Origin of the sequence: Anabaena sp. 54 (assembly GCF_017355725.1) — a bacterium.
Taxonomy (GTDB): Bacteria; Cyanobacteriota; Cyanobacteriia; order Cyanobacteriales; family Nostocaceae; genus Dolichospermum; species Dolichospermum heterosporum.
In genome coordinates this window covers 57672-114941 of sequence record NZ_JAAVWA010000012.1, presented here as the reverse complement: position 1 = coordinate 114941, position 57270 = coordinate 57672, and the positions used below count along the sequence as shown (strand labels likewise).

General features: G+C 37.4%; 62 protein-coding genes and 1 tRNA gene (1 of these 63 cut by a window edge). 28 read left to right on the top strand and 35 right to left on the bottom strand.

Annotated features, from left to right (window positions below; all coding sequences use genetic code 11):
- From HEQ36_RS13575 to HEQ36_RS13550, 6 genes are all read right to left on the bottom strand, one after another.
- Positions 1-137, bottom strand: partial view of a hypothetical protein gene (locus HEQ36_RS13575; protein ID WP_168635915.1) — the start only. Its footprint begins 796 nt before the window's first position; 137 of the gene's 933 nt are visible here — the first part of the coding sequence; it begins with the start codon at positions 135-137; its stop codon lies beyond the left edge, outside the window.
- Positions 138-326: 189 nt separating this feature from the next.
- Complete coding sequence (locus tag HEQ36_RS13570) at positions 327-602, bottom strand: hypothetical protein (protein WP_096671296.1); 276 nt, start codon at positions 600-602, stop codon at positions 327-329.
- Between the two features lie 230 nt (positions 603-832).
- Positions 833-2101, bottom strand: coding sequence for a glycosyltransferase family 1 protein (locus tag HEQ36_RS13565; protein ID WP_053540971.1), 1269 nt, complete (start codon positions 2099-2101; stop codon positions 833-835).
- Between the two features lie 843 nt (positions 2102-2944).
- The gene (locus tag HEQ36_RS13560; protein WP_027402959.1) at positions 2945-3457 is read right to left on the bottom strand and encodes an RNA-binding protein; all 513 of its coding nucleotides are present in this window, start codon (positions 3455-3457) and stop codon (positions 2945-2947) included.
- 606 nt (positions 3458-4063) lie between these two features.
- A complete protein-coding gene (locus HEQ36_RS13555) occupies positions 4064-6190 on the bottom strand; it encodes a zinc metalloprotease HtpX (protein WP_168636187.1) in 2127 nt (708 codons plus the stop codon).
- 248 nt (positions 6191-6438) lie between these two features.
- A complete protein-coding gene (locus HEQ36_RS13550) occupies positions 6439-8067 on the bottom strand; it encodes a peptide chain release factor 3 (RefSeq protein ID WP_053540969.1) in 1629 nt (542 codons plus the stop codon).
- 1621 nt (positions 8068-9688) lie between these two features.
- Between HEQ36_RS13550 and HEQ36_RS13545 the strand changes: the two genes are divergently transcribed.
- The 5 genes from HEQ36_RS13545 (at position 9689) to HEQ36_RS13525 (ending at position 12622) form a co-directional block, all read left to right on the top strand.
- The gene (locus HEQ36_RS13545) at positions 9689-10345 is read left to right on the top strand and encodes a DUF1361 domain-containing protein (protein ID WP_168635914.1); all 657 of its coding nucleotides are present in this window, start codon (positions 9689-9691) and stop codon (positions 10343-10345) included.
- A gap of 402 nt (positions 10346-10747) precedes the next feature.
- Positions 10748-11566, top strand: a complete 819-nt coding sequence (locus HEQ36_RS13540; protein ID WP_168636186.1) for a TlyA family RNA methyltransferase — start codon at positions 10748-10750, stop codon at positions 11564-11566.
- 63 nt (positions 11567-11629) lie between these two features.
- Positions 11630-11866, top strand: a complete 237-nt coding sequence (locus HEQ36_RS13535; RefSeq protein ID WP_053540967.1) for an XRE family transcriptional regulator — start codon at positions 11630-11632, stop codon at positions 11864-11866.
- Between the two features lie 89 nt (positions 11867-11955).
- Positions 11956-12228 carry an AbrB/MazE/SpoVT family DNA-binding domain-containing protein gene (locus HEQ36_RS13530; RefSeq protein ID WP_027402966.1) on the top strand — a complete coding sequence of 91 codons (273 nt, stop codon included), beginning with the start codon at positions 11956-11958 and terminating at the stop codon, positions 12226-12228.
- The gene (locus HEQ36_RS13525) at positions 12221-12622 is read left to right on the top strand and encodes a PIN domain-containing protein (RefSeq protein WP_053540966.1); all 402 of its coding nucleotides are present in this window, start codon (positions 12221-12223) and stop codon (positions 12620-12622) included. Before HEQ36_RS13530 ends, HEQ36_RS13525 begins: the two co-directional genes overlap by 8 nt.
- Here the strand turns inward: HEQ36_RS13525 and HEQ36_RS13520 are convergent.
- The gene (locus tag HEQ36_RS13520) at positions 12619-12822 is read right to left on the bottom strand and encodes a hypothetical protein (RefSeq protein ID WP_053540965.1); all 204 of its coding nucleotides are present in this window, start codon (positions 12820-12822) and stop codon (positions 12619-12621) included. The two genes, HEQ36_RS13525 and HEQ36_RS13520, sit on opposite strands and share 4 nt — an antisense overlap.
- 228 nt (positions 12823-13050) lie before the next feature.
- Between HEQ36_RS13520 and HEQ36_RS13515 the strand changes: the two genes are divergently transcribed.
- A complete protein-coding gene (locus tag HEQ36_RS13515; protein ID WP_205748504.1) occupies positions 13051-13317 on the top strand; it encodes a hypothetical protein in 267 nt (88 codons plus the stop codon).
- Positions 13310-13732: a PIN domain-containing protein gene (locus tag HEQ36_RS13510; RefSeq protein WP_053540963.1), complete on the top strand. Its 423-nt coding sequence runs from the start codon at positions 13310-13312 to the stop codon at positions 13730-13732. Before HEQ36_RS13515 ends, HEQ36_RS13510 begins: the two co-directional genes overlap by 8 nt.
- A 124-nt stretch (positions 13733-13856) precedes the next feature.
- Here HEQ36_RS13510 and HEQ36_RS13505 read toward each other — a convergent pair whose 3' ends face one another.
- From HEQ36_RS13505 to HEQ36_RS13495, 3 genes are all read right to left on the bottom strand, one after another.
- On the bottom strand, positions 13857-14390 hold the full coding sequence (locus HEQ36_RS13505; RefSeq protein ID WP_168635913.1) for a hypothetical protein: 534 nt from the start codon (positions 14388-14390) through the stop codon (positions 13857-13859).
- The gene (locus tag HEQ36_RS13500) at positions 14390-14959 is read right to left on the bottom strand and encodes a GNAT family N-acetyltransferase (RefSeq protein WP_168635912.1); all 570 of its coding nucleotides are present in this window, start codon (positions 14957-14959) and stop codon (positions 14390-14392) included. The genes HEQ36_RS13505 and HEQ36_RS13500 overlap by 1 nt, the downstream gene beginning before the upstream one ends.
- A gap of 266 nt (positions 14960-15225) precedes the next feature.
- The gene (locus HEQ36_RS13495; RefSeq protein ID WP_168635911.1) at positions 15226-15486 is read right to left on the bottom strand and encodes a Calvin cycle protein CP12; all 261 of its coding nucleotides are present in this window, start codon (positions 15484-15486) and stop codon (positions 15226-15228) included.
- A 257-nt stretch (positions 15487-15743) separates the two neighbouring features.
- Here HEQ36_RS13495 and HEQ36_RS13490 point away from each other — a divergent pair, with 257 nt between their 5' ends.
- Positions 15744-16025: a hypothetical protein gene (locus HEQ36_RS13490; protein WP_027402973.1), complete on the top strand. Its 282-nt coding sequence runs from the start codon at positions 15744-15746 to the stop codon at positions 16023-16025.
- A gap of 11 nt (positions 16026-16036) precedes the next feature.
- Complete coding sequence (locus tag HEQ36_RS13485; protein ID WP_233455459.1) at positions 16037-16429, top strand: type II toxin-antitoxin system PemK/MazF family toxin; 393 nt, start codon at positions 16037-16039, stop codon at positions 16427-16429.
- A gap of 196 nt (positions 16430-16625) precedes the next feature.
- Here HEQ36_RS13485 and HEQ36_RS13480 read toward each other — a convergent pair whose 3' ends face one another.
- The 8 genes from HEQ36_RS13480 to HEQ36_RS13445 all read right to left on the bottom strand — a co-directional run bounded on the left by HEQ36_RS13480 (position 16626) and on the right by HEQ36_RS13445 (position 21985).
- Positions 16626-17984, bottom strand: coding sequence for a GTP-binding protein (locus tag HEQ36_RS13480; protein WP_168635910.1), 1359 nt, complete (start codon positions 17982-17984; stop codon positions 16626-16628).
- 54 nt (positions 17985-18038) lie between these two features.
- A complete protein-coding gene (locus HEQ36_RS13475) occupies positions 18039-18251 on the bottom strand; it encodes a type II toxin-antitoxin system HicB family antitoxin (RefSeq protein WP_168635909.1) in 213 nt (70 codons plus the stop codon).
- Positions 18248-18478 (bottom strand): type II toxin-antitoxin system HicA family toxin, encoded by a 231-nt coding sequence (locus HEQ36_RS13470; RefSeq protein ID WP_168635908.1) that lies wholly within the window; start codon positions 18476-18478, stop codon positions 18248-18250. The genes HEQ36_RS13475 and HEQ36_RS13470 overlap by 4 nt, the downstream gene beginning before the upstream one ends.
- A 412-nt stretch (positions 18479-18890) precedes the next feature.
- Positions 18891-19115, bottom strand: coding sequence for a type II toxin-antitoxin system HicB family antitoxin (locus HEQ36_RS13465; protein WP_168503418.1), 225 nt, complete (start codon positions 19113-19115; stop codon positions 18891-18893).
- Positions 19108-19338 (bottom strand): type II toxin-antitoxin system HicA family toxin, encoded by a 231-nt coding sequence (locus HEQ36_RS13460; RefSeq protein WP_148763401.1) that lies wholly within the window; start codon positions 19336-19338, stop codon positions 19108-19110. Before HEQ36_RS13460 ends, HEQ36_RS13465 begins: the two co-directional genes overlap by 8 nt.
- 13 nt (positions 19339-19351) lie before the next feature.
- Positions 19352-20137: an ABC transporter ATP-binding protein gene (locus HEQ36_RS13455; protein ID WP_148763403.1), complete on the bottom strand. Its 786-nt coding sequence runs from the start codon at positions 20135-20137 to the stop codon at positions 19352-19354.
- An 88-nt stretch (positions 20138-20225) separates the two neighbouring features.
- On the bottom strand, positions 20226-20795 hold the full coding sequence (locus tag HEQ36_RS13450) for a Uma2 family endonuclease (protein ID WP_168635907.1): 570 nt from the start codon (positions 20793-20795) through the stop codon (positions 20226-20228).
- A gap of 56 nt (positions 20796-20851) precedes the next feature.
- Positions 20852-21985 carry a branched-chain amino acid ABC transporter permease gene (locus HEQ36_RS13445; protein ID WP_168635906.1) on the bottom strand — a complete coding sequence of 378 codons (1134 nt, stop codon included), beginning with the start codon at positions 21983-21985 and terminating at the stop codon, positions 20852-20854.
- Positions 21986-22167: 182 nt separating this feature from the next.
- Between HEQ36_RS13445 and HEQ36_RS13440 the strand changes: the two genes are divergently transcribed.
- Entirely contained in the window at positions 22168-23754 is a 1587-nt protein-coding gene (locus tag HEQ36_RS13440) for a glucose-6-phosphate isomerase (RefSeq protein ID WP_168635905.1), read from the top strand.
- Positions 23755-23948: 194 nt separating this feature from the next.
- A complete protein-coding gene (locus tag HEQ36_RS13435; RefSeq protein WP_053540955.1) occupies positions 23949-24737 on the top strand; it encodes a peptidylprolyl isomerase in 789 nt (262 codons plus the stop codon).
- 45 nt (positions 24738-24782) lie between these two features.
- Here HEQ36_RS13435 and HEQ36_RS13430 read toward each other — a convergent pair whose 3' ends face one another.
- From HEQ36_RS13430 to HEQ36_RS13385, 10 genes are all read right to left on the bottom strand, one after another.
- Positions 24783-25865 carry a T3SS effector HopA1 family protein gene (locus tag HEQ36_RS13430; protein WP_053540954.1) on the bottom strand — a complete coding sequence of 361 codons (1083 nt, stop codon included), beginning with the start codon at positions 25863-25865 and terminating at the stop codon, positions 24783-24785.
- Between the two features lie 15 nt (positions 25866-25880).
- Entirely contained in the window at positions 25881-27044 is a 1164-nt protein-coding gene (locus HEQ36_RS13425) for an aminoglycoside phosphotransferase family protein (protein WP_053540953.1), read from the bottom strand.
- 76 nt (positions 27045-27120) lie between these two features.
- Complete coding sequence (locus tag HEQ36_RS13420; protein WP_053540952.1) at positions 27121-27336, bottom strand: hypothetical protein; 216 nt, start codon at positions 27334-27336, stop codon at positions 27121-27123.
- A 210-nt stretch (positions 27337-27546) separates the two neighbouring features.
- A complete protein-coding gene (locus tag HEQ36_RS13415; RefSeq protein WP_053540951.1) occupies positions 27547-27792 on the bottom strand; it encodes a hypothetical protein in 246 nt (81 codons plus the stop codon).
- 187 nt (positions 27793-27979) lie between these two features.
- Entirely contained in the window at positions 27980-28225 is a 246-nt protein-coding gene (locus HEQ36_RS13410) for a hypothetical protein (RefSeq protein WP_053540951.1), read from the bottom strand.
- 200 nt (positions 28226-28425) lie between these two features.
- Positions 28426-28662, bottom strand: coding sequence for a hypothetical protein (locus HEQ36_RS13405; RefSeq protein WP_290707889.1), 237 nt, complete (start codon positions 28660-28662; stop codon positions 28426-28428).
- A gap of 200 nt (positions 28663-28862) precedes the next feature.
- Complete coding sequence (locus HEQ36_RS13400; protein WP_290707889.1) at positions 28863-29099, bottom strand: hypothetical protein; 237 nt, start codon at positions 29097-29099, stop codon at positions 28863-28865.
- A gap of 200 nt (positions 29100-29299) precedes the next feature.
- Complete coding sequence (locus HEQ36_RS13395) at positions 29300-29536, bottom strand: hypothetical protein (RefSeq protein ID WP_290707889.1); 237 nt, start codon at positions 29534-29536, stop codon at positions 29300-29302.
- Positions 29537-29962: 426 nt separating this feature from the next.
- Entirely contained in the window at positions 29963-30187 is a 225-nt protein-coding gene (locus HEQ36_RS13390) for a hypothetical protein (RefSeq protein WP_053540948.1), read from the bottom strand.
- A 572-nt stretch (positions 30188-30759) separates the two neighbouring features.
- Positions 30760-31332, bottom strand: coding sequence for a peroxiredoxin (locus HEQ36_RS13385; protein ID WP_053540947.1), 573 nt, complete (start codon positions 31330-31332; stop codon positions 30760-30762).
- Between the two features lie 214 nt (positions 31333-31546).
- On the opposite strand from HEQ36_RS13385, the gene HEQ36_RS13380 reads away from it, so the two are divergent.
- From HEQ36_RS13380 to HEQ36_RS13350, 7 genes are all read left to right on the top strand, one after another.
- On the top strand, positions 31547-31972 hold the full coding sequence (locus HEQ36_RS13380; protein WP_027402988.1) for a Fur family transcriptional regulator: 426 nt from the start codon (positions 31547-31549) through the stop codon (positions 31970-31972).
- A 35-nt stretch (positions 31973-32007) separates the two neighbouring features.
- Complete coding sequence (locus HEQ36_RS13375; RefSeq protein ID WP_053540946.1) at positions 32008-32367, top strand: DUF4870 domain-containing protein; 360 nt, start codon at positions 32008-32010, stop codon at positions 32365-32367.
- 406 nt (positions 32368-32773) lie between these two features.
- Complete coding sequence (gene hemB / locus HEQ36_RS13370) at positions 32774-33751, top strand: porphobilinogen synthase (protein WP_168635903.1); 978 nt, start codon at positions 32774-32776, stop codon at positions 33749-33751.
- Between the two features lie 38 nt (positions 33752-33789).
- On the top strand, positions 33790-34386 hold the full coding sequence (locus tag HEQ36_RS13365) for a hypothetical protein (protein ID WP_325064601.1): 597 nt from the start codon (positions 33790-33792) through the stop codon (positions 34384-34386).
- A 326-nt stretch (positions 34387-34712) separates the two neighbouring features.
- The gene (locus HEQ36_RS13360) at positions 34713-36173 is read left to right on the top strand and encodes an S-layer homology domain-containing protein (RefSeq protein WP_168635902.1); all 1461 of its coding nucleotides are present in this window, start codon (positions 34713-34715) and stop codon (positions 36171-36173) included.
- Positions 36174-36988: 815 nt separating this feature from the next.
- On the top strand, positions 36989-37717 hold the full coding sequence (locus HEQ36_RS13355) for an HAD family phosphatase (RefSeq protein WP_053540942.1): 729 nt from the start codon (positions 36989-36991) through the stop codon (positions 37715-37717).
- A gap of 41 nt (positions 37718-37758) precedes the next feature.
- Positions 37759-37831, top strand: a tRNA-Ala gene (locus HEQ36_RS13350).
- A 326-nt stretch (positions 37832-38157) separates the two neighbouring features.
- Here the strand turns inward: HEQ36_RS13350 and HEQ36_RS13345 are convergent.
- Positions 38158-38490 (bottom strand): hypothetical protein, encoded by a 333-nt coding sequence (locus HEQ36_RS13345; RefSeq protein ID WP_053540941.1) that lies wholly within the window; start codon positions 38488-38490, stop codon positions 38158-38160.
- 391 nt (positions 38491-38881) lie between these two features.
- Between HEQ36_RS13345 and HEQ36_RS13340 the strand changes: the two genes are divergently transcribed.
- The 9 genes from HEQ36_RS13340 to HEQ36_RS13300 all read left to right on the top strand — a co-directional run bounded on the left by HEQ36_RS13340 (position 38882) and on the right by HEQ36_RS13300 (position 48185).
- Positions 38882-39046 (top strand): hypothetical protein, encoded by a 165-nt coding sequence (locus HEQ36_RS13340; RefSeq protein WP_081424321.1) that lies wholly within the window; start codon positions 38882-38884, stop codon positions 39044-39046.
- Positions 39047-39240: 194 nt separating this feature from the next.
- Positions 39241-41661 carry a type I restriction-modification system subunit M gene (locus HEQ36_RS13335; RefSeq protein ID WP_168635901.1) on the top strand — a complete coding sequence of 807 codons (2421 nt, stop codon included), beginning with the start codon at positions 39241-39243 and terminating at the stop codon, positions 41659-41661.
- Positions 41661-42143 carry a hypothetical protein gene (locus HEQ36_RS13330; RefSeq protein WP_168635900.1) on the top strand — a complete coding sequence of 161 codons (483 nt, stop codon included), beginning with the start codon at positions 41661-41663 and terminating at the stop codon, positions 42141-42143. Before HEQ36_RS13335 ends, HEQ36_RS13330 begins: the two co-directional genes overlap by 1 nt.
- Positions 42143-42346 (top strand): hypothetical protein, encoded by a 204-nt coding sequence (locus HEQ36_RS13325; RefSeq protein WP_168636183.1) that lies wholly within the window; start codon positions 42143-42145, stop codon positions 42344-42346. The genes HEQ36_RS13330 and HEQ36_RS13325 overlap by 1 nt, the downstream gene beginning before the upstream one ends.
- A 28-nt stretch (positions 42347-42374) precedes the next feature.
- Positions 42375-43673, top strand: coding sequence for a restriction endonuclease subunit S (locus HEQ36_RS13320; RefSeq protein ID WP_168635899.1), 1299 nt, complete (start codon positions 42375-42377; stop codon positions 43671-43673).
- A 50-nt stretch (positions 43674-43723) separates the two neighbouring features.
- Positions 43724-43960 carry a type II toxin-antitoxin system Phd/YefM family antitoxin gene (locus HEQ36_RS13315; protein ID WP_053540938.1) on the top strand — a complete coding sequence of 79 codons (237 nt, stop codon included), beginning with the start codon at positions 43724-43726 and terminating at the stop codon, positions 43958-43960.
- Positions 43957-44346, top strand: coding sequence for a type II toxin-antitoxin system VapC family toxin (locus tag HEQ36_RS13310; RefSeq protein WP_053541394.1), 390 nt, complete (start codon positions 43957-43959; stop codon positions 44344-44346). The genes HEQ36_RS13315 and HEQ36_RS13310 overlap by 4 nt, the downstream gene beginning before the upstream one ends.
- 31 nt (positions 44347-44377) lie before the next feature.
- On the top strand, positions 44378-47479 hold the full coding sequence (locus HEQ36_RS13305) for a type I restriction endonuclease subunit R (RefSeq protein WP_205748502.1): 3102 nt from the start codon (positions 44378-44380) through the stop codon (positions 47477-47479).
- A 1-nt stretch (position 47480) separates the two neighbouring features.
- Positions 47481-48185, top strand: coding sequence for a M48 family metallopeptidase (locus HEQ36_RS13300; RefSeq protein ID WP_053540937.1), 705 nt, complete (start codon positions 47481-47483; stop codon positions 48183-48185).
- Between the two features lie 743 nt (positions 48186-48928).
- Here HEQ36_RS13300 and HEQ36_RS13295 read toward each other — a convergent pair.
- From HEQ36_RS13295 to HEQ36_RS13275, 5 genes are all read right to left on the bottom strand, one after another.
- Positions 48929-50431 carry a hypothetical protein gene (locus HEQ36_RS13295; protein WP_168635898.1) on the bottom strand — a complete coding sequence of 501 codons (1503 nt, stop codon included), beginning with the start codon at positions 50429-50431 and terminating at the stop codon, positions 48929-48931.
- Positions 50432-50709: 278 nt separating this feature from the next.
- Complete coding sequence (locus HEQ36_RS13290; RefSeq protein WP_053540935.1) at positions 50710-51222, bottom strand: TniQ family protein; 513 nt, start codon at positions 51220-51222, stop codon at positions 50710-50712.
- 39 nt (positions 51223-51261) lie between these two features.
- A complete protein-coding gene (locus HEQ36_RS13285) occupies positions 51262-51615 on the bottom strand; it encodes a hypothetical protein (protein ID WP_168635897.1) in 354 nt (117 codons plus the stop codon).
- 168 nt (positions 51616-51783) lie between these two features.
- Positions 51784-52206 (bottom strand): hypothetical protein, encoded by a 423-nt coding sequence (locus tag HEQ36_RS13280; protein WP_168635896.1) that lies wholly within the window; start codon positions 52204-52206, stop codon positions 51784-51786.
- 5 nt (positions 52207-52211) lie between these two features.
- Complete coding sequence (locus HEQ36_RS13275) at positions 52212-54134, bottom strand: Mu transposase C-terminal domain-containing protein (RefSeq protein WP_053540934.1); 1923 nt, start codon at positions 54132-54134, stop codon at positions 52212-52214.
- Between the two features lie 636 nt (positions 54135-54770).
- Here HEQ36_RS13275 and HEQ36_RS13270 point away from each other — a divergent pair.
- The gene (locus tag HEQ36_RS13270) at positions 54771-55034 is read left to right on the top strand and encodes a hypothetical protein (RefSeq protein ID WP_053540933.1); all 264 of its coding nucleotides are present in this window, start codon (positions 54771-54773) and stop codon (positions 55032-55034) included.
- Between the two features lie 520 nt (positions 55035-55554).
- On the opposite strand, the gene HEQ36_RS13265 is transcribed toward HEQ36_RS13270, so the two are convergent.
- On the bottom strand, positions 55555-56937 hold the full coding sequence (locus HEQ36_RS13265; protein ID WP_053540932.1) for a response regulator: 1383 nt from the start codon (positions 56935-56937) through the stop codon (positions 55555-55557).
- Positions 56938-57270 lie beyond the last annotated feature (333 nt).

The following is a 57270-nucleotide window of genomic DNA, read 5'->3' as shown; positions in this document are numbered from 1 at the left end:
TGGGGTGAAGGAATAAATAATACGTCTATTTGTCTGACTTCTGCGGTAATATCTTTGCTGGTTTCTACTTCTCCATAAGGCGTTAATAATTCCGTTAGATATTGTTTAGCAAATTGATCATGTATAAAGCGAGTCATTTACATTAATTTAAAGACAGAATTATTAATTTAACATTTTTTGGGTGATGGCGATAACTTAGTAAAACGCAGGGGTTTAGCATTGCGCTTTACCCCTACATATCTAGGTTGCTCGTAATCTTGTAAAAGTTCACATCTCAACCGTCAAGAGTATCATCCAAAATCCAAAATCTAAAATCTAAAATTCACTCATCCTTGCCAGGGTGAAGGGATAGGTGTAGTGGAAATCACCTTTTCTGCCATCAACCTCACGGCAGTTTTCCCACAACTTGGGCATTCTACCTCTAAATACTGTGAAGATGATACATCTACCTCACATAATATCCCTTGTTTGCAGTGCCAACATTCACAAATTACCCTGCATACTGGTTCGTTGCAGTCAAGGATCTTGACGTGCTGAAAATTTTGGGATTCGCTGTCTGGTTTCCTGGGCTTAGGGAATTTTTTGATTTCTTGAACTTCCATCATTTCACCGTCTAACTGCAACTATGTTTAGAGCTTACTTGATCTTTCCTATCTTACAACTATGTACGAATTGTCAGTTGTCAGTTGTTAGTAGGGGCGAAGCATTTGGAAGATAAATTATCGGTCATTGCCAAAAATAGTTCTCCAAATGCTTCGCCCGTACAGTTGTCAGTTGTTAGTTGTCATTGGGAAGAAATATTCTCCCTGTCCCCTGCCTTTTCTGGAGTTCCCTATTTAATTGCTAATGCGGGTTCTTTAACAGATTGTTGCAACAGTTGGGTATATAGTTCATCTAACTGAGCAGCTACACCATGCCAGCTAAATTTATTAATAACACGCTTTTTAGCAGCTTTTCCTAATTCTTGCTGCCATGCAGGATTGCCCAGAATCCGATCAATAGCGTGGTTAAAAGCTGGGACATTTTGTGGCGGTACTAATAAACCAGTTTCTTCATTGACAACAGTAAATTGCAGTCCACCGACATCACTAGCGACTACAGGTGTACCGCAGGCCATAGCCTCGATAGCTACCAATCCAAAGGGTTCATAGTGGCTAGGAACAACACAAATATCCGCAGCGGCGTAATAAGCTGGCAATATCTCCCGACTCAAACAACCGGGAAAAGAGGTACATTCATTCATCCCTAATTCGTTGACAATTCCGGTAAGGCGATCGCGTTCTTTTTCATCACTATTCCCCGGTGTACAACCACCACCAATAATCAACTGCAACTGTTTTGATTCATAAAACTTCGACTCTCGCATTGCCCTGATCAAGGTTTCTATGCCTTTTCGGGGGTCAAATCTACCGACATATAACACCACTTTAGCTTCTGGATCAATTCCTAAAGTAGCTCTGGCAGCTTGTCTTTCCACTGAACCAAACTGCTGAATATCTGTTCCACAGGGAATAATATCAATTTTGCCTTTTTGGGAAACAAGCGATCGCATATGTTCCAGTTCTTGGGGACTGGTGGCAACAATTCTTTCCGCTGTTTCCAATACTTGTTTTTCTACTATTAAACGTTGACTTGCCACCAGAGGAATATTTTCTATGGTCTTGTATTTGATCACCCCTAAAGAATGGTAAGTATGAACCTGTTTAGTTCCTTGTCTTTTCTTGAGTTCCATTCCTACCCAGCTAGATAACCAATAATTAGTATGCACTAAATCATAATGAATCCCAGCTTCTTTTTGAAATTCTAGTAACTGAAAGACGAAATCTGGCAAATATTGAAAACCCTGATCTCTTGGCACAAATTCCACCGGACCTGCGGTTAACCGAATAGTCCGACAATTAGGGTTATGTTGCACTATCCTTTCTTGATCAGCACTGACCCTCCGGCTAAACATATCTACCTGCCATCCTAGCTGTGCCAGGGCTTCACCCACTTGGCGGACATAAACATTTTGTCCTCCTGCCTCTTCTCTGCCTATTTCAATCGCTGGATCACCATGAACTGAAATTAAAGCAATGTGTTTTTTAGTGGTAGCTTTCATAGATTTTTTCTGTTTCCGATTTCAACAATATGGGAGTGAATTTTCAACTTGCGCTTATTAAACTGAAATCTGTGTTTTTGCGGGGAATTTTGAATAATTAATATTTATTATATTTTAACTATTGCCCAAATGTTGGTTAATTTTCCCCACTTTCTATATTTATATTTAATACCCTTGATAGATATTGTTGCCTATCTTTTGATATAGACAAACAGATATTATCTATCATGATATATTAGTTAATCCATGATAAAACCTATCTGAAGTAGCAACGCCACATCATAAGTTAGATATTTACAGTTGATTATTTACAAGGTTCAAGCAATCAAAATAATTTTCCTTAAAGTCAATACATCAAAATCAAATCGCCGAAAATATCACCTTAATTACCATTACTTTCAAAACCCTTGATTTAATTAAGCTAATTGTATTAGCTTATACTATTCCTACATTGTGAAAATTTTTGTTAATTTAGATACAGTTTTCCTAAAAAATCACAAATTTTGTGTAATCATACCGTCACACGATTTTAGATTGACGTTAGCGCAGCGAGTATTTTTCCGTTTTTCAGGACGAGGCTTGTACCAAATTTTTTTCATCTATAGCAACGGTCAAGGTGGTTAGGACATAAATTAATCATGAAACTCCGACCACAACAGGTTTTTACTCCTAACTCCTGACTGGGCGCGGGGCCTGCGCCCCTACCTCCTGACTCCTGCTATAAAATCTAAAATTTTTCGGTCAAACTACAAAAATCGCCAAAACAAATAGTGCAGATAACCTGATATGGCTACCTGCACTGCTTGTTGATTAAATTCGGACTTTCGTGGCTAAACAGACAATTTAGTTGGTAGTTTGTGCTGACAGCATTTGTTTTAGCTTTTCTAAATCCGCTGCCCAACGGGGATCTGGACGAAAAGCTTCGTTATCAACGCTAGTAGCAGTCTCACGCGCACTACCACCACCGCTACCGCGCCGAGATTTCTTACTTCTATCCCGACGATTACCTTCTTTATTGCCGCTAGGACTAGGGGCGCTACTACCTTGGATAATTGGTTTGGGAACTTGTTGTTGTGGTTGTTGTTCTTCACCTTCCTCACCTTTAGTCCGTGGTAAAGCTTTTTCTAGCTTAATGGGTGTATCTTTGAACATTTGACCATTATATTTTTCAATAATTTGATCTGCTTGTTCGTCATTATTCACTGTTAAAAACCCGAAACCCCGGCATTTGCCTGTTTTCCGGTCTTTAATTAGTTTGGTGGTGACAGCATCGCCTTCTTCTGCAAATACAGCTTGCAAATCTTGACGATCTATTTCTTCTTTGGGCAAATTTCCTATATATAGGCGAATGGACATGGAACATACCTCCGAATTGGGATTAAACAGGGCAAGACAAAAACAATAAATTGGCTTTGGTTTTTGAATAGATACTATGGACTAAAACTGCCACAAACCAATTTCTGCAATCCGATATTGTAGCGTGGCGTGAGTCATGCTATCAACTTATAGAATACAGTTTTTTTGTTGGGATCAAGCTTATTCGCCACGAAAGCAATTATGCAATCGTGGGCTAATATCACTTTAATTTTAGGAATTGTTAATTTAATAGCCAACTATCCACCACAGTAAATTCATTCTTCTTAATTCTTGCCCGCAGAACAAAATACCATTCCTTAACATTATCATGGTATTTTCTACGTAGCTAGTTCAGCAGAAACTTTTCCGCCAATAGCCAATAGTATTGCTTCATCGTAACATAAAACACATTTTTAAGGCAAGGGGCAAAAGATAAGGGACTTCCAATTAAAAAAATACCCAAAAATTTCTTGTGGTGCGGGACGAATTGCCCGCTAATCATCAAGGACGGGCAGGATGCCCATCCCACAAAATTGGGCAATTTATTTTTTGGTGTTCCCTAAGAGGCAGGGGACAGGGGGAATATTTCTTCCCAATGACCAATGACTAAGACCCTGTAAGCATAATATAAGCACCCCAAGCTTGGGCAACGACTGCGACGACAGTAGACCAAGCAGGATGAGGGCTATGAATTTTTTTGCCGCTTTGGGTTTCTAGGGTTTGGAGATCAATCCAGGGAGTTGCCCCGCGTCGTAACCAACCTGTGACAGTGATTTGTCTGCCAATCAAGTCTTGAGGATTGAATGACTTTCCTAACCAGGGAATATGATGTAATTTCATTAAACCTTGGCTAGTTTGTAGGATTAGGTCTTGTGCTAAACAATTACCAATTCCGGGACGGCCTAACAGCTTACCAGTAAAACGGATTTTAGTGCTATCAATTGGTAAAATTGCTGGATCTGCTAATAAGTTGATCAAGTTTTCGTCTTTTTGAACATTTGCAGGGATAATTTCGGGAAATAAAGCATTTATTCGCATGACTGTGCCAATGCTAAAACCAATTAACATACAACCTGTAACAAAAGACCAATTATCATAAATCCATTTTAAGTTTAACAAATGTAAGGTGTATGCCGTTTGCCAAACTAACCAAATCAGACAGGCGAAGAGAAAACCAAGGGGGATTCCCAACCAAGGGGCAATTTGTAAACAGAACGTTTGGGGCTTAATGAGGATGGGTTGTGATGGGGTTGTTTGATATAATTCGGTGTCTAAATGCCAATGGCGGGCTATTTCACAAAGACGTTCGATGCGATCGCCTATTGCTGGATGACAACTGTTGATTGTTAACCATTGACGGTAGGGATGAAAATTTTCCCATTTTAAAAATGATTCAAAAGGTAGATGACCAGCGGTGCTACCCAAAACTATGCTGTGCTGGTATGCTATGGGTGAAAGCAGATTTAGGCTTTCTAACTGCCAGCAGGTCTGTTCTTTTAACCCGACATCATGGGCTACACCAATGGATATTTTCAATAGGGCGCGAATTAGTCCATTGGGATTACCAGTAATTTCTGCGGACAGGCGATCGCTATGGTAAAGTCGCAACCGAGAATTAAGTAAAGCTGTGCCTGTGAACAGACACCAAATTCCATAGTTAATGGCTGCTAAGGCTGTACCTAGCCAACGCCAAATTTTACTGTGATGTTGATTTTCCCAAACTGACACTTGCTGATATATGCCATAAAATGGCATAGTTACGAGTAACACTAGGGACATCACTGCAAAGTCCCAACGCCCAATTTGCCCCAGGGATAAAGCATAAATAGCAGCTATTTCATCATCTGCCAGTTGTTCTAATAAGCCTTGACTAACAGTTATTCTGGCTGTGCGGGGCAGATTGCCATAACTGATGATCATGGGGGCAGTAATTGGTAGTATCCTCAGTTGGGGGGTATTCCAGTGTCGCTGTTGACAAGCCCTTTGTAATACCCTTACTGTTTCCCGACTGTAGGAGTTTAATTTTTCTTTGGGCAACTCTTCTTGACCAGAAAATCTCGTTAGCGCCCAGTCGAGTAACCAAGGGGACGATACCATTAAGATTATAAATAACCCTAGAATCAAGTCGGTAGGATCACGATATAAAATCTGGATGGGTTCTAAGTATGGCAGTTGATATAGAATTTGATTAACTGAACCTAATACAAATTTCAGCGCTTCTCGGCACGTCCAGAATAGTGCCATGAATGTGAAGAGGGCAAGTAGTCGGGAGGGAATAATATTAGGCTTGCGTAGAGGTTGCCACACTTTAGCACGTCTAGCATTTCGCCAGTAAATGCTAACGGGTTGAATATTAGTATTACCATCAGCCCCAACATAAGCGGTTTTTAGCTGTTGTGGGGGGGTATTTAAACCGGAAATAATTCCAGTCTTCGGTTTGCGGGATTTTTTCTGCTGGTTTTTGCGTTTATGCAGGTGTTCAAGAGCAAGTTTTGACCACTCTTGAACTTGGGGACTACTATTAGCGATCAAATTTTGGCACAGGACGATCGCTTTGGAGATTTCGCCAGTGCGGGCATAGGACATAACTAACCCCACTTGTGCCTGTAAACAAATCTTTTCTTCGGTTTGATTTTTGGCTAGTGGTTCAAGGTTAGCGATCGCTGTATAGTAATTCCCCTGCTTGAGGGCAGCTAAACCAGCCTCTAAACATGATTCAGCATAGGAAGGCATACAAACTTTGGTACTCCAATCTGTTCTCGGTGACAAATAGCACGCTCGTTGATATACCCTGATAATTAGGAACAGGGAATAGGGAACAGGGAATAGGGAACAGGGAACAGGGAATAGGGAACAGGGAACAGGGAACAGGGAACAGGAAATTATTGCCTCTTGCCCCTTGCCTCTTGCCTCCTGCCTCTTGCCTCTTGCCTTTTGCCTCTTGCCTCTTGCCTCTTGCCTCTTGCCTTTTGCCTCTTCCTCTAACCTTCTACTGATTGTTGATGGGAAAAGACGGGTGCGATCGCACTTAACTTCAATCCTGGATGATCACCTTCTAACTGTTGACAGTTCCATTCATTGCGGAATAACAACACAGGTCGTCCCATGCTATCTTTAACAGTGGTGGTATTGAATAAACGTCCTACCTGTTTTAAGGCTTCCCAACCACCCAAAACCCAACGGGCAACACTGTAGGGTAATAAATCAAGAATGGTTTCTACACCATATTCATTTTGTAAGCGGAACTGGACTACCTCAAATTGCAACTGACCAACCGCTGCTAAAATTGGCTCACGCTTGGCTTCATCAGTTGAATACATAATTTGTACAGCACCTTCTTCTCGCAATTCAGAAACACCTTTTTGAAACTGCTTAAATTTCGACGGGTTGGGGTTTCTCAAAGTAGCAAAAAGTTCCGGTGAGAAATAAGGAATTCCCTCATATTCTAGTTTTTGTCCTGTATAAATAGTATCGCCAATTGCGAAAACACCCGGATTATTTAAACCAATCACGTCCCCTGGATAAGCGACATCAATAGATTCTCTTTCTTGGGCAAATAGTTTTTGCGGACGAGATAGACGGACAACTTTACCAGTTCGAGCATGATTTACTGTCATATCTTTTTCAAACTTGCCTGTGCAAACCCGGACAAAAGCTACTCTATCGCGGTGTTTCGGGTCCATGTTGGCTTGCAGTTTGAAAATAAATCCGGTAAATTCTGGATAAGTGGGGGGAATATCGCCGACGCTGCTGCTATGTGTACCTGGTTTGAGGGCAAAGTCGAGGAAGTTTTCCAGGAATAATTCCACCCCAAAGTTGGTCATGGCGCTACCAAAAAATACTGGGGTCATTTTGCCAGCGTGTACCAGGTCTAAATCTAGTTCTGGACAAACTCCTTCTAAGAGTTCTAATTCGTCTTTTAATTGGTGGTAAAGTTCTTTTTCTAGTAAGGTTTCTAGTTGGGGATCGCCTATATCAAGAACAGTTTCCCTTGCTTCCTTACTACCATGAAAACTCCGTTCAAATAAATGAATTTGCTGTTGTTGGCGGTCAAATACGCCTTTAAAGCGATCGCCCATGCCAATAGGCCAATTCACTGCATAGGTCTGTAATCCCAGTTCTTTCTCAATTTCATCCAACAAATCTATAGGTTCTCTACCTGGACGGTCAAGTTTATTCACAAAGGTGAAAATGGGAATCCCCCGCATTTTACAGACTTCAAACAATTTCCGAGTTTGCGGTTCTAAACCTTTAGCCGCATCAATCAGCATGACCGCATTATCTGCCGCTGCCAAAGTCCGATAGGTGTCTTCACTAAAATCTTGGTGTCCAGGAGTGTCAAGTAAATTAATTTGACAGTTGCGATAGGCAAATTGTAACACCGTTGAAGTGACAGAAATTCCCCGTTGTTGTTCCATTGCCATCCAGTCAGAAGTCACTTTTCGCTGGTCTCTACGGGCTTTGACTGCTCCAGCTTCGTGGATAGCACCTCCGTATAATAATAGTTTTTCGGTTAAGGTAGTTTTACCAGCATCAGGGTGAGAAATAATCGCAAAGTTGCGACGCTGTTCCACCGCTTGACCTAGTTCTGTTTGCAGTTCAATGGACATATTGGTTATTTGTTTTTAACTTCATTAAATGTAATCTTTTTTAGGAGCAGGGAACAGGGAATAGGGAATAGGGAACAGGGAACAGGGAACAGGGAACAGATAATTGGTGAAAACTATTCTTCTTTCTTCTTCCTCCTGAACTCCTGATAGCGAAGCGCTGCTGCAAGCAGTTCGCCACCTAAGATTTCGACAATTTTGTATCAAAATTATCATCAAAGGTATTCAAAAATCCGAAATTACCGATTGTGACACTGGGGGGTGCGGAATGTGGGGTAAAAAGAAAAATTATTTGCTGTCCAACTCAGGTTACTTAACATAAATGTAGCAAATTACACTTTTTATTAAGATTATAGTATATCAGATTTCGTGTATACTGAATAAAGTAAATGGTAATACTTAATATCCATAGATATAGCAGGAATCAGGAGTCACCGAGTCAGGAGTAAAACTGGCTTTTTGTACAGATTTGAATTTAGATTTTGTACCTCCTAACTACGCAACCTGATGTATGAATAAGAAAATTAATTATGGAGATACAGTGGCTCTAGGGGAAGTATTACATACAGGCTTAATTGTTTATTAACTGCGATCGCTATTATACTAAACACGGGTGAGATTTAAACTTTTGCCAAATGACAAAGAACCCAGATGTGTAGGGGTTTAGCTCATGCTTTACCCCCACGTTTAGAATCAAACAATCAAGCCGTTTTGAGTATATTTTGTTTTGGCAGTATATACTGATTTCATAAGAGACTTCATAAGTTAATATTCGACGGAATCCAAGTGGATCAAGTTAGGGGATAAGGAAAAAATTTTGGAAAAATTACCCAACTGCACGACAATTTTAGTAGTTGATGACAATCTTGTAAATTTAAAACTTCTAAATCATACCTTAGAGGATGTTTTAAAAGTTTTTAATGTATAAACCAACCCCTCTGGTAAAACTCTCCAGTATTAAATGTTATTCCTTTTCCTCTCCCCTTGTGAAGGGGAGGGAACTAATTTTTCCGGTTTCCCCCCTTGATAAGGGGGGTAATTTAACTTGTGTGTACACCGTAGCCTATTAGGAGAGGGTTAGGAAGAGGCTTTGAAACGGGAGCATCCCCATTTTGCAGAAATAAACTGGCGATTAGAAAGATGCCTTCGCCTTTCGTCAGGGATACACGGCTATACAAACAGAATTTACCTAAGCGCAATACTTCTCGGTTAAGCCTGAAAAGTCATTATATGGTAGGTTAGGTTGTGGAACGTAAATGTTCGCGGAGCAATGGAACGTTTACGTATCCCTGACGGGAGGCGTTAGCCATAGTGTGGCGAAGCCATAACCCAACCTACATTTCCTTAACTAACAAGTATTGCCTGTAGATCTCAATTTATGGAAAGCCCTGAAAAAATCACCATAATTCCTCTAATCAACCTTGCCACATCAAGGTTTAGTTATGATAAATCCTCAATCACCGTAAAAAATACGTAAAAGCCAAAATTTTGAAAAACAACTATTTTATGCAACTGTGATCTAAAATAGAGTCTTACACACAATGTTTTTAGAGTTATCAAAACTCCACAACTGCAAATATTGTGTCAAGAAAAAAATAACATTTATTCTATACATTTCAATTCTATGAAAGCAGAAGTGATTGAATTAATAACAACGGTTTTCCATGTTTTACGAGTTAATCTGCGGTGGATGACTTGGAATCTATTTTTGGCTTTCATCCCTTTGGCTTTAAGTGTTTGGCTATTTCGCAAAAAACGCGGAGGTTCATGGATTTGGTGGCTAGGATTTCTGAGTTTCTATGCTTTTTTACCAAATGCGCCTTATTTATTAACTGATGTTATTCATTTAATAGATGATATCCGGCGAGTTCAGTCAGTATGGATGATTACATTAGTGTTAATGCCTGTGTATTTTGTGGTCATTTTTGGCGGATTTGAAGCTTATGTCATATCTTTGATAAATTTAGGTTACTATTTACACCGAACGGGTAAAAGCAAATGGATTTTTTCTGTTGAATTAATGACTCATGCTCTTTCTGCTGTTGGTATTTATTGGGGAAGATTTTTACGGTTTAACAGTTGGGACTTTATTACTCAACCAGATGCAATAATCACGAAAGGTGTAGAGGAAATACTTGGTAAACAGCCGTTGATAATTATTGCGATTACTTTTGTAATTCTTTGGGTTTTGTATTGGTTTATGAAACGAATTACTTTGGGTTTTGTTAACAATGGTGCTACTTCACAACTAAATGATCATCATATTCACAATATTAACTAATGACATAAGTAGGTGAACACAATAAAACCAATCTGTGTAAAGAAAAGTAAAATCGCCCAAACCCTCTTCACTCTTGCCTCTTGCCTTGCCATAACGACGATTTTCAATGCTAACCTACTTACAGCAGAATTCAGGAGTCAGGAGTGAAATTGGTTTGCTGTTCCAATACTTGTCAGTTAAGCTCAAAAAATAGAATTACGTAGGTTGGGTTGAGGAACGAAACCCAACATTTACCAGTATTTGTTGGGTTGCTGTCCGACTTTGGATTTAGATTCTGTAACTTATTAATCTACTGTAAATTGAATATCCCTGATTTCTTAAAGAAGTTGGGGATATCAACAAAAAAATTCCTGTTTAGATTTAAAATAGAAAAGCAAATATAAAAAACTATAAAAAGTGAAATTGGTGAAACAGCGATTAGATACATTATTAGTAGATTTGGGATTATGTCCCTCCCGTCAGCAAGCACAACGGCTAATTCAAGCTGGAGAAGTGACTGTAAATCAACAAATGGTTGATAAAGTCGGCACAGAAGTTGATATTACCGCCCAAATTCAAGTTAAAGAACGTCCTCCTTTTGTGTCTCGTGGTGGGGAAAAACTGGTCAAAGCTTTAGAATGTTTTGGAATTTCTGTAACTGACAGAATTTGTTTAGACGGGGGAATTTCTACAGGTGGATTTACAGATTGTTTATTACAAGCCGGCGCAAAACAAGTTTATGGTGTAGATGTTGGTTATGGACAAGTTGACTGGAAAATCAGAAACAATGAACGAGTAATTTTAAAAGAACGGACGAATTTACGCCAACTACAACCAGCAGAATTATATGCTGAAAATGCCATATTTCCTGATTTGATAGTTGTGGATGTTTCCTTTATTTCTTTAACTAAAATTTTGCCGGCGGTATGGCAATTAACACAAGCCCCCAGAGAGGCTGTATTGCTGGTAAAACCACAATTTGAGGTTGGCAAGTCTCGCATCGGCAAAAAAGGCGTTGTCCGCGATTCTGATGACCAAGCTGAGGCAATTTTTAATGTAATGAAAGGAGCGTTAGAGTTAGGATGGAAATATAAAGGTTTAACTTGGTCGCCAATCACAGGACCTGCGGGAAATATTGAATATCTTTTATGGTTGGGAATGGAAAGGGAAATCATACCCCCAACATTAGCAGCAATTCAAGAAATTACTAAACAAGTCATGCAGGAGTTTGGGAAAAAATGATGAGTAATCAAGGTTTTAGTTGGTGTTTTGGGTTGGCACTTACTTCGCCTCTAATCTTGTCAAATAGCATTATGTGAATTACGCCAATCTTTAAAAATATCTCAAGCTCAATTAGCTGAGAAGTTGCAAATTAAACAACCTGCTATTTCTAGATTAGAAAATCGCACTGATATGTATGTTAGTCATCTGCGAGAAGTTATTGAAGCTATGGGAGGAGAATTGAAAATAACGACAAAATTCCCTGATGTTGAAGTAACAATTACTAATTTTGAAAATTTGGCAATGGATATTGATGAGTAGGAGTTGAAGATAGGGAAAAAATTGAGATTTTTTAATTTTTAGAGTTTTGCTAAAATGTAAATGGCTATAAACCAAGGAAATATTCAGCTATGACACTTGCTAATTTATCAATTCCTCAACAATATACACTTGATATTGAACCAGAAGGACGTTTAACTTTACCCCAAGAAATCCAAGAAATACTTAATTTAGAATCTGGAGACAGATTAATTTTAACTCTTGAAGATAATGGCAAAATCCAATTAGTCAGCCTCAAACAACAAGTTAAAAAATTAAGAGGTTTATTAAAAGATAAATCACCTGATAGAAATTTGGTAAATGAACTTATTACCGAACGCAGACAGGAGTATTTAAGTGAATAAATCTGTGTTAGATGCTTCTGCATTTTTAGCTTATCTTAGAGATGAACCAGGAGCAGAAATTGTAGAAAATGCGTTGATTGATGGGTGCTATATCAGTATTATTAATTGGGTAGAGGTATTGTCAAAAGTTGTTGATTTAGGAGAATCACCAGAGGAAATTATTAAACGATTGAGAGATGAAGGATTATTAGAAAATAGTCTAGAAATTATTGCTTGCAATGAGCAAGATGCTATAACTATAGCTAAATTTCGACCTTTAACCAAAAGTACAGGATTATCATTAGGAGATCGTGCTTGTCTTGCTTTAGGTAAACGCTTGAATTTACCTGTATTAACAGCAGATAAAGTCTGGACTAGTTTATCTCTGGGAATTACAATTAATTTGATTCGTTAAAGTTCAAACTCATTTATACTTTCGGTAAATTTCGCTAACGCTTCTGCTGCTAATGCTTCGAACTTACTATCTGCAATATCACGTTCTATCTGCTCATCCCAAAGTTCATAATCTAGGTTTAAAAACCATTGTCTCAGTTTCTCAAAATCATGAGATGGAAGTGAGAGAATTGCAGTTTCAATTTGTTCAAGCTGTGACATAAATAGTTTTACCTCTTTATTCTTGAGAAAATTATAGCTTTATTTTGTCCTAGAGTTTAATCCTTGATCTCAGTGTATTTATTTTACTATACTATTAATAATTCTATTTGCACATTTATGACAACTACTAAATTTCCTGAGTATCATTGTATGATTATCCCACCCCCCAATTCCCAAAGAGCGATACATTTGCTAAAATTGCAATCATCATAACACCAATTAATCACTATGTACTCCACCAATCCACACCAAGAACTCTTACAAGCGATCTCCAACCTTAGCGATCAACAAATCCCACTTGTCTTGCAATTTATCTCATCCCTAGAAACACCTGTTAACAATTATCCAACTTCAGCTAAAACAGTTTTAGAACGAATGGGTGGTTATCCCAAATTTTTACTAGAAGGATCAGGAGATTTTTCAGATAGAGATGTACGCAAAAAAGCGATCGCTGACAGAATTCAGGCAAAACATCAGACAAGAACTCATGAATAATTATCCCCTGATTTTAATTGATACTGGAATTCTTGTTGCCTTCTATGACCGTAAAGACAAGTATCACCAACAAGTTGTTAACTTTTTTAGCACCTGTACCAGTCAACTCATCACAACAATTGCCTGTGTTACAGAAGTGATGTGGTTACTTGCCCCAAATACAAAAGTGCAGAACGAATTCTTATCTGCCTTATCAATAAGAGTTTTCTTATGCGAACATTTACTACCATCAGACTATCAAAGAATCCAAGAACTTAACACAATTTATCAAGATTTACCCGCAGATTTTACCGATTTATCGCTTATTGCCATTTCCGAAAGATTAAACATTTCTGCTATTGCCACTCTAGATAAAGACTTTAATATTTATCGCCGCTATCGCAAGCAACCATTTAATCGCATATTTTTACCTTAATTAGACGAGCAAAATTAAACTTGTATTGCTTTGAGATAAAGGGCGATAGGGCGATCGCTGACTTGTCAATTCATTTTTTGATTTGTGATAACGGAGTGCGCCATTTCCAATTATTTTACCTCTACTATACCGAAATTATCTCAACCAAAATCTGATTCATAATTTGCTGTTTCAACGAATCCGCCGCAACTGAAGCAATCATTTCCCAATCGTTTTCTGTCAACATTACCCCAAGCAATTCGCGCAACACCTGATGATTAGAAATAAACTCCTCACCAAAAAGTTCATCCCTCTGCAACACAGCTTGAATATGTTCTTTAACAGTAGATGTAGGTAGCCTGAATCTTTCCAGCAACTTCTCTCTGGCGGTAGCAGATGCTATAGAAGTCGCAGTTCCTAAATTCCAATCTTTAAGCAACAAACGCACTTCTCGATTCAAAGAAATCCGCAAAGTTTTTAAACGATAAAACAATTCAGGATTAAGTAATAATTGATCAAAACTAGAACCCCAATCTAAACCAGCACCAATATTACCTCCTACTTCTTCCTCAGCTTGAATGCTTTTTCTCAACCATTCTTTGTTAAGTAATAAATCCATCGGGTTTGCTAATTCTTGGTTAGAGGTGAACGGAATATAATTAGATTCTTGCTGACTCATTACTTACCCTCACTGCTTTTGTTATAAGAACGCCATACACCGTACTCAAAATAAACCAGATCATCGTAATCTTCATCTTGCCCTAAATCTAGCATTCCTTGATTATCATAGAATTTTTCCGTTGCTGGTAAAGAATGCAAGCCTACCCTACCTTCATAACCTAGCTCGAAACTGCGGGTTCGGGCAAATACCAAAAATACACTCCCAACACCTTTGTATCGTGGTGGGCGTTGGACATCCTGGCGATTCCAAGGTGCTGTAGCAATTCCATCAAGATATACTAAGCGTTTACCCTCTGTGATGCGTGATCCGTGCATCTGAGTTTCCATCAGCATCAATCCTTGGGTTTCACCTTCGCACTCAATGGCATAACCTTCACGGTTTGAACTGCTGGCAATAAATCTCAGTTTAAACTCCCAGTCCCAAAATTTATCAGCTTGTACGTATAAATTTAGTCGGCTTTTCCACAGCGATAGATAATCATCAACGTGCTTTTGTGCCAGTTCCACTAAATACGCATTTACAAGAGTGCTATCCTCACCACGAATTAGCTGAACTTGCAGTTGCACTCGTTACTCCTTGTTGGTGAAAATGACTGTGGTAACAAACTAAAATAGTATCATTAATATAGGACTCCGGTTTGATTCCTGATAGGATAGCGTGGCGTTAGCCATATTTTCCTGCGTAGGAAGGCAAGAGGATTTGAGAATATGAAGGTGTACCGAGTTTTGTATGGCTACGCCACGCAAGCTATCAAAAATTAAATAGGAGTCCTATCTTTAAATAAGAGAAGTTCATCTTATTTCTTTAAAATGAGAATTGCTGCTGATCTAAATCAAAGATCGTAAATCAAACACTCCAAAGCATCTGGATACATTTCACAGTAGGTTTCTAGGGCTGTTTTGCGGTGTTTTGCTTGCTTTTGATGGGCTTTTTCTGCTTGCAATTCTTCGACAATATCCCATGCTACTGCACAATTAGCAGAATTATTACCATTTTCTGTACAGGTTATCCGCGCTTCTGTAATAGCTTCGAGAATTGCTGCTTCAATGGGTTTTTTCCCATTAATAACTTCGTTTAGGGATACCATGATCATGTTACCTTTGTTGAGGAAAATAAAGGTTAATTAGGAATTTTAAGGATTGCTAATGAAGAGAATTACTCATAGTTGGTAAACTCTTTTTCAGAGTAACAATTCAAATAATTATTTTTAGTTAATTTATATACTTTTTGATTCTATGATGAGATAACCATGACTTAAACATTCCGTAATAGGGATTTATTAATGCTAAAGTAGTAGATAATCTAAATATTTTAGTTATAATTTAAACAGAGTATCTGTAACTTATAATTATGCGTGAATTAGCACTTCAATCTCAATCTTTACGTGAAGCCTGGGAACAAGGGTTACAAGAAGGTTTAACTCAAGTTGCACTCAATATGCTACAAGAAGGTATTGATTTATCTCTAGTAGCTAAACTAACTAATCTACCACTTGAAAAGATTCAAAATTTGCAAGTTAGTAATGTAGATGATTTGGAAATTTTAGTAAAAGATTTTCTTGAGTTAAGTGAATCATCACTCAATAAAGTTTGGCTTGAACCAGAAGAAGACGAAGCTTGGAAGGATTTATAGAATTTATGCTTATGGAAAAATTTGCTAAAGGTGACGTTATCTCTGTACCTTTTCCATTTTCTGACGCATCTGCTACTAAAAGAAGACCTGCCTTGATTATAGCAGAATCAGATAGTAATAATATTATTCTCTGTCCTATTACCAGTAAACCAGGTAGAGAATATGAAATTAAGTTAGAAGACCAGGATTTTATGTTTGGTAAACTTAATTTAAGTCCCTGTTATATTCGTCCTAACATCATTGCAACAGTTGACAAAAGTAATGTTATTAGGAATATCGGAAAATTAAGGGATGAAAAAATAAATCAAGTTATTGCTACCATTATTGAAATTTTACAAAAGCCTTGTGAACCTACACTTCCAGCATCAAAAGCATGGAAAAGAGGTAAAAATCCCAAATCATAAAGTTTGTGATGGTTACTTAGAGGTTGTTTGAAAAGTATCAGATGAAACCCATAATCTCCAAAAACCTAACCCCCCTGCCCCCCTTCCCTACCAGGGAATGGGGTTTTCAAAGCCTCTCCCCGCGTCGGGGAGAGGTTTGGAGAGGGGTCAATTTATACATTCAAAACTTTTCAAACACCCTCTTAGATTCAATCTCTCAAAATTCGCCGAAATTACCGCCTAATTCTTGCTGTAAGCGATACAAAATAGTATTTTTATCAACTTGTGACAAAATTTCCTGAATGACGGTATTAGCGCCCAATTGTCCCCAAGTACAGCCTTTTTCTAGATATAACTGGGCGGCTTTACCGACTGTATAAGCACCATAACCGGCAATTCCACCTTGGGCTAATGCACTCCCGAAAAAAGTAGTAATATTAAAGGGATTATCACCACTAGCTATGGCTGCGGCACTTTTACCTAAACCTAATATAAAACTGCTGCCAATTTCACTTAATAATAAACCACCAGAACTAAATAAAATTGTTTTTAATAATTCACTAGCTTCATAGCCAGTCATGGGTAAACCATACAATTTAGCTAATGCCCGAATTAAGGCTAAATCGGTAATTAAACCACCTATTATATCTAAGAAAGCAATAGGATTTAAGCCAATGGCTAGGGCTTTATATTGGCTAAACTTCCAAATTATATCTTCTGCTTCTTTTTCGCGGATATGAACGGTTTTTTGGGCGATATTTTCTTCGGATTCTCTAGCTTGAATGAGTGCATTTAAAGCTAAAAGAGATCGTCCTTCTCGATTTAATATATTTAAGATTGTTTGCTTTAATTCATCTACTTGCGGTGGCGGTGTTTCCCATTCAGAGGTGATGCTTCCATCTGCATATTCTACTCTCACTTCCATTGGTGCAGGTTCAGCCGATATCATGACAATTTCATCGGGTAACAATGGCTGATTTTGGGTATTTCCTGCCCCTAATTGTTGAAGATTTTTATAAATTGCATTTTTATCTGTATCGGGATATAAATCAATTTTATTAAATACCAAAATTAAAGGTTTTTGTGCTTGACGTAATTCTAATAATCCCTGGTATTCAGTTCTCGTAATATCCCCAGAAACCACAAACAAGATTAAATCAGCTTGACGCGCTACGTCTCGTGCCATTTGCGCCCGTGAATCTCCGGCAATTTCATCTAAACCGGGAGTATCAATTAATTCAACTAATACCTTATCTCCGGGTTTCCAAGGTACAGAACGTGGTGATTGAGTGACACCATTTAGGGGTCCGGTTTGCAGAATTTTTTCTCCCAATAAAGAATTTAATACTGCTGATTTTCCCCGACTGACTAAACCAAAAGCGGCAATTCTGATAACATTGGCATCTAATTTATTGAGTGTGGCATTTAAGGTTTCTATTTCTGGTTTTAGCAAACTTGCTAATTCTGGATTTGCGGCTAGTTGTCCCGATTTACGGAGATATCCATACCAAGATAATGCTTGTCTGAGACTAGCACGGGCGCGATTTAAATGTGTTTCTTGTAGGTTACGAGTCATAGGATTTTTGATTGTGGATTTTCAGATCCCCGACTTCTTAAAGAAGTCGGGGATCTAATTAATGCCGATAATTTGCGGTTCGGGTATTGGTTGTCCGTCTTCTAAATAAGATGAAATCAACATTTCTAAAACTTCTTGGGCATTTTTTAAAGCCTCTTCATAAGTGTCTCCATGAGTACAAGGCTGCATAATATCTGTAAAATCTGGTAATGAGACCACATAACATTTATCTTCATTTGACCATTGAATAATAATTGTATATTTCATTCCTCTGATTCCTCCTTTTCTTCTGTTTCTATTTTATTTAATTCGGCTATTGCTTCATTAACTTGCTTCTCTAAATATTGTTTAGCATCACTACCATCTTTACCAGCAATGATAATAGATTTAGATAATTTTGGATGTATCCATTTACTATGACTTCCCTTTGCCGGTTTATATGTAAAACCGGATTGCAGTAATAAATTTTTCAGTTCTCTAATTTTCTTCGGCATATCTAATATAACGTTATTGTCCCAAATATGCTTCTAAAACTTTGGTATTATTTTGAATGCTTGAAAATTATCAATTACACCTTGTCTCAGGACTTATAGCGGTATGCACTTGAGTGAGATAAGTAGGTTGGCGTTGAAAATTGTCGTTATGGCAAGGCAAAAGGCAATACTTCGACTTCGCTCAGTAACCAGAGGCAAGAGGCAAGAGTGAAGAGGGTTTGGGCGATTTTACGTTTCTTTACACAGTTTGGTTTTATTGTGTTCACCTACTTAGAGTCAGCCAATCGCAAAATCTGTAGGGGCGCAGGGTCTGCGCCCTCGATTATATTGCATCCTAGCGATAACCGCTATAGTCTGATTGCAAATTGTGAATAAGTTCACCATCAAAATTACTCTTGCCTAATTCTTACAATTAAGCTGCTGTTAATGACTTGCCGACAATTTGCGGTTCGGGTATTGGTTGTCCGTCTTCTAAATAAGATGAAATCAGCATTTCTAAAACTTCTTGGGCATTTTTTAAAGCCTCTTCATAAGTGTCTCCATGAGTATGACAAAATTCTCCCCATTCAGGAAGACTTACCACAAAGCATTTATCTTCTTCTGACCATTGAATAATGATTGTGTAATGATTATTCATTTTGTGCTTCCTCTTGAGCTTTTTTTATTTCTTCTATTCTTTTGATGGCGTTACTAACATCTTTCTCTTGGTATTCTTTTGCATCTTTTCCGTCTTTACCTGATATAGTAACTCGTCCAGATAATAAAGGATGATACCAGTTAGTATGACTACCTTTTCCAGTCCGACAAGTAAAACCTGATTGCAGTAATAAATTTTTCAGTTCTCTAATTTTTTTGGGCATATCTAATATAATATCATTGTCCCAAATATGCTTCTAAAACTTTGGTATTATTTTGGATTTCTGTAGGGCTACCAACGGCTAGATTTTGTCCTTCAGCTAATACCCAAACTCGATCACATAAGGACATAATTACGTCCATGTTATGTTCAATAATCAAAAATGTCATGCCGTCGTGACGATTCCACGCTAGAATGCGATCGCATATGTCATCAATTAATCTGGGATTTACGCCAGCAGCAGGTTCATCTAGCAATATTAACTTAGGATTAGTCATCAATGCCCGACCGATTTCTAAAAGTTTCCGCTGTCCCCCAGATAAACCACCGGCATAATCAGCGGCTTTTTTTTCTAAGCCTACAGATTCTAACAAAAACATTGCTCGTTCTTTTAATTGCTTTTCTTCCTTAGCAATAATGTGGGGTTGAAATTGCACTTGCCAAAAATTCTCCCCGGTTTGTTTTTGCGCTCCCAAAAGCATATTTTCTAATACTGATAACTTCGATAAAACCCGTGCAACTTGAAAGGTTCTCACTAATCCCTGTTGGGCAATTTGGTATGGTTGTAATTGATGAATGGGTTCACCATCAAAAATCACTCTACCCTTATCAGGACGAATAAAATTAGAGAGTAAATTAAATAAAGTAGTTTTCCCAGCCCCATTTGGACCAATTAACCCAGTAATGCTACCTTTGATAACTTCGATATTTGCTTCCTGAACTGCTTTAATTCCGCCAAAATTTTTACAAAGTCCAGTTGCAGCTAAAAGAGGTAGTTGGGGTGATGCGATATTATTTACCATTATAATTTTCTTCTCAACTTCATTTTTAGGTTTTTTGTTGGTTTTTAATGATTGTTATCAAATAAAAATTGTCGGAGTTCATCAAATTTCATCCCTGTAAAACCTCAGCCACAGTTAACTTTACATCACTAAATAGAGGCGAACAAATTATATCATCTTCCCTATAAACCTGCTCCTCATAAAAACCCTCCACCCATTCTAAAACCGTCACTTTTTGCCCAATTGGATCAACAATCCAATACTCAGTAATTCCCCGCGCCGCATACTCAGAACGCTTATAACGATAATCACGATTTTCCTGATTTGGACTCACTACCTCAACCACCAACAGAGGCGGCGGCATATCCATTAAAATTAGGGAGCGTGTAGCCCCCTGCATTACCTGAGCTAATTCTTCAGAAAACACCACCAAATCAGGAACACGCACTCCCACCTGCCGACTATTCACAGCAATTTCTGTTTTCATTCTTAACCGATAATATGGAATACCTAATTTCAGAAAATAGGCCACTAAAAACATCGCTATCCGACAATTTAGCTCACTTTCAGAAGGCATAGGAATTAATTCTCCGTTCTCAAATTCATATAAATTATCTGTCCCATCGTCATAATTAAGAAATTCCTCAAAAGTCATCTTGTTAGCAGTTGCAACTATCATGGCTATTCCTCCCATAAACGGCTTGTATCAACTATTTTAACATCACAAATTTCTAATTATTTACCAAGAGTCAGTTCCTCCTTTTTCCCTAAAATACCTTGAGGTCGCCAAATCATCAACACCATTAAAAGTAAGCCAATAAACATGATCCGAAATGCACCAATCCGTTCTACATCTAAAGGGACAATTTTGGGTAAAAATTCCCTAGTGAGGGCATCATAGGTAAAGAAAATGACTGCACCTAAAATAGTTCCCAGATTGTTGCCAGAACCACCTAAAATTACCATAATCCAGGCATCAAAGGTAAGTTGGGGTTGGAAGTTATCGGGGTAAATTGCGCCTAGTTGCCAGGCAAAAAATGCTCCAGCAATCCCCGCAATTGCCCCACCTAACATTAATGATTGTAGTTTATAGGAGAAAACGTTTTTGCCTAAGGCTTTGGGAATTTCTTCATCTTCACGAATAGATTTTAGCACTCTTCCCCAAGGCGATCGCACTAAAATTTCCAACCGCCAAAAAACAAAAGCTAAAATTAATAATATGAACAACATTAACCCGGCTTTGGGATTATAATTATACAGTCCAATAACACCAGAAATATAAATTGCAGCAGTTAATAACCCTAAAGCAATTCCGACTATTAACCGAGAGGTAAATTCTTGTTGAATACTACTATTTCTAACTATATTATTACTTGCAGAAATTTGAGCAGTTCGCACCCAACGCCATAGAGAAAATAATGTGATTCCTGCTAATAAAGTTAATACTCCAATCATTACCAACCGGAAAAATAAATTGGGAGTTGTTGATAAAGGGATAACATAACTTTGCACACCGAAAGATCCCGATATCCACGTATTACCTACAGGTAAATCTTGGTTATTGACTATTAATCGAATTAATTCACCTGTACCAATGGTGACAATTGAAAGATAATCTTCGCGTAACCGCAAAGTTGCAAAGCCAATTACTAAACCAAGCATTGCGGCAACAACTGCTCCGATTCCCGCCGATAGCAGCAATGGTACGCCCTTGAGACTTAATAAAACCGTCGTATACGCACCCAAAGTCATGAAAGCAATATGACCAAAGTTAATTAAACCGGTAAAACCCCATTGGAGATTGAGTCCTAGTCCGAACAGGGCGAAGGTGGCGGTAGAAATGGCGAGAAAAATCAGATATTCGATCATAATTTAGCTAGTTGTCATTGGTCATGTTTGAGTTGTCAGTTATCAGCCGTTAATGTAACGCAATGTAAACTGAAACCCCTCTATATCCGTTATTCTATTAAAAACTGTATAAGACAAAGCAGGGATCGCCAAAAGCATACATTAAACTTGTGTTTGACCAACACTTTATTTGAGATTTCCCTATGGATTCTAGGGTACTTTGGCAACGATACCAGGACTGGTTGTATTTTCATCCAGGATTAGGACTATATCTAGATATTAGTCGAATGCGGTTTGATGATGGGTTTGTGGCATCATTGCAGCCTAAGTTTGACAAAGCGTTTGCGGATATGGTGGAATTAGAAAAAGGGGCGATCGCCAATCCCGACGAAAACCGCATGGTAGGACATTACTGGTTGCGGAATCCAGATTTAGCCCCCACCCCCGAACTCACCCAAGAAATAGTTCAAACCTTAGAACAAATCGAAGCTTTTGCCGACCAGGTACACACCGGGGCAATTCATCCCCCCAAGGAATGCCGCTTTACAGATATCATTTCCATTGGTATTGGTGGTTCAGCCTTGGGTCCCCAATTTGTCGCCCAAGCCCTATCTCCCGACCTACCACCCCTACAAATTCACTTTATAGACAATTCCGACCCCACCGGAATTGATCGGGTTCTTGCCCAACTTGGCGATAAACTAGCCACCACTTTGGTATTAGTCATTTCCAAATCTGGAGGCACACCCGAACCTCGCAACGGCATGATTGAGGTTAAACAAGCCTACACAGCCAAAAAATTAGACTTTGCTAAATATGCAGTCGCTATTACCGGACAAGATAGCAACCTGGATCAAGTCGCCAAAGCTGAAAATTGGTTAGCCCGGTTTTCCATGTACGATTGGGTAGGTGGACGTACCTCAGAAATGTCCGCTGTAGGGCTAGTACCTGCGGCATTACAGGGCATTGATATCCGTGCCATGCTGGATGGTGCAAAAGAAATGGATGATGCCACCCGCGTCCCCAATCTCAAAAACAACCCAGCCGCTTTATTAGCCCTTGCTTGGTATTTCTCAGGAAATGGCAAAGGTGAAAAAGATATGGTAGTCCTCCCTTACAAAGACAGCCTGTTGCTATTTAGTCGCTATTTGCAACAACTGATCATGGAATCTTTGGGTAAAGAAAAAGATTTAGATGGGAAAACTGTATTTCAAGGGATTGCAGTTTATGGTAACAAAGGTTCAACCGATCAACACGCTTATGTGCAACAATTGCGCGAAGGTGTCCCCAACTTCTTTGCAACCTTGATTGAAGTTTTGGAAGATCGTCAAGGAAAATCCGTAGAAGTTGATCCTGGTGTGACTACTGGTGATTATCTCTGTGGTTTCTTGTTGGGAACTCGTCAAGCATTGTATGAGAATCACCGCGATTCGATTACAGTCAGCATTCCTCAAGTTAATGCTCGCACAGTTGGCGCGTTAATTGCATTGTATGAACGGGCTGTAGGTTTATATGCCAGTTTAGTAAATGTCAATGCTTATCATCAACCAGGTGTGGAAGCTGGTAAAAAAGCCGCTGCTGTGATTCTGGATTTACAAAAACGAGTTTTAGAAGTGTTGCAAACCCAGAAAAAAGCACTTTCTATTTCTGAACTTGCAGATATGTCCGGCGCTGCTGAAGAAGTGGAAGCAATTTACAAAATTCTCCGTCATTTACACACTAATAATCGGGGTGTGGTGTTAACTGGTGATTTAGCTAAACCTGGAAGTTTAACTGTTTCTCTCGGTTAAAAATTTAGATCCCCGACTTCTTTAAGAAGTCGGGGATCTTGTTTTGTGGCTATAAATTATCAAAAATATTAAAAGTATCATTAGATAGAGATAAAAAAATAACATATTAGGTAAATATGATAGATACGCTAATAACTTATTTAAGCAAGAAAAAAGAATTTTTAATAAATTCAGTAAATTCAGGAGATTAAATTATGTCCAATATTGTAAAAATATCCAAAGAAGATATTATTTATCACCTCAAAATATCTTGTCAAATTCCTAGTTTATTAGAAGCGATCGCCACCAGAACAATTATTACAGAAACTGCCCAAAAAGAAGGCATTACCATCGAAATAGCAGAATTACAACAAACCGCAGATAGTTTACGATTAGTTAACAACCTGATTAAAGCAGAAGACACCTGGGAATGGTTACAAAAACATCATCTTACCTTAGATAACTTTGAAGAAATCGCCAACATTAATCTCCTATCGGCAAAATTAGCTCATCATTTATTTGCCGAGAAAGTTGAACCATTCTTTTATGCTCACCAACTTGATTATAGCGGAGTAGTCACCTATGAAGTCATATTAGATGATGAAGATCTAGCTTTAGAAATATTTTATGCCCTCCAAGAAGGAGAAATTAGTTTTCAAGAAGTGGCTCGTCAATATATCGAAAATCCCGAAATTCGTCGCGCTGGAGGATATCAAGGTATCCGCAAACGCAGTGATTTTCGACCAGAAATTGCTGCCGCAGTTTTTGCAGCTAATCCCCCAGAAATTATTAAACCAGTCGTTACACCCAAAGGAGTCCATATCATTATAGTTGAAGAAATCATTGCCCCCGAATTGAATGAACAAATGCGCGTAGCTATTCTCGGAGATTTATTTACTAATTGGTTAAAAGAGCAAATTAATAAATTAGAAATTGTCGCCACATTAGGAGATCAAATAAATTCTCCTCCTTCCCCAATAGAAATATTTAGTGAAGCTAGTTAAAATTTTAGATCCCCGACTTCTCTAAGAAGTCGGGGATCTTGGATCTTAGTAATTCAAGGGAGTATAAATATCTTCTGAGTGGGCATTAAGATAAGGATATTCTAGCTTAATTTTGTGTAATGCAAATTGTTCAAAAATAGCTTTCATACGACTTTCAGGATGATTATTCCCCCCTTGCCAAGCAGCAATTAAACCATTAGCAATCATTTGACAACGATTAGTACCAAAACTTTCCTTTTCACCAAATTTATCTTCTGGTTCTTCAGCACAACTTAATCCCGGTGCCAGTGGCTTAGTAAACAAAGGTACTTCTTGAGAAAAACTGTCTCGATTTTCTAAATATATCTTTTGCAGTATAGGATGAATAGTTTTATAGTGATGCTTACTGAAATAAAGCACTGCTGAATCATAACGTTTATATTCATCAGGATTATATAGAGCTTTAAAAGAGAACGCAACTTGCATATTATTGAACTCTCTAGTCACATTATCCATCACTGATGCTGCTCCTTCTGGTGATACATTAAAGTAGATTCTGACAATATCTTGATTGTCTTGAGTTCCTAGATTAGACACTGCCATATAAAATCCATTTTGAACTAGATTTTTAGGCATTTTGATGGACACTAAGTTACCAAGAGTAGCATATTTATCAATCTGTGATAAATATAAATCACGCTCAATATGCAAAGTCAAACCATTTTTATGAACCGCCAAAGATCCATCAGTTTCTTCATTAACTACCAGCCAATTTTTACTCCAATAGCCTGTGCCTTTATTACTTGTATGTAGTCGTTCATAGAAAGCTAAATCTATGCCAAATAAGCTATTATTACTTAAATTATTATCCTGGGAATCGGCATTGCTAGAGTCATGCCAAGAACCATTATAATAAGCACTGTAGAGAAAATTACGTAATTGGATACTTAAATGTTTATTTTGAATATCCAATGGTAAATTTTGAAAGCGAGAAATAACTGATTCTGGTAATGCTAATAAGTTATATTCTGGGTGCTTAATAGCATAAAATGATTCAATTTCCAGATAATTAGCAATATTTTGCAGAGATGTTTGTAATTCCTGTGGTAGTTGAAAAAGTTGACTATCTAGAGAATCTAATACTTGCATATAGGGTTTCCTTATTTAAGCAAGAGATAAATTTTTAGAGATTATTTCTGAAAATTCCATTCCTAAAATTGTGGAAATAGATGCTTGGGGACGACATAATAAACTCTTAGCAACTTGAAGAATACAGATACCTGAATTACCGAAAGTTTTCTCATATTGCAGTTTAGCTTGAATAGCTCTAATTAAGGCTAAACCGCTAAACTGCATCACTAATGGCAAGAAGTTTGGACGAACTTCTAAAATTTCTGGAAAGTTAGCTAAATAACCAGTAACTAATGCTGATAAAGAAGGTTGAATCATTGATAACGGAATAGCCGCTAAACGCAAACATTCTTCAATAGGTATAGTTTTACTAGCGATTATGCTATATAACCAAATTTGCAGATAACTGGCGATTATTGTTCCTAAATCATTAGCAGGATCTCCCCAATCACCTCTTTCCCAATCAATCAGTCTGAGAATATTTTTATTTCCAGGTAATTTCTCTTCAATTTCTGTTTCCCAATTCAAAGATAAAAGAATATTATTGAGTTTAAGATCATTATGAGTTAGACAACAAGGCATAAAAGCCTGATTTAATTCTGCAATTGCTTTTCCTAAATTATCGTAACGTTGATAGAGAGCAAAAAATTTCAATCCATCAGCAGGAAGATTACCGAATATTTGTGGTGTAATTCTATCTAATCCTTTGCTCAAATTTGCACCCTCTAGAGAATTTTTAAAGAACTTTTGATAATTTTTATTTTCTATCGTTGAACGATGAACTTTTGCCAGCATCGTACCAAGTAACTGAGCAATTTCAGGAGAAAATACCTGATCTTTGGCATAAAATTCTGCCAAATCTTGATATTCATTTAGATAGTTAAACACCATAATGGAGTTTTCTAAATCAAAATGAATTGCTTCTGATAAATATGAACGTAAGTGATTTATTTCTGGGAATTTTTGACAAAAATCATGAATTCTCCATTCTTCTTTAAATTCACCTAAAGTCTTACCATCTCGATCATGACGCTCTTGCTTAACTAAGATTTGACGTTCCTGTGGTAAACTGACTAATAAATTAAAGTTTTTAGCTGGTTTTAACTCAATTTTGCTTAATGATTCATCTTGTGGGGGACAAATTCCCCGATTAACCAAGTAGTCAAAAACGTTGGTAGAACTTATGAGAAGTGGCATAGCTTTACATGAAAGATTAGTTAACAATGGGTTGGCGAATTAACAAAATATAGGCTGATTGCATAGAAGATGAGGTTTAATAATTGCTATTAAATGAACTTCCTAAATAGGAAATAGAATCTATAGCATAGGCTAATAAAATGAACTCCATAGACTTAATTCCGAACTTGACTAATTCATGAAAATTACCCCTATTTCCCCCAACTATAGAAACAGATTCTATACTACTAATTTCATGAATTAATAATTTTTCTTGGGTTGTGTTTAAATCGGAAATTGTAATTCTTGCCATTTGCTTAATACCCACTAATTATAAAATTGTCATAGCCGTAAAGTGTAAGCAAACACCAGATATTAATTGATTATTTAATCTGGTTTCGTCAGTTATCTAAGATCCTTATCCCCTGTTATTTAATGGAAATTAGGATGATAAAATCTTAAATTAACCAGATTTTTATGGGATGAATAAGTAATTTCATATTGCTTATTCATCTCAGGTATTTTAATGACTATAGTGATTGCTGTGGCTAAATGATTTAGCCAGAGATACAACGTTATCAATAGCAAAGCCTAACAAAATAAACTCCTGACCTTTAATACTGTAGTATACTAAATCATGAATTCCAGAACCGCTACCACCTTGAATAGAAATGGTATCTACATCATTCATTTCGTTTAAAAAGCTTTCGGAATCTTGGAACAATTCAGAACCGTTACCTTGTAATTGAGAAAGTTTGATACTAGCCATGATTTCTTTCCTCCTAGATTAATCATCAGTCAATTGATGCTTTGCGAAAAGCAGTTAAGCTTGTTTTTTTATCGGTAATCCTAATTCCCCTGAAAAAATAGAGGAATTAGGGCGATAAATCCTTAACTTAGCCAGATTTTTATGGGATGAATAAGTAATATAAAATTGCTTATTCATCTCAGGTATTTTAATGACTATAGTGATTGCTGTGGCTAAATGATTTAGCCAGAGATACAACGTTATCAATAGCAAAGCCTAACAAAATAAACTCCTGACCTTTAATACTGTAGTATACTAAATCATGAATTCCAGAACCGCTACCACCTTGAATAGAAATGGTATCTACATCATTCATTTCGTTTAAAAAGCTTTCGGAATCTTGGAACAATTCAGAACCGTTACCTTGTAATTGAGAAAGTTTGATACTAGCCATGATTTCTTTCCTCCTAGATTAATCATCAGTCAATTGATGCTTTGCGAAAAGCAGTTAAGCTTGTTTTTTTATCGGTAATCCTAATTCCCCTGAAAAAATAGAGGAATTAGGGCGATAAATCCTTAACTTAACCAGATTTTTATGGGATGAATAAGTAATATAAAATTACTTATTCATCTCAGGTATTTTAATGACTATAGTTAGTGATTGCTGTAGCTAAATGATTTAGCTAGAGATACAACGTTATCAATAGCAAAGCCTAACAAAACAAACTCCTTACCTTTAATACTGTAGTGTACTAAATCATGGATTCCAGAACCGCTACCACCTTGAATAGAAATGGTATCTACATCATTCATTTCGTTTAAAAAGCTTTCGGAATCTTGGAACAATTCAGAACCGTTACCTTGTAATTGAGAAAGTTTGATACTAGCCATGATTTCTTTCCTCCTAGATTAATCATCAGTCAATTGATGCTTTGCGAAAAGCAGTTAAGCTTGTTTTTTTATCGGTAATCCTAATTCCCCTGAAAAAATAGAGGAATTAGGGCGATAAATCCTTAACTTAACCAGATTTTTATGGGATGAATAAGTAATATAAAATTACTTATTCATCTCAGGTATTTTAATGACTATAGTTAGTGATTGCTGTAGCTAAATGATTTAGCTAGAGATACAACGTTATCAATAGCAAAGCCTAACAAAACAAACTCCTTACCTTTAATACTGTAGTGTACTAAATCATGGATTCCAGAACCGCTACCACCTTGAATAGAAATGGTATCTACATCATTCATTTCGTTTAAAAAGCTTTCGGAATCTTGGAACAATTCAGAACCGTTACCTTGTAATTGAGAAAGTTTGATACTAGCCATGATTTCTTTCCTCCTAGATTAATCATCAGTCAATTGATGCTTTGCGAAAAGCAGTTAAGCTTGTTTTTTTATCGGTAATCCTAATTCCCCTGAAAAAATAGAGGAATTAGGGCGATAAATCCTTAACTTAACCAGATTTTTATGGGATGAATAAGTAATATAAAATTACTTATTCATCTCAGGTATTTTAATGACTATAGTTAGTGATTGCTGTAGCTAAATGATTTAGCTAGAGATACAACGTTATCAATAGCAAAGCCTAACAAAACAAACTCCTTACCTTTAATACTGTAGTGTACTAAATCATGGATTCCAGAACCGCTACCACCTTGAATAGAAATGGTATCTACATCATTCATTTCGTTTAAAAAGCTTTCGGAATCTTGGAACAATTCAGAACCGTTACCTTGTAATTGAGAAAGTTTGATACTAGCCATGATTTCTTTCCTCCTAGATTAATCATCAATCAATTGATGCTTTGCGAAAAGCAGTTAAGCTGGGTTTGTGCCTTCTCTTAACTGCTGATTTAATTTTTATTCATAAAATTAGTGAAAATCAAGGCTTAAACCTAGTTAAAAAAGACATAATTAAATGAGTTGAGTCTGTTTATTAATAAAATAAGTAGTCGGACAAAATTAAATTCACTCGTTGAGAGAGGGAACAGGGAACAGGGAACAGAAAAATCAATTGTGTAATTAATTCTGTCCCATTACTTATTAGGTATAGATTCAAAGACAAAAGTATCTTCTCTTTTCCTGAAGATGGTATTTTTAATTTAAATCATAGAAAAAATCGTGTGTTAGCTGTTCATAAGCATGAAAACACACGATTTTTAGGAAAATGTTCAATTATTGCTATGTTTCTTAAGTATCGAATCGTTGTCTGAGATCATCCATCATTGTATTGAGTTCTGTCCTCCAGTCTTGAAGTTGAGTATCTATGTTAAGAGGTAATGGGGTTTCTGTAGACCGATAATTTCCGCGTCGGCTTCTGTAACCACCTATAATATTCGTCAATTCCTCAATGCTGAGATCATTGAAAATCTGTTCCCTACCCAGAGGATATATATCAGAGACGGTTATCGGCATAATTGGTTCTCCTTTCCCAATCTAAGCTGGGATAAAATAAAGCTATAAATTTAACATTCCCTCTCTTGTATTTTCGTTTTTTATAGGCTAAATTCAAGTTCTTATATCTGATTTAATGGACAGAATTACCAACTTTTTGTCTATCAAAACAAAAAAGCAAAAGAAGTTTCATAACAGTAACTTCTCTTGCCTTAGATGAATTAAAAACTATCAACCTCTATCAAAAGGTGGAAGTTTCTTTATGTTCCCTCCCCAAAGCATCGGGGAGGGTTAGGGTGGGGTAATTTGAGAAATAATGGTGATTCGATAACTTGTGTGTACACCGTAGCTCCCAAAAGGAGAGGGAAGCAGAAAAACTTTTTTTAGCTGGAAGGGTGGTTTCAAAGCATCTCCCCGCACCTCTCCCTAACCCTCTCCTAAAAGGAGAGGGAAAAGGAATAACATTTAATACTGGAGAGGTTTACCAGAGGGGTTTGTTTATACATTAAAAACTTTTCAAACATCCTCTTACTCTTGCCTATTGCCTATTGCCTTGCTATAACGACAATTTTCAACGCCAACCTGCTTAGTAATTAACCAACAAATGCTAAACGGGGTGCGATCGCAGCAGGACGTTCTACACCTTTAAGGTAAGCAAGAACGGTATCAGCATCAGATACTTCAAAGGGGTCATCACCAGCGTTGTCTTGAAAACCAGGTTCAATGAACATTTTTTCAATTTCGCAGTTATTAACAACCATTGCATAACGCCAAGAACGCATACCAAAACCGATGTTAGATTTATCAACTAACATTCCCATTTTGCGGCTAAATTCTCCGCTACCATCTGGTAACAAGAAAACATTTTTAGCGCCTTGTTGTTTACCCCATTGGAACATTACAAATGCGTCATTAACTGACAAACAAATGATTTGATCAACACCTTGCGCTTTGAATTCCTCAAATAGTTCTTCATAGCGAGGTAAATGTGTAGAAGAACAGGTAGGAGTGAAAGCACCGGGGAGAGCGAATAATACTACTTTCTTACCGGCAAAAATTTCTTGTGTGGTTAAATCTTTCCAAGTGTAAGGATTGGGTCCACCTATAGATTCATCCCGTACACGAGTCTTGAATACTACATTTGGAACGTGAGTAATAACAGTCATAAATACCTCTTTCTTAGATGGAAGATTTTAACTCGTGCTGCTGCTTTTGCTTAGTGCATCAGTAGCTTATCTCGTAAATCAGAATAATTCTGATTTAGGAATTAGTCAATAGTTATAAATACTTATTTTACAATGTATTTTTTAAAAAAGTTTAGTTCTTAAAAAGGAAAAGTTATAATAGGGGCTTATATCTTTATATAACTAAGTAAATCCTATGCAGCCAAAAGCTAATGATATTATCAAAACCCTGAAAAATAGAGGGTTGCGAGTCACCCCCCAAAGATTTGGCGTTTATGCCAACCTATTAGCCAGAGAAGATCACCCGACAGTTGATCAAATTCTGAGGGACTTGAATCAAGAAGCACCCACTTCCTCTCAAGCTACCGTATATGCGGCACTCCAGGCACTGCGAGAGGCGGGTTTGGTGCGAGAAGTGCTATTAGAGGAAGGTGTATCTCGTTATGATGCTAACGTTGCCCCCCACCATCATTTCCGCTGTAACTGCTGTGGCGCGATTGAAGATATCAACTGGAATACTTTCCCGAATATTGATGTTAGTCAACTGCGACAGGGGTTAAAAGTAGAACGGTATGAAGTGACAGTTGAGGGAATGTGCGATGCTTGCGGCACTCATGTTTGATATAATAATTAACTAGAATTGAATAGGAGCAAACAATGTACGACAGCGATAAACGTAAATTATTATCAGCATTGTGTCATGGAGCAATTTTTTTTAGCACCACCATTGTCTCCATTGGTTTACCTATAGCCATACTATTTGTATCAGATGATCCTGTTGTTAAAGACAATGCCAAGGAATCTATCAATTTCCATTTTAACGTTTGGTTATATGGAGCAATTCTGGGGGCATTGTTTTTTCTGATTGGTTGGTTGATTGTACCATTATTCATCTTGTTTCCACTCGCAGGTTTAGGTTATATCCTCCACTGGGGATTGACAATTTGGGCGCTAATTGGTGTTTTTAGCAATCCTGATCAACCTTGTCGTTATCCGTTTATTTTTCGAGTTCTTTAGATCAAATCAGGGAAAATATGGTAATTTAATTAATCATAGACTTTTGATTAAACAACTTACCAAAATTAATTGCATGATTTTTTAAGATTGTTTTTTGCAAATTTGTTATAAGCAAATGTCTATCAAGTTGTAAAATATAAAATTGCCCCACAGCTTCATCAACAGCAGGGCAAAAGACAGTTAAAGCACTGCTTGTAGTTTGTCTGAATAGAGCCAGCTACAAACTTGCTTTTGTGACGCTTTATTCTGTGTCCATCTTATTGTTTTTTGTTACATTCAGTGAAAAAACAGTTTGCCTACGGCACACTATTCGCGTTTAGAAAGGAATTTAAACTCCTTTTTATTTACGAATACAATCCTTCATTCCGTGAAATCATTAAATCCGTCAAATCAGTGATAAAAATTTATGTTTCCTATACATCGTCTTCGTCGTCTGCGTAGCCATACCCAATTACGCCGTATGGTACGTGAAACCGTTTTAACTACTAACGATTTGATTTATCCATTATTTGCAGTACCTGGAGAAGGTATTGCCAAGGAAGTCAAATCTATGCCCGGTGTTTATCAACTTTCAGTAGATAAGATTGTTGAAGAAGCTAAAGAGGTTTATGACTTAGGAATTCCCGCAATTATCTTATTTGGAATTCCGGCAGATAAAGACATAGATGCTACCGGGGCGTGGCATGATTGTGGCATTGTTCAAAAGGCAGCAACCGCAGTTAAAAATGCCCTTCCTGATTTAATTGTCATGACTGATACTTGTTTATGTGAATATACAAGTCATGGACATTGTGGTTATTTACAAGTTGGTGATTTAACAGGTAGAGTATTAAATGACCCAACTTTAGAATTATTAAAGAAAACCGCAGTTTCTCAAGCTCAAGCAGGTGCAGATATTATCGCACCTTCGGGGATGATGGATGGTTTTGTTCAAGCAATTCGCGCAGGTTTGGATGAGGCGGGATTTGAAGATATCCCCATTATGTCTTATGCTGCTAAATATGCTTCGGCTTATTATGGACCATTTAGAGATGCAGCGGACTCAACACCACAATTTGGCGATAGACGCACTTACCAAATGGACCCCGGTAACGCCCGCGAAGCCCTGAAAGAAATTGAGTTAGATATTGCTGAAGGTGCTGATATGCTGATGGTAAAACCAGCTTTGGCATATATGGATATTATCTGGCGCGTTAAGGAAGCTACAAATTTACCTGTGGCAGCTTACAATGTCTCTGGTGAGTATGCAATGGTGAAGGCTGCGGCTTTAAATGGTTGGATTGATGAGCAGCGTGTGGTTATGGAAACTTTGACTGGCTTTAAACGGGCTGGTGCTGATTTGATTTTGACTTACCACGCTAAGGATGCGGCTCGGTGGTTGTAGTAAGATAATGTCTCACGCAAAGGCGCAAAGGCGCAAAGATGATTTTGAGTGGCTTTGTGTTTGGGCGTGAGATTTTTGGTATTTTGGATGTGATATTACTACGGTACGAATTATATTTCGCGCAAAGGCGCAAAGACGCAAAGTTTAAGATTTTGATAGCTTGCGTGGCCATGCTATTAATAAAAGCATCACCGACTGTAACGGGTGTTAAGGTAAAAATTATGATTAAGACCTCAGATAAAGCGCCAAGCTACATTAAATTATTACAAACTTTCCCTCCTAGACCTATCAAATCTGATGAGGAACTGCTTGCTACTCAAAATGTAATTGATTCTCTGTTAGACAATACTCCATTAACACCAGATGAGCAAGACTATCTTGATTTACTCGGTACTTTAGTGTACGAATACGAGCAAACAAAAGGACCTGTTCCTGATATTTATGGAATAGAATTGCTCAAAGCTCTTATGGAAGAATATGGCTTTCATCAAAAAGATTTGATTCCTGTATTTAAGACAGAATCTATGGTGTTAGATATCCTAACAGAAAAAAGCCAACTCACTGTCAGTCACATCCAAGAGTTAGCAGAGTTTTTTCATCTTTCACCTGCTGTTTTTCTACCGTTAGGAATGTGAATTAAATAAGGTGCAAAAGTAGGGTGTGTTAGCGACAGCGTAACGCACCATTCCAGGTTACATCAGAATTGCAGGTTATTAAATTTGCGTTCCTTACCTACGCAAAATCCATAAAATTAAACTGTGTTAATAATTACATTTATTTTGTAAATTCTGCCGTGTATAACAGCTTGTTCACATTGAGACTGGTAATGGGTAATTGTCTCCTTTTTGCTTCTTTGACAAAAGTAATATAAAATGCCCTGTGTTACCAGTACGGTTCACTAGCATTAGAAATTTTTGATCTAGAGAACATTAGTCCATTGGCCAGGTGCGAGATAAAATATATGAATCCCATTAATTTAAGTTGGAGTAAGCTGGTTGTTGCAACCGTTTCTGTTGTCGCATTATCGCCAATATTTTCTGCATTAGCAGTATCAAGACTTTCTTCCCCAGTTGCATCAAAATTAGGGAATTCTCCACAAACGCAACTTTTAGTGGGACAATCTGAGGGTGAAGCAATTGATATTCCCGTTAATACGAGTTTTTCACCAGAGAAGAAATCAGCATTCACGCTTTATATATGGCAACCTGGTGGAACAATCAAAGAAGTAATTGCCCGTGTTTCTATTAAGAGTAAATATGGCAATAAATATCGGCAAGAAAGGTTTTTAGGTGATTATAAATATAAGATTAAGCAAAAGGCTAAGTTTGTTAAAGGGTTTAAATTAGGCGATCGCATTGTAATCCGCTTGTATGATACCAGTAATCGCTTTATTGGTTACAGTGAATTTGTTTGTTTGCCGGAAAATACTGCGGTTAACCTGATTTTATCTGCTAATCCCACAGAAAACAAAGTAGTCCGCACCTTTTATGGTTTTGATGCCAATAATGATAGCATTGTTGATAATACCAATGCCTATGACTACTTCACGGAAGTTAATAACCAAAAAGTTACTTTCCTGAATAGTTCGGAAAAGATCAATATTGTCCAATATCAAGCCGCAGGATTTGCTAAAGTTGCCACCACTGGCGTTTATCCTACCTCCTTTAGCGAAGGTGATTTTGCTGTAGCAGGTAAATCTGTCAATGCCTTTGATTCTAACTTAGCAAAAGCCTTAACTGCTAATCCTAGTAGTTTGGTAAAGTTGACTCCAATTCAGGACAACTCCAGTTTTGAACTGGGCAAATTATTAAGTGAATATCGGACAATAGGTGTAGGTAAGGGTATTCAAGTCTCATTTTCTGATATCTCTAAAAACTATTGGGCTAAAGAATATATTTCTGAATTGGCTGCAATGGAAGTAATTGGCGGATTTCCTGATGATTCTTTTCGTCCAAATGCACCAGTAACTCGTGCCGAATTAGCAGCATTATTGCAAAAAGTTTTTATTAAAAGTAAAGTTCGAGAAGCAATTAATTTTAAAGATGTTCCTAAGCGATATTGGGCTTATGATGCCATTCGAGAAGCTTATGAAATGGGCTTTTTTACTATTCTCAACAGCAAAAACTTTAACCCCACACAAAAGCTGAATCGCCTAGATGTTTTAATAACTTTAGCCAAAGGATTGAATTATAAATTTACTGGTTCAACAGAAAATATTCTTTCAGTTTATAGTGATGCTTCTAGTATTAGAAACGAACATCGGAATTTTATCGCCGCTTTAACAGAAAATAATGTAATTACTAATTATCCCAATAAGAAATTGCTAAATTCTAAAAAAGTTGCCACTAGAGCCGATGTTTGTGCTTTACTTTATCGGGCAATGGTGAGCGCTGGAGAAGTACCAGATTTACCTGGAAAATAAAGCAATATGATTTAGGGTGGGATTTCCCCGCCCCTACTAAGTAATTGGACAAAAATATTTACAGTCATTGCGAGCGAAGGGAAGCAATCACAACCCTTGGAATTGCTTCATTTCACTTCGTTCCATATGGCTAATGCCACGCTATGCCTTCGGCACACTACGTGAACGCTATCAGGAATCAAACCGGAGTCTTATATGAATTATCACTTTGTCAACTGATATCTTATCTCGTTCCTAGTAGTTCGTCAAATTTATTTTGACGGGTAATAATCCGAAAAAACTTTTGTTCTTCCCTCCCCTACCTCCCCTACCCCCCTACCTCCCCTACCTCCCCTACCTCCCCTACCTCCCCTACCTCCCCTACCTCCCCTACCTCCCCTACCCCCCTACCTCTCTTCTCCCCCTACTTGCCTTCACCCGTCATTTTCGGGTTGACAGACTACTAGTCTCTGACTAGGAATGCAGTTGATGAGGCTCTGCCTCTAATATCATTGAAGGCAGAGCCTTCTAGAATTCATTCCCAGTCAGAGACTGGGAACGAGATGAATTCATTCCCAGGCGGGCTATGGGTTTTACGTTAAGTTGAATTTGAGGATGCGTCCATTTTGGGTATAATTACAAGGTTGTGGAATATCGTGATTACAAAAAATAAACAGGTCCCAGCACAGAAATCCGTAATCAAGAGCAAAACAAGATCCCCGACTTCTTCAAGAAGTCGGGGATCTGACTCTTGTATATCTTCAAAAATGGGTTAATCTTAAATGTATTCCGGTAATTTACTCTGATAATCTGGAGGATTGTTTCCAGTTTGCACTATGAGTTTAAAGGCAGTTTTATTTGATTTTAATGGTGTCATTATTAAAGATGGATCAATTCATATCCAATTGATAGATGAGATTCTTGTACAGGAAAATCTTCAACCTCAACGGGTAAAAGAACGTGAAAACTTTTTAGGGATAGGCTCTCGCGCGTATCTGCAAAATCTGTTAAAAAGTCGTGGTAGGGTGGTGACGGAAGCTTATATGATGCAGTTACTTACCCGCAAAGCTCAAGCTTATGTGCTGGAATTGGAGAAGCTGGAAGAATTGCCTTTGTATTCGGGAATTGAAGATGTGATTTTTCAGATTCGTTCCCGTCATCTCAAAATGGCGTTAGTTAGTGATGCTTTATCCTCGGAAATAGAATTTGTATTAACATCTGCTAAATTAGCTGAATACTTTTCTGTGATTGTGTCGGGGGATGATATCAGCAGCAATAAACCTAACCCGGAAGGCTATTTGCTGGCGGTTTATCGCTTAAATCAGGCATATCCAGAATTAAATTTACAACCTGATGAATGTTTAGTGCTTGAAAATACTCCCGCAGGTATTCAAGCTGCTAAATGCGCCCAAATGCAAGTGGTGGGAGTAGCAAATACTTATCCCTTCCAGATGCTACACCGTCAAGCTAATTGGACGATTGATTATCTGATTGATTTGGATTTGCAGCAGGTACAGGAAGTTTTTTTGGAAAAAGATGTGAAATCTGTCCTTCCTGAGTGTTAAGATATATGGTGTGCTAAAGTTTTTGACTTAAGCACGACTAAGGGGAATTAGCTCAGTTGGTAGAGTGCTGCGATCGCACCGCAGAGGCCAGGGGTTCGAGTCTCCTATTCTCCATTTGTCCATTAAATAATTATGTTCAACAACCGCCACTAAAGTAAATCTTCTTTTAACCCACCACCTATGGATAGGACGGTTGAAACACTAGAAGTTCAACATCACTTTTGAGTATATTATTGAGAAAGTATTCTTTACCTTCTTTCTGCCTTATTCGTTTTTTATATAAAGTAAGCCATGAAGAATAAACGGTTCTTCGGTTATTTTTATGGAAAACCTGGTTCAAAATCATTGAAAGCCTTATTCTGTAGGCATTTCATTGAAAATATGGAAATAATTGTTTATAACCCTTGTCCCGTAAGGGTTTTGTTATCATCAATCCTCAATCACCATAAAAGAGACGCAAGAGCCGAATAAACTTCTTGCACAAAAGAGTCTGCTGATGAGCGAAAACGACCTGACTGTTTTTCTAAATCTGAATCTTTTGTTAGAGATTTACGTAATTCTGTAATTTCTTTTTTGCTGATTTCTCCAGTTTCTTTCTTGGTGTCAAATTCAGGTTGTTCACTTACATCCTCCAATAATTGGACAATCAAAGGAGTATTTTTTTGAGTCATTTCTTCCCATACTTGACGAAGTACATCTTCTTTAGCATTGAGATGGCATCTTATAGTTCTGATGATGGGATTCGTCGAATTTTTCTTATTATTGCGGCTCATATTGACAAAATCTCCACAAAATTAATGAGTTGTTATTTTGTGTAATTACAATTAATTACTTATTTTTCTTTGTCAGATAACGATCGCACCTTGAAGCGATCGCTCTCCAAAAATTTCAGCAATGTCGCACTGTAGGGAAAATCTGCTGGTATCTTTGTGAACACAGTAATTTATCAAAATCAATACAAGCTAATACCGTCATATCGCTCAAATCGTTCATAGCATGGACTTTCCAGAGAATAAATATATACAACATTGCCACACATTAATTTAATGTTTAGCAATGTTTTTAATTTACCATAAAACATTGTAAAACATTGTTAAACATTATTTAGCCTTAGAACAAGGTTGTGGAGGTATGATAGTTTAGCGATAAATTCTTTTAGAGTTAATGAATCAGAGCGATCGCGTACAAACTTCGATATACTTTCCTAAAGATATCCATGAGGCTTTAGTCAGATGGGCGCAGGAAGAAGACCGTCCCATAAGTAATCTTGTGGTGAGGATTGTTAGTAAGGCTGTTGAGGAGCGAGAGCAGCAGAATCCGCCACAATAGTGTATGAGTGTTACAAATATCAGAATTTAAACTCTTCCGATATAAGATATATCCTCAACCACATATAAATTGAGGCTTGTGGGCGTGGTATGGTATTAGTTCTTTGCAGGATGTAAAAACTGCAAGGTAAGGTGTCAGACATGATCAAGTCCATCTGACAAAGTAGGATTAAGTAGGGGTCAAAACGATACAAAATGGCAATAAAGAAAAGTGAACTATATAGCTCGTTATGGAAAAGCTGTGATGAACTGCGGGGTGGGATGGATGCCTCGCAGTATAAAAATTATGTACTAGCTTTATTATTTGTTAAATATGTATCTGACAAATACGCAGGTGTGGCAGATGCCCTGATTGAAGTGCCGACTGGGGGCAGCTTTCAAGATATTGTTGCCCTCAAGGGTGATAAAGAAATCGGCGACAAAATCAATAAAATCATCGCTAAACTTGCCGAAGCTAACGATTTAGGCGGCATTTTTAATGATGCTGATTTTAATGATGCTGACAAGCTGGGCAAAGGACAGGAAATGAAAGACCGGCTTTCTAACCTGGTGGCGATTTTTGAGAACTCAGCACTGAACTTTAGTAAAAACCGCGCTGATGGTGATGATATTTTAGGGGATGCTTATGAGTATCTGATGCGGAACTTTGCCACCCAGTCAGGTAAAAGCAAAGGACAATTTTACACCCCGGCAGAAGTTTCTCGCGTGATTGCCAAAGTGATTGGTGTTAATTCCGCTACCACTCAAGAACAGACTATATATGATCCCACCTGTGGAAGTGGTTCATTGTTACTGAAAGCTGCGGACGAAGCAGAACAGGGCTTAACCATCTATGGACAAGAGATGGATAACGCTACCTACGCCTTAGCACGGATGAATATGATCCTACATGGACATCCTACTGCGGAGATTTGGCAAGATAATACTTTATCAACTCCCTACTTTAAAAACCCGGATGGGGGACTGAAAACCTTCGATTTTGCTGTGGCTAATCCGCCCTTTTCCTCAAAGGCTTGGAGTACAGGCTTTAACCCGATTAAGGATGAATTTGAACGTTTTCAAGACTATAGCATCCCCCCAGCTAAAAATGGCGACTATGCTTTTTTGCTGCATATCGTTCGCTCCCTGAAAAGCAACGGTAAAGGAGCGATTATTTTGCCTCATGGGGTGCTGTTTCGGGGTAATGTCGAGGGTGAAATTCGCAAAAAACTGATTAGCAAAGGAATTATTAAGGGGATTATTGGGCTACCACCAAACCTATTTTATGGGACGGGAATACCTGCCTGTATTATTGTTTTAGATAAAGAAAATGCGGAAAATCGCCAAGGCATTTTTATGATTGATGCCAGCAAGGGATTTGTGAAAGATGGCAATAAAAACCGCTTGCAGGAGCAGGATATTCATAAAATTGTTGATGTGTTCAACAAACAGCTTGAGGTGGCGAAATATTCGCGGATGGTTTCTTTGCAGGAAATTAAGGACAATGAGTATAACTTGAATATTCCCCGTTATATTGATAGTCAGGAAGAGGAAGATATTCAGGATATTGAAGCGCATTTGTTGGGAGGGATACCCCAGCGCGATATTGAGGCATTAGGGGAATTTTGGCAAGTTTATCCGAACTTACAACAAGAATTATTTGCACCAACGAAAAACCCAGCATATCAACAGCTAAAAGTTGCTGCCAATGATGTCAAAAATTGTATTTTTCATCATCCTGAATTTATAAAATATAGTCAGGAAATTGAGCAGGTTTTTACAACTTGGAAAAATCAACATACATCATTATTAAAAGCTGTTCAACAGGGAGATAAACCCAAGGAAATTATATATAAGTTAGGTGAGAATTTACTAGCAGCATTTACAGGAAAAAAGTTAATAGATAAATATGACGTTTATCAACATCTGCTTACTTATTGGTTGGAAGTAATGCGGGATGATGTGTATATCATAGTTGAGGATGGTTGGCAAGCTGAACTCACACCCATCACTAATAAAAAAGGGGTAACTATAGATTATGTTTGTGAACTGATACCGGAAGAATTAATCATTAATCGCTATTTTCCATCTGAACAGGCAGAAATTGAAAAACTGGAAGCTCAAAAGGATGAAATTATCCGACAGCAGGAAGAAATGCAGGAAGAATATGGAGGTGAAGAAGGTTTGTTAGATGAGGTGACAAATGATAGTGGTAAAATTACCAAAACTAATATAAATATTCGGATTAAAGAACTGAAAAAAAATCCTCTTTTTGCTGATGCTGATGAATTAGATGAATTACAAGTATTGACATCCTACCTAAAATTAATAGATGCAGCAGCAGATATTGATAAAAAAATTAAAGACGCTACCCAATCTTTACACAATCAGGTGTTAAAGAAATATAAGAAATTAACAGAGGATGAAATTAAAACTCTGGTGGTTGATGATAAGTGGATGACGATGTTGAAACAGGCAATTAATTCTGAGATGGATCGGATTTCGCAACGGTTGACGCAAAGAATTAAGGAGTTAGGTGAACGTTATGATACTCCTTTATTTGAGTTGACTAATGAAGTGGATAGGTTGACAAGTTTGGTTGATCAGCATTTACAAAATATGGGGTTTGTTTGGTAATGGATACACAAAAAGAAAACTATAAAATTTATCTTGATGTTTGTTGTCTAAATCGTCCTTTTGACGACTGGACACAAGAACGTATTCGTTTAGAAGGGGAAGCTATTCTTAGTATTATGCAGCGCATTCGCACCAGAGAATGGAAACTGGTCAGCAGCGAAGCGATCAGGGTAGAGTTAGAGAAAATGCGTAATCTCGACAAACTAGAAAATATATTAAAATTATTGGAGTTGGCTATAATTACTATCAATATAGATGAAGATGTTGATTTTCGCTCACAGCAATTAGAGAATTTAGGTTTTGGTCTTTACGATTCTTTTCATATTGCTTGTGCAGAAGTCGCTCAGGCAGATATTTTACTCTCTACTGATGACCGTTTACTAAAAAACTCAGTACGGCATCAAGGTTTGTTAAAAATATCTCTGGATAATCCTGTAACTTGGTTAATGAATACTTATTTGAATTACGAGGAAAACAAATGATGACACCAATTGAACTAAGAAACAAAGGTTATCAGGTTTTAGTCGAAAATTTGGGTCAAGTAGATGCTATTCGCTTTTTACAACAAGCTGGATGGGGAAGCGGTGACTATACAAAAGAAAGAAAGGAAACCTTAAATAAAGTAACCAGAAAAGAGTTTTGGGAAGATTTGAGGCGTATTAGAAAAGCTAACAAAGAAAGTTAACGGGATTTAGGCAAAAAATGGGGATGGTATGGTGAAAAAACATAGGAATCACGGATTAGACGGATTAAAGGATTACACTGAAGGAATAGAGGGGTATAAAAAGACTGAGGTGGGGGTGATTCCTCATGATTGGGAGGTTGATTCCATTACTAAATATTGTCAAGAGATTTTTTTAGGATTGACTGCAAAAGTTGATTATGTTAATCATGGAGGAATACCACTAATTAGAGCCACTGATATATCCAATGGGAAACTTTCTTTTCAAAATGCTTTATTTATATCAAATAAACAACATAAACAACTTACAAAATATAGGAAAGCAAAATTAGGTGATGTTTTAGTCAGTAAATCGGGAAGTCTTGGTGTATGTGCTTTAGTAGATACAGAAAAAGAGTTTAGTATCTATGAAAGTATCATTGTTCTGCAACCTATACTAAATAAACTATTTTCAAGATTTCTTTTGTATCTTGTGAGTTTTCAAGATACTCAAAAAAGATTACTTGGTGAAACAGTAGGCTCAACTGTTGGACATTTAAACCTCAATAATTTTAAGCAATTACAAATCCCCCTTCCCCCACTTCCTGAACAAAAAGCGATCGCACAATTTCTAAGTGATGTTGATACCCTAATTACAGCATTGGATCAAGTCATCACCAAAAAGTGCAACATCAAGCAAGGTACGATGCAGCAACTTCTCACGGCTAAGAAACGCCTACCGGGTTTTAGTGATGAGTGGAAAGTGAAAAAGTTAGAAGATATTTCTACTGAGATTGGTGATGGTATTCATGCAACTCCTGAGTATGTAGAATCTTCAGAATTCTATTTCATAAATGGTAATAATTTAGTACATAATTCAATTGAAATTAATGAAAAAACAAAGTGTGTTGCCCAAGAAGAATACCGTAAATACCAGAAAAATCTAAATGATACAACTATTTTAATGTCTATCAATGGAACAATAGGAAATATTGCTTTTTACCAAAATGAAAATGTGATACTTGGAAAAAGTGCCGCATATATCAACATTAAAAATTTTATTTCAAAAACTTATATTTTTTATGTCTTGCAAACTCAGGCTATCAACTGTTATTTTGAAGATGAATTGACAGGTTCAACAATCCGAAACTTATCACTCAAATCAATCAGAAATGCGCCTATATCAGTACCCCCAAACATTGAAGAACAAAAAGCGATCGCACAAATCCTCAGCGACATGGACGCAGAAATTGAGGCATTAGAACAAAAACGCGATAAACACAAAGCCATAAAACAGGGGATGATGCAAGAACTTCTCACCGGCAAAACGAGACTAATTAGTAGTTCTTAATTAACGCCAAGGTTATAAAATAGAAGCAAGAACAAGAGCTAAACTATACTATGGAACACATTACCACCAGCGAATTACCCAAAACACTCCAACAAATATTTGCAGAAATACAACGCACCAAAACACCCTTAACCGTCACCCATGACGGAGAACCCTTAGTGATTATTTATCCTGCCACTCTTCAACCCCAACGCCCAGCATTTGGAGCAATGAAGGGTAGCGGTGAAATATTGGGAGACGTGATTGCTCCAGTCATCCCTGCTACCACATGGGAAGCACTCCAGTGAAGCTATTACTTGATACCCACATCTGGCTTTGGTATTTGCTTGGTAACGAACGTCTATCTACTCAACTGCAAACCACAATTCCAGCAGCAACAACCGAACTTTGGCTGAGTCCAATTAGTATCTGGGAAACTCTACTTTTAGCAGAAAAAGGACGAATATCTTTACAGCCTAATCCAGTTGCATGGGTTGATTTAGCCTTAAATACCTTAGAAATTCGTGAAGCTTCACTTAACCACCACATCGCCATTTTAAGCCGACAGATTGAGCTACCACACCAAGATCCAGGCGATCGCTTTATTGCAGCTACCGCAGTTTACTACCAATTAACATTAGCTACAGTTGATACCAATCTTACAGGTAGTTCCTGGTTACAAACATTAAGCTAGACAGAAAATTCACAGTTGAGACAAATTAAAAATGACAAGGGGGCAAGATGTGAGTATGAACCAAGTCGGACAACGTGAACGCCAAACCCAAAACCGCGTGGTGCAGTTATTCCAGCACCAGCTAAATTACCGCTACTTGGGAAATTGGCAACACCGACTTAATAACGGCAACATCGAAACCGAAATTGTTACCACCTTCCTCCGTGACAAACAAGGCTACAACGACACCCTAATTAACAAAGCCTTATATGAACTCAATAAAATCGCAGGTGATCAAAGTAAAAACCTCTACGACATCAACAAAGAGATTTATAGCTTGTTGCGCTATGGTGTCAACGTCAAAGAAGAAGCAGGAGAAAAGAACCAAACCGTTTGGCTCATCAACTGGAAAGAACCCCTAGAAAATGACTTTGCCATTGCGGAAGAAGTCACCGTCAAAGGAGAAAACGATAAACGCCCGGATATAGTTCTATACATCAATGGCATTGCTCTCGGTGTTCTGGAACTAAAACGCAGTACCGTCTCCGTCTCCGAAGGTATCCGCCAAAACCTCGATAATCAAAAATCTCTATTTATCAAATCCTTTTTTAACACCATGCAGTTAGTCATGGCAGGTAACGACACCCAAGGACTGCGTTATGGAACTATTAAAACCAAAGAAAAATATTACCTGACCTGGAAAGAAGACACCTATAGCGACATCGAGAACCCCTTAGATAAACACCTATTGCAACTTTGTGAAAAAACCCACCTTCTCGAACTGATCCACAATTTTGTAGTTTTTGACTGTGGGATCAAAAAACTCTGTCGTCATAATCAGTATTTTGGTGTCAAAGCAGCCCAAGATTATATTTCCCGTAACGAAGGGGGCATTATCTGGCATACCCAAGGCAGTGGTAAAAGCCTAACTATGGTTTGGCTGACAAAATGGATTCGGGAATATAACCCTCATGCTCGCGTGTTAATTATGACAGATAGGGAAGAACTAGACGAGCAAATTGAAGGCGTGTTTTTTGGTGTTAACGAAAACATCTATCGCACAAAAAGCGGTCAAGACTTAATCACCCAACTGAATAATACTACTCCTTGGTTACTCTGCTCCTTAATCCATAAATTTGGCAGAAAAGACAGCAGTGCAGAACAACGTGGTTACGACAACTATATAGCCCAACTTAAAAGCAGTTTACCCCAAAACTTCCAAATCAAAGGCAATGTCTATGTCTTTGTTGATGAATGTCACCGCACCCAAGCCGGAAAACTGCATAAAGCTATGAAAGAAATATTGCCTCATGCTTTGTTTATTGGCTTTACTGGTACACCCATACTCAAAAAAGACGAACGGAATAGTATAGAACTTTTTGGGAACTATATTCACACATACAAATTTGATGAAGCTGTCAAAGATCAGGTAGTTTTAGACTTACGCTATGAAGCTCGGAAAGTAGAACAAAATATAACATCCCAAGCCAAAATTGATCAATGGTTTGAAGCTAAAACCAGAGGCTTAACTGAACAAGCGAAAACATTACTTAAACAACGCTGGGGAACTATGCAAAAAGTCCTCAGTTCCAAATCACGCCTGAGTAAAATTGTCGGTGATATTATCTTAGATTTTGTCACCAAAGATAGACTACAAAGTGGCAGAGGTAACGCCATTCTCGTAGCAGATGGTATTCCCCAAGCTTGTAAATATTATGAGTTATTCCAAGCAGCAGATTTTACAAAATGCGCCATTATCACCTCCTATGATGCCTCAGCCAAAAGCATTAAAGGCGAAAGCATTGGAGACGATGAACGCACGGAAAAGATACAGCAATATGAAATTTATCAAAAAATGCTGAATGGGCAAACCCCAGAAAAATTTGAGGAAGAAGTTAAAGAGAAATTTATCAAATCACCTGCCCAAATGAAGCTCTTGATAGTAGTTAATAAATTGCTCACAGGTTTTGATGCGCCTCCTGCTACGTATCTCTACATTGATAAAACCATGCGAGATCATACACTTTTTCAAGCTGTTTGTCGTGTCAATCGTTTAGATGGTGAAGATAAAGAATATGGTTATATTGTTGACTACAAAGATTTATTTAAAAGCCTAGAAAAATCAGTGAAGGACTACACTTCAGAAGCCTTTGAAGATTATGATGCAGACGACGTTGCTGGCTTATTAAGTGACAGATTAGAAAAAGGCAGAGAACGCCTAGAAGAGTCTAGAGAAGCCATTAAAGCCCTTTGTGACCCTGTAGAACCACCCCAAGATACTCCTGCCTATATCCGCTATTTCTGCGGTGCTAATGACAAACCAGACACCCTTGAAGAGAACCAGCAAAAGCGTATAGCTCTTTATAAATATACATCCGCTTTCGTTCGTGCTTACGCCAACCTTGCTAATGACATGATAGAAGCTGGTTACACTCCAGCAGAAATCGAGATTATTAAACAAGAAGTTAAGCATTATGAACAGGTACGGGGTGAGGTAAAACTTGCCAGTGGCGATTATATTGATTTAAAAGCCTACGAACCCGCCATGCGTCACTTGATAGATAGTTATATTGGTGCAGAAGAAAGCGAAGCGATCGCCACCTTTGAGGATATGACGCTAGTACAGTTGATAGTCCAAAGGGGTGCTGATGCTGTGAACGCATTACCCCAAGGTATCAAAAAGAATAAAACAGCAGTAGCAGAAACCATTGAAAACAATTTACGCAAAGTGATCATTGATCAGCAACCAACGAACCCGAAATATTTTGAGAAAATGTCCACATTGCTGGACGAATTGATCCAAACTAGAAAAACAGCATCCCAAGAATATCAAGACTATTTACGGAAAATTGTGGAGTTAAGTAAACAAGTTGCACAACCCAGCAGTTCCTCAGTGTATCCTCAATCATTGAACTCTCCCGCCAAAATAGCTTTATACGATAACCTCAATCAAAATGAAGCCTTAGCACTAGCCATAGATGCAGCAATTTGTCAAACTAAAAAAGATGGATGGCGAGGAAAAACAATCAAAGAACGGGAAGTTAAAAACGCAATTAAGAGACATTTAGAGTTACAAGAAGATTGCGATAGCGAAACGCTACTGCGAAACGCAGAACGCATCTTTGAGATAGTAAAAAGCCAAAGTGAGTATTAAAATGCAGCAAATAACCGTTGGTGAACTGGTGATAGATGTAGTCAGAAAGAATATTAAAAACCTACATCTGGCAGTTTACCCCCCAGATGGTCGAGTGCGTATAGCTACACCATTAAACCTTGATGATGAATCTGTGCGTTTATTCGCCATTTCCAAACTAGCCTGGATCAAAAAACATCAAAAAAACTTTCAATCCCAAGAACGCCAGTCACCCAGAGAATTTGTATCTGGTGAAAGCCATTATTTTCAAGGTAAACGCTATTTACTTAATGTTATCTATTATCTAGGAACTCCCAAAGTAGAAGTTAGAAATAATACTTATATTGACCTTTATGTAAGAGAAGGAAGTAATGAAGCTCAAAGACAACAGGTGATGATGTCTTGGTATAGACAGCAGTTAAAACAGGAGATTCCCCCATTGATCGCCAAATGGGAAAAGAACATAGGCGTTACTGTCAATGAATGGGGGGTAAAACTGATGAAAACCAAATGGGGTACTTGCAATATAGAAGCCAAACGCATCTGGCTAAATCTTGAACTGGCGAAAAAGGATAAGCAATGTTTAGAGTATGTAGTGGTGCATGAGATTGTACACCTCCTAGAACGCAATCATGGCGATCGCTTTGAGGCTTTGATGAATAAATTTTTACCCAATTGGAAATTATATAAGGATGAGTTGAACCGTTCTCCCTTGGGAAGTTATTGAGTGAGATTGCTGTTGATATTTTTAGATGAAGCGCGATCGCACAACACATAATATTTAAGTTTGCTGTCTGAGTGTCCTAATTGTGTGGCTAGGTTTAAGTTCCTGCGTTGTAGGTTGATGGCTGGTGTTATCAGTTTTTTACACCTTTTGTATACATGGTATAACATCAGCAGAAAATTTAGGATATTGAGAACGTTAGCGTAGCTTATTGTAGATAATCGCTTGCTATTTTCTAGTAAAAAGTAACCACCGTAAGGTTTTTCATGAATTGATATTCAAGTACAATTCTATTTAATAAAATTATATTTTTAAAGCAAAAAGTATAATTTAAGTATATTTACTCTTCTATGACTTGTAAGACTTGTGGCGCAATAAATACCTTACTATAAGAACCTTCACTTACCTGCAACAAGATACCAGCGTTAACAAGTTTTTCAACATTTTGTTGTGCGGATCGATATGTAACTGTAGGGGATTAGGAACAAAAGCATAACAAGGATTTTTACCTTCTTCTATTTGTACTAATCTACCTGTAGGAGTATTTTGAAAGTCTTCGGGCTTCATACTAGGTTTCGATTTTTTTCTAAGATATGGATGTTAAGGAATGTGAATTAAATAAGGTGCAAAAGTAGGGTGTGTTAGCGACAGCATAACGCACCATTCCAGGTTACATCAGAATTGCAGGTTATTAAATTTGCGTTCCTAAAAAAGAATTTTATTGTTATTTGTCGGTGTCACTGCTGTTAGTCGGGAATACCAAGACGTTGATATAGTTCTTCCTGCTTAGGATAGAGAAAAGAGTCTTTATATGTTTTTTGAGTTTTTGCAGTCAAGTCTTCTAGTACATCATTAAATGTTTTTTGTTCTAAATCTTGTAGAACTTGAGATAAGTAAATTCCTTCTAATAGATGCGGTTGTAACCGTTCTATTTCACCTATTGAAAGTATTTGCCAATTTAGATTTAAAATACCGTCGTTCTTCAATAAGTCATTTACATGATCCTTAAAAAATCCACTATTAATTAAATACATTTCTTCAAGAGTTACTAAAACTGGTTTGAATGTACTACAATTATGGAATTGTTCCAAATTTTGCAATTTGGATTGACAAGCTTTGATGAAATTATCAAGTTGTAGCAAACCTTTTTTCACTTGTTTCAAGCTTTCATTCACTGCTTGTTCAGATGCAATATTCTGAGCAGGTAATGTAAATCTAGTTGCTTTGCACTCTAAAATTATAGCTACACTACCGTCAATGATTGCATAGTCAGGAGTTTTTATATTATTTCCAAGAGATAAGTTGCGTATATCAATAATACTTTTTGAATTGACACAATTTTCAAGGATAATTCTTAAATATTCTTCTAATACATACCCAAAATAGTTAGAAAATTTCTCACGAAATATACCAAACATCTGATGAAATATTCCTATAGACACTCTTTCATCTATCAACGCAGGAACTGGGGCGCACATAAATTCATTTTTATTTTTGCTAAAACCACTGCCCTTACAAGGAAATATTAATGGGTAAATCCTTAGAGGGTTAAAATCATACATTCTAAATCTACGATCTGAATTTTTACGCTCATCATACAAATTGTTAATCTTATATTTATCCCCAGCCAACTCATTAATAGCTTTAAATATAGCTTCATCATTAGGCAAATTAATACCTTTTGAGCGTGTCTTCTTTAAAAAATCAAATGAGAATGTAAACTGATTACTAGCAAAAGCTGATAAAACAAATCCCAGATTTATAAATTCCGCCACTGATACACCATTGATATTCTCAAATTCTTTTTCTATGTCAAAGTTAGGAATTCCTTTTTGTCCTTTTAATTTCTTGGGGATGTCATAATATAAGAATATGGGGTTTGCAAATTGGCTAAAGCGACTGACATTAATGGGAAATTGACTAGAGACTATTCTTAAAATTAAAAAAACAGGATTAGCTTCAATAAAATCATCTTTTAATTGCTGATCAAATGTAATAGGATCTGCCAGTGAATAAGCAGTAACAAGATTTATAATCTTATCAATTTTTACTAGTTTTACACCTTGTGTTACTAGACTAGGTGAAGAAAATCTAATAGCAAATAGCGCAACTTTAGCTGATATAAATGGATGCAATTGATGTTGTATATTATATAGCGAATACAAGACATCACCTAATTTAAATTGGCTAATCTGTTGGCGAATTTGAAACTCAAGTTGATCAAGTTTATTTAAGCTATTGATTTCCATTTCTAATTAACTCTCCTTTGTAATTTTTCTTGTAACCCCTGATAAATCACATCTAACCACACAGGAATCACAGCCTTACCTTCATCCAGAGATGCGATAGCGAAGTGATCCATAGGAATTGCTACCTTAGTGACTTGCTTGCTAACCCCTGATAAATAATATCTAACCACACGGGAATCACAGCCTTACCTTCATCCAGAGATGCGATACCGAAGCGCTCCGTAGGAATCGCACTTCAGTATACCTTACAGCGAGAAAAAACCTACTCAAATTATTACCTAGTAAGATTTCTGTCGCTTTTTCATACTTTTAAAAGGCGCATGACACTTGTTACATTCTCCATGTTCCCACAGTGCTGGAATAGCAAACCGTTCTCCACAAAAGGGACACTCTGAAAGCAAACGCAGCTTATGGCGATCGCACCCCACAGTGGATTGAAACTGCCACTCCAATCTATGATATGGCTGTTCTGCATAACACGCAGCACATAACCGTATTGGCTCTAATTTCATTTTCTCACCCTTGGGTGGGAGCATTTGAGTAATTCGGTTTGTATCTAAGCCAATTAATTTACTAATTGCCTCCAATTCCTTTTGACTAGGAAATGGATTAAATCGAAATTTCTCCCACCTTGCTAACACTGGTCCAATACCTGCGGCTTTACTTAAACTCCCAGGAGAAGATACGCTGATTGCTTCATTTCGCCTAAATCTACCAAAGTAGTGGCTAATACTCTCCCCTACGTAGGGTTCAATATACCAAGGTGGATGTTGTACTGTTTCCTGCTCCATAAATTATATTTCAAGTGAACTTAAAGCCAATAAACTTCCTTAGCCTTTTCTTTTAAATTTAACTTTTGGTTCTTTACGTCTACCGAATTTCTTAGTCAAATTATATTGATCAAGTTCAAAATGCGGCTCATCTATTTTCAGTATGGCAATTTTCCGAAGTAAATCATACAAAGGCTCAATCAGTCCTCCAGATTTTAGCCGTAAATAAGAAACTACGCTCTCAATCTGTGTGATATTTAATCGGCGATTTTCTCGAAGAAATTTTGCTTCCCAGTCGTCCACAACTTCAATTATTTCTTCTTCAGTTAAATTCGGAAACTCATAAGACTCCAAAAATGAGTCATGAACGCGCACATAAGGCAGACTTTTCCGTTCCAGAATATTATCACTCAAATAGTAAGTCCCAACCAAGATAACGGGAATTCGTAGTTTTGCGAAAACATCAATTAGTTCGTTAAATCCTTCTAATGTTATGTAATCCGCATTACCGATAACGAGTAATTTTACACCATAACCTTTAATAGTTCCCCATGCCCGCGAACTGACAAGTCAGCGCTTGCGCTATCGCAAATCTCTTAGTGCGCCAACATTAGCAAGTGGATGCCCAATTTCTTCCAAAATGGAACAATACAAATCTGTTGGGCCACCATGCTGTTCAATTTCTGCATAGAGAACAGTTGCAGGGATTTCTAACAGTGTCCCTCTTCGTTTTACATATTGGGTTCTGTAAAGTTGACAGGCTTTTAATAAGCCAGAACCAGTAGCAGATGTAACATAACCACAGAGTTTTGCATCACGCTGATCATCAAGCCAGTCAAACAATTCCGTATCGCGGTCTAGGGGAAGGTAAGTGTTAGCTTTACCAATCCGTTCAACTTCAGCCTGGAATTCTGGCGATCGCCGTAATTCCTCAGCCGGTTGCAAACTTGGATTAGACTGCTGCTTAAATTCTAGATCAGCATGGGCTAAGTTCGTTTCTGACATTGCACTCACCAATTATCCCTCATAAATTGATTCCAATCTTTTGTACCAACTCTAGGTCTTCGTTTAGCTTTAGCTGTTTGATTGGTTTGATTGGTATCCCGTTGACTTTGTTCAACTTGCTTATCTATTGAATTTACAATGTTTTGTGAAACAGTGTCAATTGGAGATATTAAATTTTCTTGTGCAGTTTTTATTTCTTCTGGAGGTTCTATTGTTTCTGGTATTTCATTTTCAGGAAACAACTCCACTACTTTTGATTTATTAGTTTTAACCTCGTGTTTTTGTTGTGCTTCTTTACGCCGTCGTCTACGTCTCTCCTTACGGTTTTGTTCAACATCTTCAAATATAGATAACCGCTCATTCAAAATAGACGATTTATCAACTTCTTTACCTTCATTACGCAATTTTTTCTTGATATAATTTAATTCAGCCAGAGACATCCTTTCTCTTTTAAAATCTCTAGCTTGTATAAAGCCAAGAAACTCTCCTGGTTCACCATTAATAGGACGAGTATAAGCAATAACTGTTGTAATATTACGCTTGTCATATCTTAAAGAAACTTGCTTCCTTTCATAATCTAACAAGCAGTCTCCCTGATATATCCAACCAAGAAAGTTAACAGAACCATATTTTTCTACATTGCGATATGCAATTTTCATTAAACAAATATCTAGTTCACGTTCATCAATAAGCTCAGGTTCTTCCAGTAAACAACTTGATTTCCATCGCTCAATACGTTTTTGATTTTTTGCCCTGGGATAATCATGACGATTGTAGTGATCTACAAAATATTTCACTAATATTTGCTCTAGTTTATCAAGCGTCAGACAGGCAGTTCTTTCTGCCTCTGGAGGACGTTCCTCAATATTTGAACCAGTATATCCACCATATAATGACAAAGTTTCCTTATTAATCTTGTCAAAAATAGACTCAATTAAACCACCAGCCTGGGGAAAAGCACGTAAACGCCTTATAAAACCTAACTGTAGTGAAACTTGTTTTAAATGTTCGGACTTAAATTCCTTTGCACGATCTGTCATTATATATTCAGGTATTCCACAAATCTCCCATCTTTCTTGAAGTTGGTACTCTGTTTCGTAGTGCTTTGGTAAAATTGCATGACGCAGAGCTAAACCAACTTCATGAGAGCCAGCAGGTTCAAAACCTAGATAAAAACCTGTGACACAACCAGAATAACTATCCATTACCAACGTAATGTATGGACGACCGATAACTTTCTTATCTTCTTCGTGAATCAACAAAATATCTAATCTAGTATGGTCTATTTGCCAAATCTGGTTACTGTGGGTTATTTCTAAAATCCCTTCAGTTGTTTGCAGAATTTGTCCTTCTATCGGTGAACCGGGATGGCGAACTTTATTATGTTTTTCTTCTAAATAGGAATTAATGACTTTATAAACAGTGACATGAGAAGGATACTTTCCTGTTATTAAATCCTCCCGCACCTGAGAGTATCCCTTAAATTTTTCATCATATTTCTTCTCTTGCAGTTTCTCTCCTTGACTACCTAAAGCCTTTAAATACCCAGAAATCTGATTGTGATTGATCCGAGAACCTTCTCTATTACCCCATTTATGAAGGCTGACAATAAAATCATGCCACTCCTTGGAAATACGATATTGTCCTTTATCCTTACGTCCAACAGCTAGAGTGGCTACCCCTACCTGCTCAACTTTCTCTATCATGCGCTTAATAGTTCTAGTGCTTTTACCCAGAGCTTTCGCTGCATCTGCGATCGCATTCCTACGAGCTATCTTGTCAGGCGCTTGAAGGATGGCATCAATTAATTCCACCTTTCTGAGATACTCTGGAGAATCTTCGTTAACAAGCAGGTTTTTGTCTTCCACCCCATCCTCCTCTTGAGTCTCGAATCCTGGAAAGGCTTTATTTATAGGCTTTTTGGGCATAAGCTAACCCCCTAAGAATTATGTCATCATTTACTTTAAAATTTTACAACATTTATGACATCATTTGCTTTAAAAATAAGGATAAGAGAAAATTAAAACTAAAATCGCCAAAACACTTACTCGTCAATGATTTTGGCTACTATAGCTGTTGATTGCAAATATGACAAGAATTCTTTAAAATAGACAATAATTATTTAATGGACAGAAGGTGTTCCTGATTGTGAAACCGAAAGTTAGATAATTGGGTAATTGGTAATTGGTAATTGGTGATTGGTGATTGGTAATTGGTAATTGTAAAATAATCCAAAATCTACCGCCGCCCTGTTTAGAGTATAAAATCAAACAGGGTGGATTTTTATTGTCCCCTTGGCAATATAGTAAATTCGTACTACAATATCAAAATAGTCTTCAAACCTGGAAAGACTTATGGAATAGGGATTTTAGCTCTTATAACAGGTCGTTCGCGCCAGCGTGCCGGAGGCATCTGGCTAACATTACCCCAGAAATGGGAGTTGGTTTCCAGATTCCAATCAAAAATCTGGTTTCAATTTTAATATCCACAGCGGTTAAAACCGCTCGTGTCGTTTTCCTCTCAGGTCTAAAGACGCGCTCGTTTCCCACTTACCGGGTATTCTTATGATGAAGCATTATATTCTCAATCTTAACCCCACCGCCAAGCATGAATGGGATCGTTGTATTATCCGTGATCCTTTAACGGCAAAACGTCCAGATATAGCTAAAATAATTTCTGAAGCGGTAGGTGCAGATACAGGTAGTTATTTAGTCAGTGTAAATATTGAAGTAACGGTATTACAGGAAGCACCATCACCATCACCCGAACAGCTTTCCCTACCGTTTCCAGAAATCTCTGTACCCACCCCATTGAGAGAAGCAGCATAGAAATTGCAACTTATCCGCTTTAACTAATTTCATAGTAGGTTGGGTTGACACAAGGAAACCCAACAGCATACAAACTTGTAGCTAAGTCAAAAAACCAAAACAGCACAAGCAGATCATATCCATAATAATAGCACAAAAAGTCAAGGGTATTTATCAATCCTGTAAAAACGTATTTGCGTTAACTTATTGACAATATTATCAATAAAGTTGAGAATACAGACTATCTATTCTCAATAAATATCAACTTTACCAAATTTACGAAAATGTCTATTTAAAAAACTTATATTTCTCAAGTAACCGTAGTGGTTCGTCAAATTTATTTTGACGGGTAATGATCGGAAAAAACTTCTGTTCTTCCCTCCCCTGCTCCCGGTGCCTCTCTTCTCCCCCTGCTTGCCTTCACCCGTCATTTTCGGGTTGACAGACTAGTAGGTTGGATTGACGTAAAAACACCCAACAGTTTCAAAACTCCACTGCTAATTGCTGACTGGGCGCAAGCCCTGCGCCCCTACGTTTCGAGTTATGCCAAGTGCATAAATATCATTTTCAGCAACTCAGCGCGGGTAAAAGGCTTGGTTAAGTATCCAGACGCACCGACAAATCTCGCTTTTACTTTATCTATAATTCCCTTATTGCTAGTCACAAAAATAATGGGAATAGTTTTAAACAGGGAATTATTGCGGATAATTTTACACAGTTCATAACCGTCAATTCCTGCCATATTTAAATCCAGTAAAATTAGATCCGGCTTATGTCTAATAATTGACATTACTGCCTTCACAGGTTCATTAATAGTCACCAAAGTAAAATTCTCATCTTCCAAATAACGACTGATTTCTTTGAGAATTGTAGGACTATCATCTACAGAAATAATTTTGTAAGTCTTTTGGGTGATTTTCGTATTGATTTTTACTTTTTGTGAATCAACTTCTATGTTACTATTAACAGCTTCAGGTGAAAAATCCTCTGGAGGTAAATCAGCAACATCTGGTACTAGCTGTTGAACCGCCAGATGATTCCGCGAAATGATTGGAGTTTCTGAAGAAGCATCTTGACTGGGTGCTACATCCGCAACAAATAATTTACCCCTAATTAACTCTGTGCTATCTTCAGAAAATAGTAATGAACTTCCACAAGTTTTTGGTAACTTATCAAATGGGGGATCTGGTTCATGTAATACTATCGAACCCTTAACAATATAGGGGTATAAACTTAAAGCTAGTTGCAACTCATCCTGATTCATAATAATCGCTAGATGACGCAAGCTAAAACCCTTCATCCAATTGGTGATATTTTCTTTCAGTGGTGGTAATCTTTTATCCTGAAACTTGCTACTAACTAACAAATATGGACGCTGATAGGGAGAAGATATGTATCTACCAAGATACCGCCAATTTTGTAACTGGTTTTGGCATTTTTCGATGATATCATCAATATCTAATTTACAAATTTCGGTAAAATTTTCTAGTGGTTCTGTTAGTTCAAAATCACCTGTTTTAATGAGGAGAAATGATTCAATTACCTCTTTAACTAATTCTTGAATCAGTAATGTTGCGTGATCAAGAAGGAGATATTGTTCATTAACCAGCCAATTAATCGCTTCATATTCGGGAATTTGGTTAGGTAAATGATGATTATCTTCAGGTTCAAATATCAAGCGCATTTGTACACGCACTTCATTATCAACTAAAGGAATTTGTGGATGGAGACGACGCATTTGTCGTTCTAATCTATCAAAGGGTTCTACTGAATGAGTCCCATAGATAATTTTTCCTTGTTCTATATATATCAACCAAGATACAGAGTTACTATGTGCTTGCAAACGGGTAGTTTCATAACAATTGCTTAATTGTCTTAATAAACCTTGGGGTGATAATTTGGTAAAGGTGCCAGTATTCTTCATGTTTTTACAATTTTTTGGGCGGATACATCAACATAGTATGGGAAAAGATTGAATATTAGGCTGCAATATGATATCACCTGGAAATATGGTTATGATCACAAGTTGTTAAATTATGAATATCAATGAAAAACATCTTTTAAGCATTATCCTCCTCCGTTGAATGTAACAGTTTTTATAGTTTTTTATGTTGATTTTTTATCATTGGTCTGGATAAAAATCTCTGTTTTGTCATATTTTGTCGCTATTTCATCTTGATTAACTATATAGTGATACTATTGAGTATGCTGAGACTTTTTTGGTAATTTAAATCCATCAATTTTCAGCCGGATCTGC

Excerpts from the sequence above, each read along its gene's own strand:
- HEQ36_RS13570 (WP_096671296.1), bottom strand. The coding sequence starts at position 602 with ATGGAAGTTCAAGAAATCAAAAAATTCCCTAAGCCCAGGAAACCAGAC.
- HEQ36_RS13565 (WP_053540971.1), bottom strand. The coding sequence starts at position 2,101 with ATGAAAGCTACCACTAAAAAACACATTGCTTTAATTTCAGTTCATGGT.
- HEQ36_RS13560 (WP_027402959.1), bottom strand. The coding sequence starts at position 3,457 with ATGTCCATTCGCCTATATATAGGAAATTTGCCCAAAGAAGAAATAGAT.
- HEQ36_RS13555 (WP_168636187.1), bottom strand. The coding sequence starts at position 6,190 with ATGCCTTCCTATGCTGAATCATGTTTAGAGGCTGGTTTAGCTGCCCTC.
- HEQ36_RS13550 (WP_053540969.1), bottom strand. The coding sequence starts at position 8,067 with ATGTCCATTGAACTGCAAACAGAACTAGGTCAAGCGGTGGAACAGCGT.
- HEQ36_RS13545 (WP_168635914.1), top strand. The coding sequence starts at position 9,689 with ATGAAAGCAGAAGTGATTGAATTAATAACAACGGTTTTCCATGTTTTA.
- HEQ36_RS13530 (WP_027402966.1), top strand. The coding sequence starts at position 11,956 with ATGACACTTGCTAATTTATCAATTCCTCAACAATATACACTTGATATT.
- HEQ36_RS13520 (WP_053540965.1), bottom strand. The coding sequence starts at position 12,822 with ATGTCACAGCTTGAACAAATTGAAACTGCAATTCTCTCACTTCCATCT.
- HEQ36_RS13515 (WP_205748504.1), top strand. The coding sequence starts at position 13,051 with ATGTACTCCACCAATCCACACCAAGAACTCTTACAAGCGATCTCCAAC.
- HEQ36_RS13510 (WP_053540963.1), top strand. The coding sequence starts at position 13,310 with ATGAATAATTATCCCCTGATTTTAATTGATACTGGAATTCTTGTTGCC.
- HEQ36_RS13505 (WP_168635913.1), bottom strand. The coding sequence starts at position 14,390 with ATGAGTCAGCAAGAATCTAATTATATTCCGTTCACCTCTAACCAAGAA.
- HEQ36_RS13495 (WP_168635911.1), bottom strand. The coding sequence starts at position 15,486 with ATGATCATGGTATCCCTAAACGAAGTTATTAATGGGAAAAAACCCATT.
- HEQ36_RS13490 (WP_027402973.1), top strand. The coding sequence starts at position 15,744 with ATGCGTGAATTAGCACTTCAATCTCAATCTTTACGTGAAGCCTGGGAA.
- HEQ36_RS13485 (WP_233455459.1), top strand. The coding sequence starts at position 16,037 with ATGGAAAAATTTGCTAAAGGTGACGTTATCTCTGTACCTTTTCCATTT.
- HEQ36_RS13480 (WP_168635910.1), bottom strand. The coding sequence starts at position 17,984 with ATGACTCGTAACCTACAAGAAACACATTTAAATCGCGCCCGTGCTAGT.
- HEQ36_RS13475 (WP_168635909.1), bottom strand. The coding sequence starts at position 18,251 with ATGAAATATACAATTATTATTCAATGGTCAAATGAAGATAAATGTTAT.
- HEQ36_RS13470 (WP_168635908.1), bottom strand. The coding sequence starts at position 18,478 with ATGCCGAAGAAAATTAGAGAACTGAAAAATTTATTACTGCAATCCGGT.
- HEQ36_RS13465 (WP_168503418.1), bottom strand. The coding sequence starts at position 19,115 with ATGAATAATCATTACACAATCATTATTCAATGGTCAGAAGAAGATAAA.
- HEQ36_RS13460 (WP_148763401.1), bottom strand. The coding sequence starts at position 19,338 with ATGCCCAAAAAAATTAGAGAACTGAAAAATTTATTACTGCAATCAGGT.
- HEQ36_RS13455 (WP_148763403.1), bottom strand. The coding sequence starts at position 20,137 with ATGGTAAATAATATCGCATCACCCCAACTACCTCTTTTAGCTGCAACT.
- HEQ36_RS13450 (WP_168635907.1), bottom strand. The coding sequence starts at position 20,795 with ATGATAGTTGCAACTGCTAACAAGATGACTTTTGAGGAATTTCTTAAT.
- HEQ36_RS13445 (WP_168635906.1), bottom strand. The coding sequence starts at position 21,985 with ATGATCGAATATCTGATTTTTCTCGCCATTTCTACCGCCACCTTCGCC.
- HEQ36_RS13440 (WP_168635905.1), top strand. The coding sequence starts at position 22,168 with ATGGATTCTAGGGTACTTTGGCAACGATACCAGGACTGGTTGTATTTT.
- HEQ36_RS13435 (WP_053540955.1), top strand. The coding sequence starts at position 23,949 with ATGTCCAATATTGTAAAAATATCCAAAGAAGATATTATTTATCACCTC.
- HEQ36_RS13430 (WP_053540954.1), bottom strand. The coding sequence starts at position 25,865 with ATGCAAGTATTAGATTCTCTAGATAGTCAACTTTTTCAACTACCACAG.
- HEQ36_RS13425 (WP_053540953.1), bottom strand. The coding sequence starts at position 27,044 with ATGCCACTTCTCATAAGTTCTACCAACGTTTTTGACTACTTGGTTAAT.
- HEQ36_RS13420 (WP_053540952.1), bottom strand. The coding sequence starts at position 27,336 with ATGGCAAGAATTACAATTTCCGATTTAAACACAACCCAAGAAAAATTA.
- HEQ36_RS13415 (WP_053540951.1), bottom strand. The coding sequence starts at position 27,792 with ATGGCTAGTATCAAACTTTCTCAATTACAAGGTAACGGTTCTGAATTG.
- HEQ36_RS13410 (WP_053540951.1), bottom strand. The coding sequence starts at position 28,225 with ATGGCTAGTATCAAACTTTCTCAATTACAAGGTAACGGTTCTGAATTG.
- HEQ36_RS13405 (WP_290707889.1), bottom strand. The coding sequence starts at position 28,662 with ATGGCTAGTATCAAACTTTCTCAATTACAAGGTAACGGTTCTGAATTG.
- HEQ36_RS13400 (WP_290707889.1), bottom strand. The coding sequence starts at position 29,099 with ATGGCTAGTATCAAACTTTCTCAATTACAAGGTAACGGTTCTGAATTG.
- HEQ36_RS13395 (WP_290707889.1), bottom strand. The coding sequence starts at position 29,536 with ATGGCTAGTATCAAACTTTCTCAATTACAAGGTAACGGTTCTGAATTG.
- HEQ36_RS13390 (WP_053540948.1), bottom strand. The coding sequence starts at position 30,187 with ATGCCGATAACCGTCTCTGATATATATCCTCTGGGTAGGGAACAGATT.
- HEQ36_RS13385 (WP_053540947.1), bottom strand. The coding sequence starts at position 31,332 with ATGACTGTTATTACTCACGTTCCAAATGTAGTATTCAAGACTCGTGTA.
- HEQ36_RS13380 (WP_027402988.1), top strand. The coding sequence starts at position 31,547 with ATGCAGCCAAAAGCTAATGATATTATCAAAACCCTGAAAAATAGAGGG.
- HEQ36_RS13375 (WP_053540946.1), top strand. The coding sequence starts at position 32,008 with ATGTACGACAGCGATAAACGTAAATTATTATCAGCATTGTGTCATGGA.
- hemB (WP_168635903.1), top strand. The coding sequence starts at position 32,774 with ATGTTTCCTATACATCGTCTTCGTCGTCTGCGTAGCCATACCCAATTA.
- HEQ36_RS13365 (WP_325064601.1), top strand. The coding sequence starts at position 33,790 with ATGATTTTGAGTGGCTTTGTGTTTGGGCGTGAGATTTTTGGTATTTTG.
- HEQ36_RS13360 (WP_168635902.1), top strand. The coding sequence starts at position 34,713 with ATGAATCCCATTAATTTAAGTTGGAGTAAGCTGGTTGTTGCAACCGTT.
- HEQ36_RS13355 (WP_053540942.1), top strand. The coding sequence starts at position 36,989 with ATGAGTTTAAAGGCAGTTTTATTTGATTTTAATGGTGTCATTATTAAA.
- HEQ36_RS13345 (WP_053540941.1), bottom strand. The coding sequence starts at position 38,490 with ATGAGCCGCAATAATAAGAAAAATTCGACGAATCCCATCATCAGAACT.
- HEQ36_RS13340 (WP_081424321.1), top strand. The coding sequence starts at position 38,882 with ATGAATCAGAGCGATCGCGTACAAACTTCGATATACTTTCCTAAAGAT.
- HEQ36_RS13335 (WP_168635901.1), top strand. The coding sequence starts at position 39,241 with ATGGCAATAAAGAAAAGTGAACTATATAGCTCGTTATGGAAAAGCTGT.
- HEQ36_RS13330 (WP_168635900.1), top strand. The coding sequence starts at position 41,661 with ATGGATACACAAAAAGAAAACTATAAAATTTATCTTGATGTTTGTTGT.
- HEQ36_RS13325 (WP_168636183.1), top strand. The coding sequence starts at position 42,143 with ATGACACCAATTGAACTAAGAAACAAAGGTTATCAGGTTTTAGTCGAA.
- HEQ36_RS13320 (WP_168635899.1), top strand. The coding sequence starts at position 42,375 with ATGGTGAAAAAACATAGGAATCACGGATTAGACGGATTAAAGGATTAC.
- HEQ36_RS13315 (WP_053540938.1), top strand. The coding sequence starts at position 43,724 with ATGGAACACATTACCACCAGCGAATTACCCAAAACACTCCAACAAATA.
- HEQ36_RS13305 (WP_205748502.1), top strand. The coding sequence starts at position 44,378 with ATGACAAGGGGGCAAGATGTGAGTATGAACCAAGTCGGACAACGTGAA.
- HEQ36_RS13300 (WP_053540937.1), top strand. The coding sequence starts at position 47,481 with ATGCAGCAAATAACCGTTGGTGAACTGGTGATAGATGTAGTCAGAAAG.
- HEQ36_RS13295 (WP_168635898.1), bottom strand. The coding sequence starts at position 50,431 with ATGGAAATCAATAGCTTAAATAAACTTGATCAACTTGAGTTTCAAATT.
- HEQ36_RS13290 (WP_053540935.1), bottom strand. The coding sequence starts at position 51,222 with ATGGAGCAGGAAACAGTACAACATCCACCTTGGTATATTGAACCCTAC.
- HEQ36_RS13280 (WP_168635896.1), bottom strand. The coding sequence starts at position 52,206 with ATGTCAGAAACGAACTTAGCCCATGCTGATCTAGAATTTAAGCAGCAG.
- HEQ36_RS13275 (WP_053540934.1), bottom strand. The coding sequence starts at position 54,134 with ATGCCCAAAAAGCCTATAAATAAAGCCTTTCCAGGATTCGAGACTCAA.
- HEQ36_RS13270 (WP_053540933.1), top strand. The coding sequence starts at position 54,771 with ATGATGAAGCATTATATTCTCAATCTTAACCCCACCGCCAAGCATGAA.
- HEQ36_RS13265 (WP_053540932.1), bottom strand. The coding sequence starts at position 56,937 with ATGAAGAATACTGGCACCTTTACCAAATTATCACCCCAAGGTTTATTA.